Source organism: Parasedimentitalea maritima (assembly GCF_005771405.1).
In the GTDB taxonomy this organism is placed as follows: Bacteria; Pseudomonadota; Alphaproteobacteria; order Rhodobacterales; family Rhodobacteraceae; genus Parasedimentitalea; species Parasedimentitalea maritima.
In genome coordinates, this window is record NZ_VAUA01000010.1 from 166,545 (window position 1) to 224,215 (window position 57,671).

The following is a 57,671-nucleotide window of genomic DNA, read 5'->3' on the forward strand; positions in this document are numbered from 1 at the left end:
ACCGTTTTCAAAATCGGCAAAAACGGTCACATCGCCCTGATGAATCCCGGTGCGTGGATTTCTAAGTCTTTTCATATGCAGCCCGGTCTTGTGTCCCTGTTTCCATTCTTATGTGAAAAATTGGGCAAGACTAGGACCAAAAACAAGAAAACCGGCCCGCAGGGGCCGGTTTTAATGTCTTGCGCTAAAACATCATCCCTTACAGGTTGATGTGCTCGCCCAGTGCTTCCATGTCCGCCAACAGCTTGGTGGCGTCGTCGACCAGGGTGTGATGCTCTTCCTTGGTCTCGTGCGCTGCTGCCTGCGCTGCGCGTGCAGCTTCGATCAGCTCGTCCAGATGATCACGGGTCATTTCGGTTACCGGAATGGCTTTTTCAGCCAGAACCGACAGACCTTCAGAACCGATTTCAGCAAAACCGCCCGACACAACATATTCCGAGTTTCCTTCGGGGCTTTCGACCCGAAGAAGACCTGGACGCAGTGTGGTGATGGTTGGCGCATGCATCGGCATAGCCGTCATGTCACCATCCGCACCCGGAATTTGAACCGCGGTCACCTGAAGCGAAGCAAGGCTCCGCTCCGGGCTCACGAGGTCGAATTGCATGGTATCAGCCATTACGACCCTCCTTAGGCCGCGTCAGCAGCCATTTTCTCGGCTTTTGCGATCACTTCGTCGATGCCGCCAACCATGTAGAAGGCGCCTTCGGGCAGGTGATCGTATTCGCCAGCCACAACAGCTTTGAACGACTTAATGGTGTCTTCCAGCGGAACCTGCTTACCGTCAGCGCCGGTAAAGATTTTCGCAACGTCAAACGGCTGCGACAGGAAGCGCTCGATCTTACGTGCACGTGCAACGGCCAGTTTGTCTTCTTCTGACAGTTCGTCCATGCCCAAAATCGCGATGATATCCTGAAGCGATTTGTAACGCTGCAGAATCTGCTGCACGTCAGTCGCAACGGCATAGTGCTCTTCACCGATAACCAGCGGATCCAGCAGACGCGAGGTCGAACCCAGTGGGTCAACCGCAGGATAGATACCCTTTTCCGAGATTGCACGGTCCAGAACGGTTGTCGCGTCCAAGTGAGCAAACGAAGTCGCAGGTGCAGGGTCAGTCAAGTCATCCGCAGGTACGTACACGGCCTGAACCGAAGTAATCGAACCGGATTTGGTTGACGAGATGCGTTCCTGCATCGCACCCATGTCGGTTGCCAGTGTTGGCTGGTAACCCACAGCGGATGGAATACGACCCAGCAGCGCCGAAACTTCGGAACCAGCCTGAGTAAAGCGGAAGATGTTGTCCACGAAGAACAGAACGTCCGAACCGGATTCGTCGCGGAACTGTTCCGCCAGGGTCAGACCCGACAGAGCAACACGCATACGCGCACCTGGAGGCTCGTTCATCTGACCGTAAACCAGAGCAATCTTGGATTTCTCCAGATCGTCAGGAACGATAACGCCAGATTCGATCATCTCGTGGTAAAGGTCGTTACCTTCACGAGTACGCTCACCAACACCCGCAAACACGGACACACCGGAGTGTACCTTTGCGATGTTGTTGATCAGTTCCATGATCAAAACGGTTTTACCAACGCCGGCACCACCGAACAGACCAATTTTACCACCCTTGGTGTAGGGGGCCAGCAGGTCGATGACCTTAATACCGGTGGTCAGGATTTCAGTCTCGGTCGACTGCTCGGAGAACGCAGGAGCGTCGCCGTGAATCGCACGAGTTTCGGTCGCAGCTACGTCGCCCTTTTCGTCAACCGGGTCACCGGTCACGTTCAGGATACGGCCCAGGGTTGCGGTTCCAACTGGAACCTGGATCGGGGCGCCTGTGTCTTCAACAGGCGCGCCACGGACCAGACCTTCGGTCGCGTCCATCGCGATGGTACGGACGGTGTTTTCGCCCAGGTGCTGAGCAACTTCCAGCACCAGTTTCTTGCCATTGTTAACAGTGGTCACAGAGTTCAAGATCTGCGGCAGATCGTCCTCGAACTGCACGTCAACAACGGCGCCAATGACCTGAGTCACTTTGCCTTTTGCATTAGCCATGTTTCGTCTCCGGTTGTCTCTTAGAGCGCCTCAGCGCCCGAAATAATTTCAATCAGCTCGTTGGTGATCACAGCCTGACGCGAGCGGTTATACTCGATTGTCAGCTTGTCGATCATGTCACCCGCGTTGCGGGTCGCATTGTCCATCGCGCTCATCCGGGCACCCTGTTCGGACGCTCCATTTTCCAGCAGGGCGGCAAAGATCTGGGTGGCCACACCACGGGGCAGCAGGTCAGCCAGAATGGCCTCTTCGCTGGGCTCGTAGTCGTAGACAGCGCCATCACTATCACCTTCCACCGTCTCAAACGACGCTGGGATGATTTGCTGTGCGGTCGGGATCTGGGTCACAACGTTGACGAAGTGCGAAAAGAAGATCGTCGCTACGTCGAATTCACCCGCGTCAAAGCGGCCCAAAACGTCCTTGGCGATGTCCTGTGCGTTGACATAGCCAACACGCTTGACGTCGCTCAGGTCGACGTGACCGACATAACAGTCGCCCAAATCGCGCTTCAGGCTGTCACGGCCCTTCTTACCAACAGTCAAAATCTTAACGGTCTTGCCATCGGCCTTCAGAGCCTCGGCTTTTTGCCGCGCCAATTTGGCGATGCTGGAGTTGAAGCCACCACACAGGCCCCGCTCAGAGGTCATGACGACCAGGAGATGGGTCTGATCGCTACCCGTGCCACGCAGCAGCAGGGGCGCAGAATCGCTCCCGCCTACAGAAGCGGCCAGCCCCGCCATAACGGCGTTAAACCGTTTGGTGTAGGGGCGTGACTCTTCAGCAGATTCCTGGGCGCGGCGCAATTTTGCGGCCGCGACCATCTGCATGGCTTTGGTGATCTTGCGGGTCGACTTGACCGACTCGATCCGATTTTTAAGGTCTTTAAGATTTGGCATTGCCTCCTCCCTCCCTTAAGCGAAATCAGCGGCGAATTCGTCCAGCGCAGCTTTGATCTTATCGGCGGCATCACCTTTGATCTTGGGATCTTCATTGGTGATGAAGTCCAGCAGATCCTGATGCTTGCCACGCAGGTGTGCCAGAAGACCAGCTTCATAGCGACCAACTGCGTTCACGTCGATCTTGTCCAGGTAACCAGTGGTACCTGCAAAGATAACGCAGACGATTTCAGCATTTGTCAGCGGCGAGTACTGAGGCTGTTTCATCAGCTCGGTCAGGCGGGCACCACGGTTCAGCAGCTGCTGAGTAGCGGCATCCAGATCGGAACCGAACTGCGCAAAGGCAGCCATTTCACGATACTGAGCCAGTTCAAGTTTAACCGGACCAGCAACCGACTTCATGGCGTTTGTCTGAGCGGAGGACCCAACACGAGACACCGACAGACCGGTGTTCACAGCAGGACGGATACCCTGGTAGAACAGTTCGGTTTCCAGGAAGATCTGACCGTCGGTGATCGAAATCACGTTGGTTGGAATAAACGCCGAAACGTCGCCGCCCTGGGTTTCAATGATCGGCAGAGCTGTCAGCGAGCCATTACCGTTGTCGTCGCCCAGCTTCGCCGAACGTTCCAGCAGACGCGAGTGCAGATAGAAAACGTCACCTGGGTACGCTTCACGTCCTGGTGGACGACGCAGCAGCAGAGACATCTGACGGTAGGACACAGCCTGCTTGGACAGATCATCATAGATGATCAGAGCGTGGCGGCCGTTGTCACGGAAGAATTCAGCCATGGCTGTTGCGGCGTATGGTGCCAGGAACTGCATAGGAGCCGGGTCGGACGCAGTTGCGGCCACAACGATGGAATACTCCATCGCACCGGTTTCTTCCAGCTTCTTAACCAGCTGAGCAACAGTCGAACGCTTCTGGCCGATCGCTACGTATACGCAGTACAGCTTTTTGCCTTCGTCGTCGCCAGCGGCTTCGTTGTAGGATTTCTGGTTCAGGATCGCGTCCAGAGCAACGGCAGTTTTACCGGTCTGACGGTCACCAATGATCAGCTCACGCTGGCCACGACCAATTGGGATCATCGCATCAACGGACTTCAGACCAGTCGCCATTGGCTCGTGAACCGATTTACGTGGAATGATGCCTGGCGCCTTAACGTCGGCTACGCCGCGCTCGGTGCTTTCAATCGGGCCCTTGCCGTCCAGCGGGTTACCCAGACCGTCAACAACGCGACCCAGCAGACCGTTACCGATTGGAACGTCCACGATCGAATTGGTGCGCTTAACAGTGTCGCCTTCTTTGATGTCACGGTCGGACCCAAAGATAACGATACCAACGTTGTCGCTTTCCAAGTTCAGCGCCATACCCATGATACCGCCGGGGAATTCGACCATTTCACCAGCCTGAACATTGTCCAGACCGTAAACGCGGGCGATACCATCACCAACGCTCAGCACACGACCAATTTCAGCAACTTCGGCTTCTTGACCGAAGTTTTTGATTTGATCCTTCAGGATTGCAGAAATCTCTGCAGCTTGGATACCCATTTATCCGACCTCTTTCATTACATTCTGGAGGGAGTCGAGCTTGGAGCGGATCGAGCTATCGATCATCTTCGAGCCCACTTTGACGACAAGACCGCCGATGATTTTCTCATCGACGGTTGCATTAATAGTAACTTTTTTGCCTACACGAGCAGTCAGCGTTTTCGCCAGCTTTTCGCTTTGGGTCTTGGTCAGAGCCTTGGCCGAGGTCACATCTGCTGTGACTTCACCACGGGCCTCTGCCAATTGGCTACGCAGCGCGGCAATCAGCGCTGGAAGAACAAAGAGACGGCGGTTTTCAGCCATCAGCGCCAGCGCGTTGCTCATCATGGAGTCGAGCCCCATTTTGGCGGCAATCGCAGAGATCGCAGCACCTTGCTCGTCGCGCGAAACCAGCGGCGAATTGATCAGGTTGCGCAGATCAGCACTGTCAGCCATTGCGGCTTCCAAATCATTGATACTGGTTTCAAGGCCACTCAGGGCCTTGTTCTCTTCTGCAATCTCAAAGATCGCAGTGGCATAGCGCGCGGCAATGCCTGCGGAAATCGAAGCTGGTTCGGACACGTCCACCCTTCCGATACTGGCCCCGGTTTGCTGACCTTGCGGCGGCGTCCGGGGGCGTGAGTCAGCCCTCCCATCACGGAAGGACGATAAAATCAGCGTGGATGTAACAGAGCCATAGCCACCAAGCAACAATAGATAGCCGCAGCCCGAAAAGTGCTTAATGACGTCTTTTCAACACCTTAGTCAAAGTGCGACCCTTTGAACCGCCCTTATGGTTAGAAAAAGATAACGGATTTGCAAGTTTTTCCGATTCCTGAGGCCAAAAAATCTGAATTTTGCTGTGGATAACTTGGAGTTTTGTCGCGTTTTTCGACCACACATGCGCTTTCACTGCCAATTCGGCCTGGAAGGGGAATCAACACGCCGTAGGGCTAAACTATGCCGGCTCTGGCATCGGGTTCGATAGTCCTTCCAGCACCCGGATGCGACTGCGGGCCTTTACTTTAGTCGCCAACCCGCGTGGTTGGTGGACTTGCTTGCTGACCTCGACAAGAAACACCCCCCCCGCCAGCATTGCAGGCAGGTGACGCCCCGCCTTTTCGAACATAGGTCCCGATTTCAGCCAGAACCGCCGCATTGACGGCAGCTGATACAATGCCGCGGCGTGGCGTTCGGTTGTAAATTGATATGTCCTGAGCTGACTTTCCAGCTGGCCAAGCGTATAAGGTCGGCCGTAGCCAAATGGTGTCTTATCTGACCGCGACCACAACCCTGCCCGGTTTGGTACAATAAAGATGGCCCGACCTCCTGGGCCCAGAACCCGCCAGCATTCCTCCAGAAGTTTGCCCGGATGGTCCGAGGTCTCGAGCCCATGCATCACCACCAATCGGTCAACACGTCCTGTATCAATAGGCCAATTGGTTTCCTCGCACAGGACCGACACATTGGGCATCCCGGCCGGCCATTGCATAACACCTTGCGGTCCGGGCATCAGCGCAATTATCCGGCGCGCTTCGGACAGGTACGGACGCATCAACGGCGCCGCAAAACCAAATCCGGCCATAGTCTGACCCGCAGCTTCCGGCCACATTTGCAGAAGCCGGGCGCGGATCGAAGCCTGCGCCGCACGCCCCAGAGTGCTGCGGTAATAGAAATTTCTCAAATCCTGCACATCAAGATGCATTGCGGGCGCCTGCTGGTTCAGTCAATCTGGTACACAGTTTAACCATGCCAAGGCGAATGACCATGCCTCTTGAGATCATCACCATCCCCTGCCTGTCAGATAACTATGCCTTTTTGTTACATGCACCGGGCAGTGGCCTGACCGCACTGGTAGACGCCCCCGAAGCGGCGCCTATAGAGGCGGAGCTCAATAAGCGTGGTTGGGGACTCGATTTTGTCTTTTTGACTCATCACCACTGGGATCACATCGATGCCCTGGAGGAATTGCAACAGACATTTAGACCAACAGTGGTTGGTGCCGAGGCAGACGCCCATCGGCTGCCCCCGTTGGACCTGGCGGTGAAAGAAGGCGCCGTGTTCTCGCTATCTCGTGAAGATGTACATGTTATCGACGTTCCAGGTCATACCGTTGGCCACATTGCGTTTTATTTGCCCGAGTCAAAAGCTCTGTTCACCGCCGACAGCCTGATGGCCCTGGGCTGTGGCCGACTCTTTGAAGGAACAGCTGCACAAATGTGGAATAGTCTGAATAAGTTAGCAGCCCTGCCCGCTGACACTATGGTTTATTCCGGCCACGAATACACCCAATCCAACGGTGCATTTGCGTTAACCATCGAGCCCGACAACTCGGCGTTGCAAGCGCGAGTCAGAGAAATCGCAAAAACACGTGCAGCCGGCGAATCTACCGTTCCATCGCTATTATCTTTGGAACTGGACACGAACCCGTTCCTACGCGCAGGATTGGACGAGTTGAAGCGGTCTATGGGCATGGAACATATTGATTCTGAACTGGTTTTCAAAGAAATCCGCGAACGAAAGGATCAATTTTGAGACCTCGGTTCGTGGTGGAACAAAACACGCTCACGACGAATGTGACGATTATTTGCAAGAAAAGCCTTGAAGCTGCAGCGCTATCAACCAAAATCTAACACTATGAGGACATGGTTGGACCACGGGAAAATTGGTAAACGCCAGATCCCCCACCGACCCAAGACAGAGGAGCACGCCCGTGCCTTCATTCTCGAGCACACTAGAGACAGCCATCCATGCCGCGCTCGCGCTGGCAAATGAACGGCGCCACGAATTTGCCACCCTGGAGCATCTGCTTCTGGCCCTACTTGACGAGCCGGACGCTGCGCGCGTCATGCAGGCCTGCAGCGTCGACCTAGGTGAGATACGCAAAACGCTGGTGGAATTTATTGACGAAGATCTGGCCAACCTGGTCACCGATGTCGATGGTTCAGAAGCCGTTCCCACCGCAGCCTTCCAACGCGTGATACAGCGTGCTGCCATACACGTACAAAGCTCTGGCCGCACTGAAGTGACCGGCGCCAACGTATTGGTCGCAATCTTTGCTGAACGCGAAAGTGATGCCGCCTATTTTCTGCAGGATCAGGACATGACCCGCTATGACGCGGTCAACTATATCGCCCATGGCGTTGCCAAAGATCCCGCCTTTGGCGATCAGCGCCCTGTAACCGGCGCACATGATCCAGAGGAAGATGTGCAGACCATCACCGAAGAGGATAAGAAAGAAAGCGCTCTCGACAAATACTGCGTTGATCTGAACGTCAAATCTCGCGAAGGCGACATTGACCCGCTGATCGGCCGTGACCAAGAAGTCGAGCGCTGCATTCAGGTCCTGTGCCGCCGCCGCAAAAACAATCCGCTGCTGGTTGGCGATCCCGGTGTTGGCAAAACCGCCATTGCCGAAGGTCTGGCCCGCAAAATCGTAGCTGGCGAAACCCCTGAGGTTCTTTCTAAGACCACGATTTTCTCGCTTGATATGGGCGCGTTGCTGGCCGGAACCCGCTACCGCGGTGATTTCGAAGAACGTCTTAAGGCTGTTGTGACCGAGCTGGAAGACCATCCTGACAGCGTGCTGTTCATCGATGAGATCCACACAGTTATTGGTGCCGGTGCGACATCTGGCGGAGCGATGGATGCGTCAAACTTGCTAAAACCTGCATTGCAGGGCGGCAAACTGCGCACTATGGGCTCGACCACATATAAAGAGTTCCGTCAGCACTTTGAAAAAGATCGTGCCCTGGCCCGCCGGTTCCAGAAAATCGACGTGAACGAACCCTCGGTTGAGGATTCGGTTAAGATCCTGCGCGGATTGAAGCCTTACTTCGAAGAGCATCACGGATCAAAATACACCGCAGATGCAATCAAATCTGCGGTTGAGCTGGCGTCTCGTTACATCAACGATCGCAAGCTACCTGATAGTGCCATCGACGTGATCGACGAGGCGGGTGCTGCACAGCATCTGATCATCGAAAGCAAGCGCCGCAAAACCATTGGCGTCAAAGAGATCGAGGCTGTGGTGGCTAAAATCGCCCGGATCCCGCCAAAATCGGTCTCCAAGGACGATGCTGCAGTTCTGAAAGATCTGGAAAAGTCGCTCAAACGAGTGGTCTTTGGTCAGGACGACGCCATTGGTGCCCTCTCCAGCGCCATCAAACTGGCCCGTGCCGGACTGCGTGAACCTGAGAAGCCAATTGGCAACTATCTGTTTGCTGGCCCAACCGGCGTCGGTAAAACCGAAGTGGCAAAACAGCTGTCGGATATGCTGGGTGTGGAACTGCTGCGCTTTGATATGTCTGAATACATGGAAAAGCATGCGGTTTCCCGTTTGATCGGCGCCCCTCCTGGCTATGTCGGCTTTGATCAAGGTGGCTTGCTGACTGACGGTGTTGACCAGCATCCGCACTGCGTATTGCTGCTGGACGAGATCGAAAAGGCACACCCGGACGTGTTCAACATCCTGTTGCAGGTGATGGACCACGGCGAGCTGACGGATCACAACGGCCGCACAGTGAACTTCCGCAATGTGGTGCTGATCATGACTTCGAACGCTGGTGCGTCTGAACAGGCCAAGGCCGCAATCGGATTTGGCCGTGATCGCCGGACCGGTGAAGACACTGCCGCAATTGAACGCACCTTCACGCCGGAATTCCGCAACCGTCTGGACGCGGTGATCTCTTTTGCGCCTCTGCCCAAAGAAGTCATCATGCAGGTTGTCGAGAAGTTCGTCCTGCAGCTTGAAGCGCAGCTGCTGGATCGCAACGTCTCGATCGAGCTGACACGTCCCGCGGCTGAATGGATTGCCAATAAGGGCTATGATGACAAAATGGGGGCACGACCACTGGGTCGGGTTATCCAAGAATACATCAAGAAGCCGTTGGCCGAAGAACTGCTGTTTGGCAAACTTGCCAAAGGTGGGTTGGTCAAAGTTGGCATCAAAGATGGCGCACTGGATCTGCGGATCGAAGGCCCTGCCAAACCGCGGATTTCAGGCGACAAGCCTCCGTTGCTAACCGCTGACTGATGCGCTTCGGCGCGGTCTATGGACTAATATTTGCGCTCGCCACCCCTGCGGTGGCGAGCGATTTTTCATTGCAACTCCCTATTGATTGCACTTTGGGCCAAACCTGTTTCATTCAAAACCAGGTTGACCGCGATCCTGGGCCGGGTGTGCTGGACTACCAGTGCGGTGGCCTGAGCTACAACGGTCACAAAGGAACCGATTTCCGCCTTCCCACGCTGGCGGACATGCACCAAGGCGTTAATGTTCTCGCGGCTGCAAGCGGCATTGTGCGGGGAATACGCGATGGTATAGCGGATGTGGGGCCAAACCAGGACACACAGGGCAAAGAGTGTGGCAACGGGCTCGTCCTGCTGCACCCAGATGGTTGGGAAACCCAATATTGTCACATGAAAAACGGGTCACTTCAGGTGCAGCCCGGCCAAAAAATCACGGCTGGCACTGTGCTAGGCCAGGTTGGTCTCAGCGGAAAAAGTGAATTTCCGCATCTCCATCTAAGTATCCGCCATAATGGAGAGGTTATCGATCCCTTTGACCTGTCTGCTTTCGCGACCTGCGGCAAAGCAGGCGAAACCATATGGCAGAACGCACCCGGCTACGTCGCAGGCGGGTTGTTGGATGGAGGCTTCAGCCCTGCAGTCCCAGATTACGCCGCGATTAAATCCGGTACTGCCGATCAAAGCCCCCTCCCCGTCAACGCCCCTGCACTGGTGTTCTGGGCTTTTGCATACGGAGGCCAGAATGGCGACGTTCTGGAGTTAACCGTTGATGGGCCCGAGGGACGATTGGTGGATCATCGCGTAACACTGGCCAAGGATCAGGCTCAATTTTATCGTGCCGCTGGCAAGCGGTTAAAGACGCAAACCTGGCCGCTTGGTGATTACATTGGCACCGCGACCTTGATCAGAAACGGCACCAAAATCGACCAAATGACCCAGCCGATGAACATGCGCTAAACCCTGCAACTCAGATCCCAAACGGGCCAGCACTCAAACTGAGTGCTATTTCTCTGTGAATTTCAACTCAATCCGGCGGTTTTGAGATCGGGCTTCGGCAGTATCGGCAGAATTGATTGGCTGGTACTCCCCAAAACCATTGGCCGCCAAATGGTTGGGTGAAATGCCTAGGTTTTCAACCATGAACCGCACCACAGACAGCGCGCGCCCCTGGCTCAACTCCCAATTGTCTGCGTATTTATAGTGACCAATCAGCGGCGAGTTATCTGTGTGGCCATCAACCCGGATGATCCAATCGATTCCCGGCGGAATTTCATCAGCAATGCTGCGCAAAATGTTCGCCACTTTGGCAATTTCAATCTGACCCTCTAACGACAGATCTGCCCCCCCCGGCGGGAACAGCACTTCGGAGGAGAACACAAACCGATCCCCTTCAATAAGCACACCCTGCTGGTTGCCCAACACATCCCGCAGACGACCAAAGAACTCGGACCGATAACGTTCCAGATCTTCTGCTTTGGTCTCGGCATCAGCCGCACGGCTGGCCAGTTCAATAGCCTCCGCTTCCAACCGTTTGCGTTCGGATTCCTCTAACAGGCGCCGTTTACGTTCTTCTGATGCCGCACGGGCCAGCGCCGAATTCAGATCTTTGCCAAGGTTTTGCAATTGCACCTGCTGCGCCACATCGCGTGCCTGACCGTCATCCAGCAAGGCCTGCAAACCACCCAATTGCGTCCGGAGAGCCGCCACCTGTTGGTTTAACAACGCGGTTTGGCGTTGTGCCTCGGCGGACACTTCCTTTTCCCCCGCAAGTGCGTTTCGCGCCTGTGCCAGCAATGCGGCGCGCTCTTCGGCCAGCGACAACTGTTCTGCCGCGCTGGTTTCAGCAGCAGCTTGTTGGTTCAGGGCTGCCATCAAACGGCTTTGTAGAACCTCCTGATCCGTTGCAGCCACCTGGGCTTTTTCCAATGCTTCCAGAGCAAGCAACAAACGGCTTTCTATCGCAGCGCGCTCTTCTTGTGTCGATGTTGCTGCCGATCGTACGGAGGCCAAATCGGCCTGAGCCTGATCCAGCTGTGTTGCCAGCGCAGCCTCGGTACTCGCCGCTTCGGCCTGTACCAATGCCAATCGTTGTTGCAGCCCTTGCTGCTCTCTGTCAGCCGTTTCTTGCAATGCGACAATCTGCGCTTCCAGTGTGGCGCGCACTGTGGCCTGTTCAATCTGTAACCGTTGCAGCTCGGCCTGATATTCGGATTGAGACTGAATGTTGGCTGCCCGCTGACCCGCCAATTCTGCGGCCAGCGTATCGCGTGTTTGTGCCGCTTCGTTGCGTGCTTGGGTCAACTCAGCTGCCAGCCGCTCACGGATTGCAGCGCTTTCGGTGCGGATCTGCCCGATTTCAGCATCGAGCGCTGTAACGCGCGCTTCCGAAGCTGTTTGAGCCACCTGCATCTGTGCCAACACTCGGGTCAATCGTTCGGCCAGCTCGTCTCGCTCGCGGGTTTGGGCCCGTGCGGCCTCGATCGCTGCCAAAGCTTCACCCAATTGGCTATCCAGCGCTTGTTTTGCCACATTAGCGGCCGCTAGCAGGGTTAATGTGTCTTCCGCATCTTGGCGTTGAGCCTCAAGTGCCAGCGTCATCGCAGTGAGTTCGCTATCTGCATTGGCCAGCTTCAAACGCAAAGCTTCTGCGGCTGCGGCTTCGACCAAACGGGCAGCTTCTTCATCACTCAGCTGTTGCTGAACCCCTGCCAGTTCTCTTGCGCTGGCCTCGCCCTGTTTTTCCAAACCAGCGATCAGTGCTTCCAGTGCCTCGCGCTTGGCCGCAGCCAAACGAGCAGCTTCGACCTGCGTATCTATTTCAGTGCGGCTCTGCGCCAGAGTCAGGTTCAGAGCCTCACGTTCCGACAGCAATTCCGCACGGGCCGCTTCAAGCGCCTCCTGATCAGCCTGCAAAGTCGCAATATTGGCATTGGCACGATCCTGGCTGGCCAGAAGCGTTGCCACCTGTGCCTCAAACGAGGTGATCTGCGCCGAGGCGTCAGCAAGTTCCGATGCTTGCTGATCGCGCTGAGAGGTCAACGAAGCAATGAGAGTCGCTTGTTCGCCAAGTTGGCTTTGTGCTTGCTCCAAATCACTCTGCGTGGTGTTCAGAGTGGAACTCAACGCCCCCATACGAGCATTCAATTGGCTGTTGGCCCGCTCTTCCAGCCCCAGCGCATCTGCAAGCGCCCCAACTTCATTCGCCAGCGCATCCAGCTCGTTTTCTTGTCCCGAAATAGTGTCGCGCAGCACAAACTGAACAATCATAAAAATGGTCAGCAGGAACATCAGGACCAGCAACAGCCCAGTCATCGCATCGACAAACCCTGGCCAGATCGAGGCCTGAAAACGTTGCCCGGTGCGCCTCGACAAAGACATGGATCAGGTCTCTCCGGTGTCAGGTGTCACTGCGGCACGGGCCCGACCGCGCGGACGAGCAAAGGTTTTAACCAGCAGATCGATGTCGCGACGCAGCTCTGCCATGCTTTCCTGACGGCCCGCCGAAATCTCTTCGAGAATGCGCAACATCTGCACATCAATCGAGCGCAGACGCATACGGCTTTCTGCATCAATACCAGCGTCACTCCCATACGAGCGCATCACCTCAGTCAGGGCCTCCTGCCCCACGGCCACCCGCTCCAGAGAGGCCGCGATGCTGTCATTCTGATCCTGACGGTCATTCATCGCGGTAATGCCGTTCACCAGCTCAACCAGCTTTTCGTTGACCTGATCGCGGCCCTCGGCGGACTGCACAAACATCGCTTGCAGCGCATCCATTTGTTCGGCCATGGTGTCCAGCACCTCGGCCACCACACCCGTTTCGCTGCCAGCACTTTCCTCACCAGACGAAAAGCTAACCCGTGTAAAGGTCGACAACCATTCCTCTAGCTCGCGGTAGAACCGGTTCTGACCATGCCCAGCAAACAACTCCAACAAACCGACGATCAACGAACCTGCTAACCCCAGCAACGACGAAGCAAAGGCCGTGCCCATGCCACCCAGTTGAGATTCAAGCCCTGTCATCAACCGTTTGAAAACCGCCAGACTTTCTTCGCCATCTTTGGGCGACAGGCTGCGAATGGTTTCCACTACTGCAGGAACTGTTGTGGCCAAGCCATAGAAGGTCCCCAACAGCCCCAGAAAAATCAACAGGTTGACGATGTAACGCGTGATCTCACGCTCTTCGTCAATGCGGTTGGCAACGGTATCCAGAATGGACCGGGTCGAGGATGATCCGAGCTGCATCCGCGCTGCGCGAGAACTGAGCATCGTGGCCAATGGCGCCAAGAGCGAAGGTGGCCGCACCTCATCGCCGATTTCGTCTGCTGCAAACCGTTCGATCCAACGCACCGACCCGATCAGCTGTACCACTTGCCAAAAACAGGCCAGGACACCAAAGACAAAAACCAGCAGAATGAAACCGTTCAGCCAGGGATTGGCCTGAAAAACCGGAAGCACACGCGGCAAGGCCACAAAAGCACCAAACCCAGAGAGGCCCAGTGCGATCAACATCATCATGATTTGGCGGACCGGCTGCGAAAATTGCACTCGGGTCTCGCGGTCTGGCTGCGCCATACTTGGGTGTTCCTGAAACTTTATCTGCTCTTGTGGCCAAGCCTACAGGCTATCAATCCAAAGAGCCAAGGCTTTATGCGCTCAGCATGCGTACCCGGTTCGACAACCAGTCCAGATCAGCATCCCGAAGCCCAATCTCAGCCAAATGTGCTGCGGTATTATATAGGTACTCGGTATTTGGACCGCGACCGCCCACAGCAACTGCAATAATCTGAGCTTGATCTTCCAAACTCATCCCACCGCAATACTGCACGTGATGCGGATCAATAACATAGGTGACTGCAGTGACAGACTCACCGCTCGCCAGATTGACTTGCAAATCCCGCTCAACATAGGCCGAGGAAATCAGCTCACGTTCACGCAAGCCAGCCAGCGTTGCCTCTTCGTGCCCAGCCTCTACTGCCAGTGCCAACCCTGTGCAGTGTGTTTCGACGTTTTCATCCAGCGCCAAAACCAATCCGGGATTTTCCTCGCTGCCGCGATGATGGATCGAACTCATACAAAAGGACCGGGCATAGCCAGACAGGGTAGCCACCTCTTGTCGGGCCACCGGAAAGCCGGGATGCCACAGAAGCGATCCATATCCAAATACCCACATCGTCATTGCACTGGCCCTCGCTGGTTTCGGGCCTATAAACAGCAAAACCTACTCGGACAAAAGAGGTTGTTGATGCTGCGTTTGGTGAAAGTGCTTTTAGGGGCTTCTTTGCTATGGTCGTTGTACTGGCTTGCTGCGGGCTGGGGTCTGCGCAATAGCATCAGCACATGGTTTGCAGAACAACAACGCCAAGGTTGGCAAGCGGAATACTCATCCTTGGGCAGCGGCGGCTTTCCCACCCATCACACCACCCGTATCACGTCACCAACGCTAGCCGACCCCGGCACCGGCACGGCCTGGCGCGCCGACTGGCTGGAAGTTGACAGCCCAGCGATCTGGCCAGGTCGCCAGACCCTGCGTTTTGCGCCAACACCGCAACGGCTCTCTTACTTCGACCAAACGGCAGTGATAGAAACCGCCAATATGCAGGCCCAATTGCACCTAGAACCTGGCCTAGCGCTAACACTCGAGGCGTTTGCACTTAGTTCAGATCACTGGCGTATCAGCACCGACGACGGCTCTCTGGTGGATGCAACCTCAATGCAATTGGGGATGGTACGGACCTCCTCACCACTCACTTATCGGGTCGACTTTGTGGCCACTGAATTTACCCCGGGTCCCAATTTGCGTCATTTGTTCGCAGCAACTGACGCCTTACCCAGTAGTTTTGAAACTCTGGGCCTGGATATGGAGGTGACCTTTGACACCAGCTGGAACCGGAGCGCGCTGGAACTGCGCCGACCACAGCCACGTCATATCAACCTGAAACTGGCTGATGCCCATTGGGGGGCGCTGCGGCTAAAGGCTACTGGCGAATTGCAAGTGGACGAGCGGGGATCACCAACCGGGGTGATCGCGCTCAAGATCGAGAACTGGCGTGAGATGCTAAGTATGGCTGAGCAGGCTGGTGCCCTCCCTGCCTCCGCTCGCGATGGTATCGAGCGGGTACTTGCATTGTTTTCCGGCTTTGGCGGGAATTCGGGCGATCTCGACACTCAGCTGACCATCCGCGATGGTTACGTCTCGCTTGGCCCGATCCCAATTGGCACAGCTCCAAGGTTGATCCTACGCTGACATCTTGCCTCTGCTAGCCGCAACTCCGGTTATCGACAGTAAGAGCCACTGCGATGGTTTGCGGTATCAAAGTGGAAATGGTCGCGGTGATACCGGTCGGCTTCGGGGCCCAATACGGTGCCAAAGGGACCACAGGCCGCTTTCCAGGCTTTGCGCAAGCGTTTGCCATATCCCTTGTCACGCCACCCTTGCAGCACGGTTACCGTCTCACCATTGGCCAAGGTAAAGCCGGATATGTCGATTGCCTTGCCCTTACCATGCTCCGAAATCCTGGCTCCGGGGCGGTTGTTACGGGTCCGACAGGCATAATGGGCAGCCACGCGTAGGGTTTCGACCTTGTTTCTGCGAGGAAATGCCGGTTGCAACCCCTTGTCTACCCAACGGTTTAGCGCCTGTGCCGTTTCACAGGTCATCACCGAAGCCTGACTGAGTGTCACCCCCGACACCGACCGGATTCGCACGGCGTTTGAAGCACCGCACCCGTTCAATTTTGCCGGAACAGCGCCAACCTCTTCACCCTGAATATCAAGATCGCCACAGACAGAGCCTTTACGACGTTGGCGGCGTTTAAACAGGGCTTGCTCCACCACACTATCGGGTCGCAGGGATGGGCGCAGCGATATCTCTGGTCCCAAAGATTGCAGATCTGCTGGCCGCGCAGCCACACTCAGGATCTGTTCCGATACTGGGCGAACAACCGGGCGTAACATCGCATTCAAGGGCACATCCACGCTTAGGGCCGCCATTTGCACGCTGGCAACAGGACGGGCCTCGGGACGGAGCGAACTTTCGGGAGAGGCCGCAAAGGCGGCGCCTCCAGCGACCAGCGCAAGTATCAGCGCAACGGATCCAGAAACTGTGCTCATTTGTCCGTTCCTCCGGTTTGCCCCCCGGCCTGACCACGGCCAAAATCGGGGGCGTCCGTGTCTTGACCTGCCTCGATGATGCCACGGCGAATAGCGCGGGTATGGGTGAAATAGTCATGCAGATGATCGCCATCACCGGTTCGTATTGCCCGTTGTAGGGCAAACAGTTCCTCGGTGAAGCGACCCAGTATTTCCAGTGTAGCCTCTTTATTGGTCAGGAACACATCACGCCACATGGTTGGGTCCGAAGCGGCAATCCGGGTGAAGTCACGAAAACCCGCAGCGGAATACTTGATCACCTCACTGTCAGTAACCCGGCGCAGATCGTCGGCAACGCCAACCATGGTATAGGCAATCAAGTGCGGTGTATGGCTGGTCACCGCCAGCACCAGATCGTGGTGATCTGCGTCCATCTCATCAACGTTAGCCCCCATGCCCTGCCAAAGCCTACGCAGGCGATCCACTGCATCCCGGTCTGATCCTTCGACAGGGACCAACAGACACCAACGGTTGTCGAACAGCTCGGCAAAGCCAGATTCGGGTCCTGAATGCTCGGTCCCTGCCAGTGGGTGCGCCGGCACAAAGTGCACCCCTTCGGGCAGGTGCGGCAGGATAGCCTCGACCACATGGCCTTTGACCGATCCAACATCGGACAGTGTCGCACCCGGTTTCAAAACCGGTGCAATCTGCTGCATAACCGGAGCCATCGCACCAACCGGCACACAAAGCACCACCAGATCAGCCCCTTCGACAGCTTCAGCTGCGCTCTCACAAACCCGGTCACACAGCCCAATGCGCCGTGCGGTTTCACGGGTTTCAGCGCTGCGGGCATAACCTGTCACCTCGCCGGCCAACCCCGAGCGTTTGATCGCCCAGAACATCGAAGAGGCAATCAATCCCAGCCCGATCAGGGCGACACGATCATATACTGGTTGGGTCATTTAGCACCATTCTTAAAATCTTTCACCGCCTGCGCCAATTGTCGGCACGCGGTCTCGTCACCGATGGTGATCCGCAGGGCTTCTGGCAGGTTATACCCAGCCACCCGGCGTACGATCAGCCCTTGTTTTTGCAGATATGTATCACAGGCCTCGGCCTCACCCTGACTGCCAAACCGCGCCAAAATAAAATTGGTGCAAGAAATGTCCGACACCACGCCTACCTCGGCCAATGCCTCAGCCAGCCAGCCTCGCCATTTGGCGTTTTCGGCCCGGCATTTGGCGACGTAGTCCAAATCACGAATTGACGCCTCAGCCGCTGCGAGCGCGGTAGATGATACGTTGAAAGGTCCGCGCACCCGGTTCAGCACGTCAATGATCGCCGTTGAGCCATACCCCCAACCAATCCGCGCGCCGCCCAACCCGTAGAGTTTTGAGAAGGTTCGTGTCATCACGATATTTGAGCGCGATGAGACCAGCGCAGCGCCAGCATCAAAACCTTCGACATATTCAGCATAGGCACCATCCAGCACCAACAGCACCCCGTCAGGCAAGCCGTCGGCCAGCCTGGCCACCTCGGCCTCGCTGATCATGGTACCGGTAGGATTATTCGGGTTGGCAATGAACACCAGCCGGGTGCGGTCGGTGCAGCCAGCCAGCAGCGCATCGACATCCGTCACCCGTTCGCGTTCCTTAACTTCAACCGGCGTTGCCCCGGCGGCCAAGGCGCTGATGCGATACATCGAAAACCCATGTTCCGTGTACAGAACCTCGTCGCCCGGCCCAGCATAACACTGGCAGAGAAAGGCAATGATTTCGTCACTGCCTGCGCCACAAATGATCTGATCCGGGTTCAGACCATGAACCTCTCCAATCGCCTGATGCAGCGGCGCGTGATCCGAATTGGGGTAGCGATGCATCTGCGCTGCCGCAGCCTGCATTGCCTCAACCGCACGGGGGCTGGGTCCAAAAGGGTTTTCATTCGACGACAGCTTTACCACGTTGCTGACTCCGGCCACATGAGCCGCGCCACTCTGATAGATGGCGATGTCCATAATACCGGGCTGCGGTGTGATCTTGTTCATGTATCGGGCTCCTTGTCGGCACCCTAATAGCTTCCCCAGCGGACTTGGGGAAGCCGCAACATCACAGAGCCGGTTCAGACGCGGAAATCAGCGCGCCGGTTGTAGTTTTTTAAGCTTCGCCGCTGCCTTTTGTATCAAATATTTGCCCGCCGCATATTCACCAAACTGCCCAACACCAGATTTCATAGCCTCAGTCGTTGAAGCGGCGATAGCATTAACCTGTGCTGGCGTCATTCCTCTGGTGGCGATCAGATTGGCGGTGATGTCCCCTTCGACCATGGCAAACGATGTCTGGGGCATAATACAAAGCTCCAATTGTTTAAAAACAGTGTCAACTTGGCACAGAACTTTACAGAAATCCCCCTATGCGCGCATCACCAATGCGTGTTTCATGCTACAAGTGCTTTGAACCGGGCGGTGCTTTGATCGACCGAATATTGCTCGGCCATCTCTTCTGCGTTGCGGGACAACTCATTGACAGAGTCGATAACGTACTGCGCGGTCTCGTCACTCATCAGATACGAAAAGTTCAACCGTACCCAGCCCGGTTTGCGCATTTCCTTGCCAGCCTTCAGATCATCAAACAACTCGTTCGAGGCATCTTGGTCAATCTCAAGCAGGCGATGCGCATAAGGGCCAGCGCATGCGCAACCGCCACGGGCCTGAATGCCGTAGATATCGCTAAGCATGCGTGTAAACAGCTGCTGATGTACGGGTGCACCGGTTGAGCCGGTCACCAAGAAAGAGAAAATGGGCAAACGTGATGCCGTTGGATGCCCCAACAAGGTCAGATGAGGGTTATTAGCCCAGCTTTTCCGCGCCATGTTCGTGAAATGCTCTTCTTTGGCCTCGATCTCGGCCTGACCAACAGCCTCTTTGACCAAAAACACCAGTGCTGCACGGATGTCACCGATCACATTGGGCGTGCCGGCCTCTTCGCGTGCGGCCAGATCATTGCTGTATTCGTGAGACCAGGGCGATACAAAACTAACTGTACCACCTCCGGGCCAAGACGGGCAGCGGCGACGCACGGCTTCTTGGTTGACGATCAAAACGCCGGAGGCACCCGGCCCGCCGGGAAACTTGTGCGGTGAGACCACCACCGCGTCTTTGCGCACTGCGCCATTGCCTCCCATATCGATTGGCAGATAGGGAGCGCCGCCCGCATAATCCCAAATCGACAGAGCCCCATGCGCGTGCAACAGCAGGCTAATCGGATCAGGGTCGGTCAAAATACCTGTTACATTTGATGCCGCTGAAAAGCTGCCTATTTTCAGATCACTGCTGGCATGTTCTTTAAGGGCACGGTGCAAAGCATCCAGGTCGATTCCACCATCGTGCGCTTCGGGGATTTCCACCACCTTGGCTTTGCTTTCGCGCCAGGGCAGAATGTTGGAATGATGCTCATATGGCCCCAGAAAAACCACTGGGTCGCTCGCCTCTTCAATCCCCAACAGACTGACCAACCTGTTCAGACCGGCAGTTGCACCCGATCCGGCAAAAATTACTGTATCGTCCTGCGTCGCCCCTGTCACCCGAGCAATCTCTGCCCGCGCCTCGCGGCGCATACGGGTGACGTAAGACCCACAATACGAGGCTTCGGTGTGAGAGTTAGCATAATAGGGCAGCACCTTCTCAGTGACAAAATCCTCAACCTGACGCAGCGCGCGGCCCGACGCGACGTAGTCTGCATAGACCAGAGGAACGTCCCCATTCAGACCCGGTATCATTACCCCGTCACCAATCACCCCGGACTGCAGGCTGCCATCCTTGGATGCGTTTTGGATTGATATTTTGAAATCTGCGAGGGTCATTGCGCGCTCCTGTATGTTGCGTACAAGGATGAACGAAATTTTCCGCGAAAACTTCACCAGTTTACAAGTAGATTTGCCGAAATGTGTGTCGTATGATCTAGCATGAGCAAAAATATAGATCATATCGATAGATCCATTCTTCGCGCCCTACAGCAGGATGCCAGCCTATCTCAACGCGATTTGGCTGAATCCGTTGGTCTGTCTCAAAACGCCTGTTGGCGACGCCTAAAGGTGCTGAACGAACGTGGGCTTCTGATGGGGTCAACGGCGCGCGTTGATCGCAAACAATTGGGACTGGATCTGGTGGTCTTTGTAATGCTGCGAACCCGCCACCATTCTGCTGAGTGGCTACAACATTTCCGCCGTCATGTTCTGACGATCCCTGAAGTAGTGGATTTCCATCGGATTGGAGGCGATTATGATTATCAGCTTAAAGTGGTAACTGAAGATATGGCTGGATACGACCGTGTCTATCAGCGGCTGATCGACGGGATCGAACTGGACAGCGTCACCTCGTATTTTGCAATGGAGTCCATCGCAGAAGGACGCCCGCTGCCCCTATAGGCCACGGGCGCTTCCGATATTTACCGACCAAACGCCGAATTTGGCATCCAAGTGACCCTGCCCCCCTTAGGGCCGCTGCGCATATGCAGGCATGAGGTCACGAGACGTTGAAAATATAGGATTTTGACTGGGTACCAGCCTGCCTTGGGTACTTCGACGTCAACGGCATAAGTTTCCTGACAGGTTTGCCGTCCATCAAATTTCCCGACAAGCTGACCACCAATCACGGCATGAAGACCGTCATTTGTTAGAAAATCGATGGTAAAGACACCCGGTCTATCAAATTTCACATAGCCGGTAATATCAGCAACCACACGCTCGGCACGTTTAGAGGTGAGCGCTTTTTGTCCCGCGCTTGTGTCGCGATAATCCAACCCAGACAACGGCGGACCAGCTTCGACCCGGTACTTGAGCGCGCTACGAGCCTGCGCAAGACTTTTTACATCACTTGGGTAGGCATACCGGACGTTGAGACCAGCCTTCAGGCCCGAAGGTTGCGGACTTGCAGGGGTAAGTTTCAATGGTGCCGCTAATAGGACACTCCCTGCAAACATGGCTACAACCGCAATTGCAGCAGTGAAGATTCTCTTCATATTGCACTCCTAAAAATTTCCGGAACTATTCTCAGCCCCTGTTGTCATCAGGATATTGTGCAAACCTCCTGTTTGACAATTAAATTCCAACAAATCCGCTGCAACAGCCAAATTTGACCGACAGCCCCCAAATCAATGAACTGATACAAAAAAAAGGGCCGCCAGATTGGCAGCCCTTTGATCTGATTCCAGATGGAAAGCAGAATTAGTTTTTGGCGTAGAATTCCACAACCAGGTTTGGTTCCATAACAACAGGGTAAGGAACGTCGCCCAGGTTTGGTGTGCGCACGAAAGTGGCTGTGAACTTGGAGTGGTCAGTGTCGAGATAGTCCGGAACGTCACGCTCGGGCAACTGAGTAGCTTCCAGCAGAGCGGCCATTTGCTTGGACTTCTCACGCACTTCGATCACGTCGCCTTCTTTAACACGGTACGAAGGAATGTTGACGCGCTTGCCGTTGACCAGAACGTGGCCGTGGTTGACGAACTGACGTGCAGCAAAAACTGTTGCAACGAACTTGGCGCGGTAAACAACCGCGTCCAGGCGGCGCTCCAGCAGACCGATCAGGTTTTCACCTGTATCGCCTTTAACACGCTCAGCTTCACCATAGATGCGACGGAACTGCTTTTCGGTCAGGTCGCCGTAGTAGCCCTTGAGCTTCTGCTTGGCGCGCAGCTGGATACCGAAGTCGGAAATTTTGCCCTTGCGGCGCTGACCGTGCTGGCCGGGGCCATATTCACGGCGATTTACTGGGGACTTAGGACGACCCCAGATGTTTTCGCCCATGCGGCGGTCAATTTTGTATTTGGCAGCTGTACGTTTAGTCACGGCTGATATCCTTCGTATAAATCGCGGCCCGGAATGGACCACTATGAAGGGCGTTGTCCTCTTGCCCGAAATCCGAAGGTCCCGAACATGACAGGGATCCCCTTGCGGGGCCCACCAACACCAATAGAGCGGCGCTTATATTGGGTTGGGGCGCAGTGTCAACACTGAGTCGACACCGCGCCCCCTCCTATTTACGAGGTAGGAGGTAATTGGAGAAATTATGCAGCTTCATGGGCCAGAATGGCAGCCTCTGGTGCACTTAGATTGCGGCGGGCAAAGCCGCCGTAGGACAGCGGATCACTGTCCAACCCTGGCAACAGCCGTAGCAACCGCAGCCGATCGCTGTCATCCAGCGCCGACAATGCGGCATTGGCAGGGTGGAAACTCTCGGTTTCGACGCCATTAGCCCAAATCACCTGATGATCACTGAGCAAGAGATGCACATAGGTGACTTCACGCACCGCCAGATCCCTGATGATGGTCGACCCATTAATCAGGTCCCGCGCAGCCACCAAAACTTCGGATGTATTGAACAGGGACTGCGCAGTTGAACCACGCACCAGCATCCGATGCTCGGGCGAAACCAAAAGCTCTCCTTCGGGGCGATCAATGCCTAAGGCTCCGGCCTTGATTCGCACCGGTCGCAGCTTGGGCATCACAAACAACCGCGCGCCAGACATTCTACGAGACCCAATCCACAGCACTTGCTGAGCACCATTGTCTCGGGTTTGAACCCACTCGCCTTCGCGCAGGTTTTCTACCAAGCGTGGACCTTCAGGCGTTGCAATACGGGTGCCAGGGGTGAAACAAATGACCCCTCCCTCAGCTGGCTGATCTGGCGCAGCGATACAGCCCATCGAATGATGCACCACCCAAAGATCCGTGTTGCGTGGTGGCAGTTCGTCAACAAACATCAGTAACGGCCGTTGAGTGGGGCCCACTTCGATCAGTGTGCCAGTATAGCTTCGCACACCATTTGTGACGACAAAACTGCTGTCCAGTAGTGGTTCATCAACCTCGATGGCCGCCACATCAGTACGATGCTGCACCGCCGCCCCAACCAAACGTCGCACGGATTTTGCCGCGCGACGACGAAGATCCGCCTCGCCATTTGCCATATCCAGCCGCAACAGTTCCGTTGGCCCATCGACCCGCACAGCATCCCCATGCCAAGACCATGCGGCCCCAACATCCAGTGCATCCATCGGTGCGGCCGAAAGGCCGTCAATTTCTGTTTGTGACCAGGAGATGACAAACGTGCCTTTAAAGCCCGTTTTCATTTACCTGTATGCCTGCTCTTTATTTTTTTATTAGCGATTCGTTAACACAGCTTGACGCGTCTACAAAGATCAAATTTTAACAACCAATTGCAGTGTCTTCATAAAACACCAGTTCCAAGTGAACTGGCCCCAGCAGCGAACTGTCTCCTTGGCTCGAAACTCCCGGCCATAATGGGTAGCACCTGAATGCTCTGCACTTGCTTTTGCCCTGTGCTCAGCCAACCGATTGCCTCACACTTTTTTGCACAAATTTCGAGCAGCCACTGTTTATTCTGACCATCACTAAGACTAGCCTCGGGGTATTCATTGAGGAGCTTAATATGATCCGATTTTTCCGAAACACCGCCCTTGTCTGCTCATTACTGTCAGCAGCTGGTTCTGCCAACGCAGAAAGTCTGCAAGACATTGCATCTTCCTTTGGGGCGAATAAATCTGGCGTAGTCTATACCGCCCGCGACATTATCACGATGAATCCTAACCAACCGCGCGCACAGGCCGTTGCGGTGCTTGGCGACAAAATCGCCGCCGTTGACAGTTTGGCTGAGATGACCACTTTGGCCAAACAACGCGGCTATACCATCGACACCCGCTTTGGCGACGACGTTTTGATCGCCGGACTGATTGAACCGCATGTGCATCCAATCCTGACCGCACTCACGATGACCCAGACCGTGATTGCCATCGAGGATTGGGAGACCACCCGTGGCACCTCCCCCGCTGTGCGCGACCCCGAGACCTATCAGGCACGGCTGCAACAAGCGCTGACAGCCCATGACCCCAATGAGAATTTCGTTTCCTGGGGATACCATCACTATTTTCATGGCCCGATGTCACGCGCGATGCTGGATGAACTGGCCCCCGACTTTCCAGTGATTGTCTGGCACCGATCTGCCCATGAAGTATTTCTCAATTCGGTGGCAATGGAAAAATTCGGAATCAATGCCGGTTTGGTCGAGACCCTGCCCGAAGCAGCTCAAACACAGACGGATTTAGAAAACGGCCACCTTTATGAATCCGGGTTCTTTTTGCTGCTCGACTCGCTGGCACCGGCAATGGCATCGACAGAGCTGCTGATCGAGGGGTTGGAATTCAGCGAAGACTATTATTTGCGAAATGGGATCACCTTGGCGGCTGAACCCGGCGGTGTCGTCTCGCAACCGCTGCAGCAAATCGTCAACAGTGTTTATGGCGACGATCTCACCCCCTTCAATCACTACTTCATTCCGGATGGCAAAACCTTTGCTGGCAATTTTCTGGAACAGAACGGTGCCGCCCGGATGATAGAAGAAACCCGTGCAGTGCTGGACTGGGGCGAAGGACGTTCGCGGTTTCTACCACAGCAGGTCAAACTGTTTATCGATGGCGCCATCTACAGCCAATTGATGCAAATGAAAGACGGTTACACGGACGGCCACCACGGCGAGTGGATCATGCCACCCGAACTGTATAGCAAAGCCTTCCAAGCCTATTGGGATGCTGGTTATCAGATCTCGATTCACGTCAACGGTGACGGAGGTATGGATGTACTGCTCGACAATCTTGAGACTGCCCAAGCCCGCAACCCGCGTTTTGACCACCGGACCGTCATCGTACATTTTGGTGTCGCGACACCGGAACAGGTGCAGCGTGCTGCCGACCTGGGCGCTATAGTCAGTGCCAATCCCTATTATGTCACCGCGCTTGCCGGGCGATACGCTGAATTCGGCCTTGGACCAGAGCGCGCCAACCGTATGGTTCCCCTAAAAGAAGCCGCTGACGCCGGGATGCCGATTTCCTTTCACTCAGACATGCCAATGGCCGCGGCCTCTCCATTGCTGCTGATGTGGTCGGCCGTCAATCGCGTCACCGCCGAGGGCACTGTCGCTGGGCCCGAACTGCGCGTTGACCTTGAAACTGCATTGAAGGCTGTCACCATCGACGCGGCCTACACATTGCAAATGGAAGATGAGATCGGATCTATTGAGGTCGGTAAACTGGCTAACCTGACAGTCCTGGAACAAAACCCCTACGAGGTAGACCTCATGGCTCTGAAGGACATTCCGGTCTGGGGTACCATTTTTGAGGGCCGCGTGCAGCAGGCGCCTAAAGCCCCTGACCAAGAAGCAGTCCTGACGCTACCAACTGCGATCGACTATGCTGAGAAAGGTGTCATGCCTGCGACAGGCAACCCGGACCTGAACCAGATGCGCTGTATCGCTGACGGCCAGTGCCCTGACGATGGTCATGACCACGGCGAACTGCGGCGCGCGCTAAGCAAAGTTGTGATTTCCCAGCTCGGCGGCTGAGTCACACGCCGAAGGCCCGGTAAGGTTAAACTGACCGGGCTTCATTGGTCTCAGGTTTTGGAAATGCCAGCCATCCGGGCCAGAACATCAACGCCCTGCTGCTTCCAGAAATGCAGCAGGTCGATAAAAATCCAGTTCTCGGCGAGCTTACCCCCGGCGCGGCGATAGATATCAATCACCCGAAACTCTCCGGCCTTTTGCGTTGCAGGCATTCCCATAAACCCGCCTGACGGCACTGCTGTGAAATTTGGCCAACCAAAGAACCCGCCATAGTGACCCTCAGCCATTCGGCAGATATGTTTGGTCTTGGATCTCTCGGTGAACGATGCGCGAAACGGGCCTGAGTGCTGCTTTGCATAACGCTCGATCGTGTAGGTGGCTCCAATCCCTGCTGGGCCCCACCAGATCATATCATCACACCACGTTTGAGCCAGCTCCTGTTCCAGCGTCAACCCACTGTCCCATTGGCCCAGGTCCGATATCATCGCGTTTATCGCGGTCATCGTTTTCTCACCCTCCTCAGCCGGCTGCGTCTCAAACAACAGCCCATCGTGCGTCGCTGGGCCCGGCTGCACCAGATGCGCTGCGGTCTGCGGCGGGAATGGTTGTAGCCCCGCCTGCATCATCAGATGCGGAATATCAAAATACATGGCCGTTTCTGCAATTTTCCCCTCCACAACCTTGTGAAAGGCGCAGTAACGCAGAAACGCCATTTTTCCGGTGGGCTGAATGCCAAGCCAGGGCTGATCAAACAGCCCCATCAAATGCCCCATCGAACTTACCCAGACGCCATCATCAGCATCAAACATGTTGGCGCCGGCCATGAAAACATCCATCCGCCGCTGCAGCCTTGCCAAACTTTGGTGAAGCGGGACCCAGAATTGCTCTGCTACTACTTTGGGGCCTCGAATTTCATCAAAGGGATGGAACCCGCGCCATAATAAATCTGGCGCGCAATATTTGTTCATAACACCCAAGAGTGCGTCGTCGTTGGCGCTATCTAGCGATGCGTAGAAGTCGCGTACCACCTGTTTTTCGGCCTGAAAGCTGATCATTAGTTTTCCGATATTCTCAATACTCTCGATTTTTGCAGCGAAATGAATCACCCGCCTCAGTATCTTTGCATACGTATGCAAAAAAGTCTTGCCTGATGTATCTTTTGCCGGTTAACGTTTTTGCAAGCGTATGCAAATTGATTCCACCGGGGGACAAATGGCTGAAATTCAACTGCGTAATGTAGGCAAGCGATGGGGCTCTTTTGTTGGTGTCGATGACTTTGATCTCACCATCGCCGACCAGGAGTTTCTGGTACTGCTAGGCCCATCTGGATGTGGCAAGACAACAACCATGCGTATGATCGCCGGGTTGGAAGATGTCTCTCAGGGCGATATTCTGATCGACGGCAACGTCGTCAACGATTTGGAGCCTAAGGACCGTGACGTCGCCATGGTGTTCCAGAGCTATGCGCTCTACCCGAACATGGATGTTTATGAAAACATCCGCTTTCCCTTAAAAGTACGCGGCATTCCAGAGGCGGAACACGACGAGCGTGTGATGCAGGCCGCCGACCGCGTCGAACTGCGCGAGTTCCTGCACCGCAAGCCGGCTGAGCTGTCCGGTGGCCAGCGACAGCGCGTCGCCCTAGCCCGCGCCATTGTGCGCAAACCCAAGGTCTTTTTGATGGACGAACCATTGTCCAACCTTGACGCCAAACTGCGGGTTTCAACCCGTGCCCAGATCAAAAACCTCAGCCACGAACTGGCAGCCACCACAATCTATGTGACCCACGACCAGATCGAAGCGATGACCCTGGCAGACCGTGTTGTTGTGATGAAAAATGGTGTGGTCCAGCAGGTCGGATCTCCAACAGAAATTTATGACCGTCCAGCAAACGCGTTTGTGGCCAGCTTTATCGGCTCCCCCGCGATGAACCTGATGGAGGGGCATGTCACCAGTGGCACCTTCACGGCCGAGAATGTGGAAATCAGCGGACTTAGTGCTCCGGATGGCCCTGTGACCCTTGGGTTCCGCGCCGAAGATTCCAGTCTCGCACTGGGCACTTCGGGTCAGGTCACTGCACCGATCTACACATTGGAATTGCTAGGTGACGCCACAATGATCTCAGTCCGTGTTGGCGGAGCTCTTGTTTCAGTCAAGGCCGACAAAACATTCCGCGCCGCCATCGGCGAAATGGTCTCGTTCTCGGTCCCAACCGACATTTGCCATCTGTTTGCCGCCAGCGATGGCGCGCGCTTAGGGGGATAACCCCGAAAAACCGCCCACATGGGCACATCAGGGTCCAGAAACACACGCAATCGGACCCGTCAGGGAGGAAACCATGAAATTCAAGACACTCATACTTGCCAGCGCCGTTTCAATGCTGACCACAACAGCCTGGGCAGAATGTGCGTTTGACAACAACACATCTGTTAAATCGCTTTCTGCAGGCTTTGAAGCTTGGAAGGCTGTAACCGACGCGATGGGCGAATGCGGCAATTTCAGCGCTTCCCTGGATCAGGAATTCCGTGAAAAGCAGCCCGAGGCCTTTGCCGCAAACCCATCGCTGTATCAAATTGGTGGTGTTGCCAACGCAACCATGATCCCGCTGCTGAACGCCGGTACAATCCGCCCACTGGATGATCTGGTTGCCAAGTTTGGACAGGATCTGACGCCCAATCAGTTGATCAAGGTCAACGGTGAAATCATGGCGATTGCCATGATGGTGAACGCCCAGCACCTGATGTACCGACAGGATATTCTCGACGATCTTGGTCTCGCAGTTCCAACCACCTATGCCGAAGTCCTAGAGGCCGCCGAGAAAATACAGGCGGCAGGTGTTGTCGACTACCCATTGGGCGGTACTTTCAAGACCGGCTGGAACTTGGGCGAAGAATTCGTCAACATGTACCTTGGTGAAGGCGGCACCTTTGTCGGCGAAGGCAATATGCCAACCATCAACAACGCCGCTGGCGTCAAATCACTGGAAACATTGAAGGCGATGACGGCCTACATGGATCCAGAATACCTCGTCTCTGACTCCACCTATGTTCAGCAACAGTTCCAGCAGGGCAAGATTGCCATTGCCAACCTATGGGCATCGCGCGCAGCTGCGATGGATGACGCCGCTGAAAGTCAGGTTGTTGGTAAGGTCAAAATGGCCTCGGCCCCAATCGGATCAGCTGCTCCGGCAACGTCCTTGTGGTGGGATGGTATCGTATTTGCAGCCAACATGACCGACCAAGAAGCTGAGGCAGCATTCAAAGTTGCCATGGAAGGGTTGGATTCCGAAATGGTTGCGGCAAACAACGACGCGGCTGTCTGGCTGGTGCCCGGCTACAAGGCAGGACCGCTTGCACAAGGCGCAGCCGCTTCTGCTGAAAACGGTGCCCTTCCTTACCCAGCATCGGGACCAATGGGCATCATGCACACAGTTCTTGGAAACGGCCTAGCTGATTACCTGACCGGCGCCAAAGATGCGACCACAACACTGGCTGACATCGAAGCCGCCTATGTCACCGCAGCCAAAGAAGCTGGCTTGGTCCAATAAACTCCCCAACTTTGGGAGGGCAACCGCCCTCCCACTTTTTCCTCAGGGCCGAAAAGGCAAAGCCATGAATTTCAAGACTTTCGCCGCCTTTGTCGGCCCCTCTATCTTCATGATGCTCCTGTTCATCGCGTTTCCGCTGATCAGTGTGTTCTCACAGAGCTTCTATCTGACACAGCCGATTTATGAAATTATCGAGGTCGAAACCTGTACGCCCGGCTTCATCACGCAAACATGCGTGACCGAAGAACAATCCATTCCAAAACTCGATGAACACGGCGACATAATCAAAGTCACCAAATTCGTCGGCTTGCAAAGCTATCGCAATGTGCTGGAACTTGAACGGGCTTGGGATGCGATCACCAGCGGCAGTTGGCGCGCCTTCCAATCCATCGACTTCTGGAAAGCCCTGCGTTTCACCCTGACTTTTACCCTGATCACCCTGCCCCTGAACATCGGACTTGGGCTGGCGATCGCGCTGGTGATCAACAACGCCTCCAAGGCGGTGCGTGGGCCAGTCATCTTCATTTCTCTGTTGCCCTTCATCATCACGCCAGTGATTGGCGCGCTATCCATCAACTGGCTGTTTCGCGGTGACGGTGTTCTGACCGCTGCAATGGAATGGTACACCGGGCGCGACATCGCCATGTTTGCACAGGCTTGGACAATCGAACTGCTGATGATGGTCTACCGTGTCTGGCACGTTGCCCCCTTTGCCGCCATCGTCCTTTACGCTGGCCTGCAAACGGTCAATCAGGACAGTCTGGAAAGTGCACTGATTGATGGTGCCACCCGCTGGCAACGCCTGCGCTATGTGGTGATCCCGCACCTGATGCCGCTGATCGTCTTTATCTCGATGATCCACCTGATGGACGCCTACCGTGTATTCGAAGAGATTGTTGGCTTCAGCTCGCAGGGTCACGTGATCTCGCTGCAATGGCTCACCTACGATTTCCTGGTTCCCGATCAGGCAGGCAACCGCTCAATCTCGCGGGCCTCGGCCAGCGCCATGCTCACAATGATCGGTATCATCGTTCTCTTGATCGCCCCTCTGCGCCGCACATGGCGTGACCACAAAGGAGGCCACTAATATGTCGTCCCGCGCCCTTCGCCAACCACTCAGCCTGAAACTGACCTCAGCCACTTTCCTGACTATTTGGTGTGTCATCGCCGCCTTCCCAATCTTCTGGATTGCGGTGATGAGCTTCAAAACTCCGGTTGATGCCTTTGATGCCAACGCGCTGAACGTGATTTTTGGCCCGGCAACTCTGGCCAAAGGCAACGGATTGTCGGTTCTGGCGATCTTGTTAGGCCTGGCTGTTTTGTGGGGCACGTTCAAAGTTGCGTCAAAAACCATGCCTAATATGGTCCGCAGCTACAGCAAACCCGGCCTGCAATGGCTTGGCTGGCTGGTTGGCTGTGCGGCAGTGGCCATCGGTTTCCTGCTCGTGTTCTTTGCGATCCTACCAATGGTGTTGAGTGTCCTGAACCCCGTTCTGGGACCATTGGGCCAAGACGTACTGGGCCTGACAACAGAGCATTATAAAACGGTCTGGATCGACCGTGGCTTCTCGAACAACTTCCAGAACTCACTTCTGGTCACTGCTGGTGTGGTTTCAGTTTCGCTGACCGTCGGCACACTTGCAGGCTATGGTCTGGCCCGTTCGGGCAGTAATCTGGCCTTCTGGATCCTGATCATCGCGCTGGTGTTTCGCGCCCTGCCCCATTCAGTCTTGGTTGCCGGTTACCTGCCAGTGTTTATCAGCTCGGCCGAGTGGCTCTCACCTATTCTGGGCGACAATGCCCCAACCCTGTATGGCAAACCCTGGGCGGTGATTGCCGTGCTGGTTGCGATCAACCAACCCTTCACCATCTGGATGCTGCGGTCGTTCTTTCAGAACATCCCTGCCGACCTGGACGAGGCCGCCCGCGTGGATGGCTGCAGCCATTTTCAGGCCTTCCGTCGCGTGATCATGCCAGTGATGTGGCCCGGAGTGATCACCACGGGTCTGTTCTCCTTCCTTCTCGGCTATAACGACTTCCTGGTGACCTCACTGCTGTTGGACGCCCAAAACCAGACCATGGTTCCCGCTATTGCCGGCATGTTCAACCGCGAGACAACCACAACCGATCAGGTTGTCGCTGTTGCTGCCGCGGTCTCGATCACCGCGCCGCTGTTTCTGTTGGTCATGGTATTCCAACGCCAAATCGTCAGCGGCCTGACCGCCGGCGCGGTCAAAGGCTGATGAGCAACTCTGCCCGCCATAACGCTGTTGGGCGCCACCCGGCGTTGAACAGGATGCCAAGGGATTTTTTGAGTGTGGGATGCTCCCTCCCCCCTTCATTCAAATCTCTTGGCATCATGAAAGGATAACCTCATGAAAGGTTCTCGCCCCGAACAAGCCGTCCTGACCCGCGACACAGACCTTAGCAAAACCGACGCCACCCGCGCGGTAATTGAAAACATGGTGGACGGTCTGAACGACCACCGCATCAGTGACATCGGCGAGTTCTTTTCAGACGGATTTCGCTGGATGGGAAATCAGGGCTGTGGCACCAAAACTGGCCTGCAGGAGTTCCAGGACAACTGGCAGCGCCCGTTCCAAGCCGCGTTTTCCGACAAAACCTGTATCGACGAAGCCCGCATGTATATGGGGGAATGGGCTGCCGCCTTTGGCCGGCAGGAGGCCACCCACTCAGGTGAATTCCTAGGCATTGCGCCCACCGGCAAGCGGGTCGAGATCCGCTATATGGACTTCTGGAAAGTCGTCGACGGCAAGATTGTCGACAATTGGGTGAACGTAGATTTCACCCATATCGCCGCGCAGCTGGGTGTTGATCTGTTCAACGGCCAGGGCTGGGAAGCATTTGATCGCGGGGAGAAAACCGCTCCGCGCCCGACCAACCAAGGACAAGTCACATGACCATCGAATATCTAAAACGCGGCAAACCCGAAGCAGACCGGGCCGAAGATGACGCCAAAACCCGCGCGGTGGTCGAAGCAACGCTGAAAGACATCGAAACCCGTGGTGACGCGGCTGTACGCGACCTGTCCGAAAAATTCGATAGCTATTCACCAGCCTCGTTCCGTCTAAACCAAGACGAGATTGACGAGCTGATCGCCTCACTCACCGATCGCGAACTGGCTGACATCAAGTTTGCCCAAGCACAGGTTCGAAATTTTGCCCAGGCGCAGCGGGATTCGATGCTGGACATTGAAGTCGAAACCATGCCGGGCGTGATCCTGGGCCATAAAAATATTCCAGTGCAATCCGTGGGCTGCTACATTCCCGGCGGTAAATTCCCGATGGTGGCCTCGGCCCACATGTCGGTCGCCACGGCCACGGTTGCGGGCGTTCCCTGCATCATCGCCTGCACCCCGCCGTTCAACGGCAAACCCAATGCAGCGGTGATTGCCGCCATGCATCTGGGCGGCGCGCACGAGATCTATGTCATGGGCGGCATTCAGGCAATCGGTGCCATGGCGCTGGGAACTGAAACCATCGATCCGGTGCACATGCTGGTCGGCCCTGGCAACGCATTTGTCGCCGAAGCCAAACGCCAGCTGTTTGGTCGCGTCGGCATCGACCTGTTCGCCGGCCCTACTGAGACCATGGTGATTGCCGATGAAACGGCTGCAGACGCCGAGCTCTGTGCAACCGACCTGCTTGGCCAAGCAGAGCACGGCTATAACAGCCCCTGCGTCTTGCTGACCAACAGCCGCAAACTGGCCGAAGACACGCTGAGTGAGGTTGATCGCATCCTCAGCATTCTACCCACTGCCGGCACCGCCAAGGTAAGCTGGGAAGACTACGGCGAGGTTATCGTCTGCGACACCTATGATGAAATGCTACACGTTGCCGACGACATCGCCTCCGAGCACGTTCAAGTGATGACCGACCGTGATGACTGGTTTCTGGAAAACATGACCTGCTATGGCGCCCTGTTCCTCGGCCCCCGCACCAATGTGTCCAACGGGGATAAGGTCATCGGCACCAACCACACCCTGCCCACCAAAAAGGCGGGGCGTTACACTGGCGGTCTTTGGGTGGGTAAATATCTTAAAACCCACAGCTATCAGAAAGTAACCACGGACGAGGCCGCAACTCTAATCGGCGAATACGGCTCGCGTCTGTGCATGCTCGAAGGTTTTGTTGGCCACGCTGAACAATGCAACGTCCGTGTCCGTCGTTACGGTGGCATCAACGTTCCCTACGGCGAAGCCGCCGCCTACCGCGAGCCCGCAGAATGAGTGACGTCCACACCGCAAACAAATCGCTGATCGCGCCACTCCGCGCAGCCATGTACGATTTCGATGAGGCAAAAGTACGTTCGGTTCTCAACGAAATCAGCGCCCCGGATGCGGTCTTTCATCATTGCCACCCCTTTGGTGACAGCACTGGCGGAGATGCCTTTTATGACACCGCTTATGTGGACCTGAAAACAGCCTGGCCCGATCTAGAACGCCGTGACTATATTGTCATGGGTGGCCCGGATGAGCACGGCAACGACTGGGTTGGATGCGGTGGTTACTATACCGGTGTCTTCACCGGCCCATGGTTGGATATCCCACCAACCGGCCATCAAGTTGTCATGCGCTTTCACGAGTTCTTTCGCGTTGTCGATGGCCAGATTGTAGAATTCCAAGCCCTGTGGGACATCCCCGAGGTGATGCTGCAGGCCAATGCCTGGCCGATGTCGCCCAGCCTTGGCCATGAATGGCATGTGCCTGGACCGGCAACGCAGGATGGGTTCGTACCTGCCCCATATGACGCCGAAAAAGGCGCGTCCACCTGCCAGCATATCATTGATATGCTCGAACACTTGAAAAAGCACCCCAGTCAAGGTGGCCCGGAAGTGATGGAGATGGATCGGTTCTGGCACCAGCGCATGAACTGGTACGGACCATCCGGCATCGGCACTGGTCGGGGGTTTGCAGGCTTTCGCAACTGGCACCAGATCCCGTTTCTGGGCGGCATGCCGGACCGTGGTCAGTATCTGGACGAGATCACCTATCACTTCTTTGGCGATGGTGACTATGCCGCCGTCACCGGTTGGCCAAACATGGTCCAGACCGTGACCCATGACGGATGGCTGGGAATTGCGCCTGCGGGCAAGAAGATCACCATGCGCTCGCTTGATTTCTGGCGGTTGGAAAACGGAAAAATCCGGGAAAACTGGGTACTTGTCGACATTCTGGACGCCTATCGCCAGCTGGGTGTTGATGTCTTTGCCCGCTTGCGGGAGTTCAACAAAGCCCGCAACATAGGGCGCATTGATATCCCTGATGGAATGAGCTGATGACTGACCTGCCCCGCCCCCCTTCACTGACCCTTAGTGGCAAAACCGCCCTTGTAACCGGAGCCTCCTCTGGCATTGGTCAGGGCTGTGCCGTAGCGCTGGCTGATGCCGGTGCCCACGTGGTCTGTGCAGCACGCGGGGCAGATCGTCTGGCCGAAACTGTTGCAGCAATGAAGGATAAGGGTTGGAGTGCAGAGGCCCTGCAGCTGGATCAAAATGATCTGCCAGCCTTGCAGACCACAATGGAGGCCGGGAATTTTGACATCGTAGTCAATTCCGCCGGTTTGGCCCGCCATGGTCCCGCAACAGAAACAACGCCCGAGGACTTTGACGCAGTCGTCAGTGTAAACCTGCGCTCGGCCTACTTCCTATCCGCCTATGCAGCCAAGGCTATGGTCAAGGCCGGCAAGCCGGGTTCTATCATCCATATATCCAGCCAGATGGGTCATGTCGGCGGCGTTGATCGTGCGGTCTATTGTGCCACCAAACACGGGCTAGAGGGCATGGTGAAATCCATGGCTGTTGAGTGGGGTAAACAAAGCATCCGCATCAACACAATCTGCCCCACCTTCATCCGCACACCACTGACTCAATCCACGTTCGACAACCCCGAACGCGCTGCCTGGATCATGGACAAAATCAAGCTGGACCGTGTGGGCGAGGTCGAAGACATCATGGGCGCGGTGCAATACCTCGCCTCCGACGCCTCGGCCATGGTGACAGGCACAGCCCTAATGATTGACGGAGGTTGGACAGCAGACTGATGGCCGAAAAGATCACCTCCCTCCAAGTTGCCGAAAAGGCCGGTGTCAGCCAGTCTGCCGTCAGCCGTGTCTTTACCCCAGGTGCCTCCGTGTCGAAAAAAACCGCCGACAAGGTGCGCAAAGCGGCCGAAGAGCTGGGCTATCGCCCCAATGTTCTGGCGCGCGCAATGGTGTCGGGCAAAAGCCGCATCATCGGGCTGGTGGTCGCCTATCTGGACAACCATTTCTACCCCGAGGCCTTGGAAATCCTGTCCAACACTCTACAGGAACAGGGCTATCACGTGCTGGTCTTCATGGCCTCGCAAACAGCGGGCAATATCGACAACGTGATGGATGAAATCCTGGATTATCAGGTCGATGGCATCGTCATGGCCTCGGTTGCGATGTCGTCAGATATTGCAACTCGCTGCCAACAGGCCGGTGTTCCCATCGTGCTGTTCAACCGGTCACAAGATATCAAAGGTATCTCATCCGTCACATCCGACAATCACGCCGGTGGGCGTCAGGTGGCCGAGTTCCTGATTGACGGAGACCACAAACGCATCGGCTACATCGCCGGTTGGGAGGGGGCCTCGACCCAGCGCGATCGCGAGGCTGGATTTCGCGAATACTTGCAAGAGGCCGATGTTGAACTCTTTGCCCGCGAGGTTGGTGATTTCCACACCGAACGCGCCCGTGATGCCGGGCGTAGAATGTTTGATGTGCCCGCCGACCAGCGACCCGATGCGGTCTTTGTTGCCAATGACCATATGGCGCTAACCGTGATGGATGTCATTCGCTTCGAACTTGGCCTGCGCATCCCCGAAGATGTTTCGGTTGTGGGGTACGACGATGTCCCACCTGCCAGTTGGCCCGCCTACAATCTGACCACCATGCGCCAACGCGCAAACCTGATGGTTGCCGAAACCGTCTCTGCTCTGATGGAGCACATCAATAACCCCAAGACCGCCAGCCCAAAACGCGTGGCCATCGACGGACCGTTCATCGTACGCGGTTCGGCACGGCTGCCCGAAGGCTGGACACCTAAAGGATAAGACCCATGCAAGGCTTCGATCCCAAATTCAAGGATTTCCCCGATTACATCATCGGCATCACCAAGGAAATCTGGGAAGACCGCGGCATCGCCACGCTGCATCACTACTACAGTGATGACATCGTTGTGCGCTCGCCTGCGTCGGTTGTCACCGGCAACCAGAATGTGATCGGCGCCACCATGGCCACCCTGGCCGAATTCCCCGACCGCACCCTGTTGGGTGAGGACGTGATCTGGTCCGGCACCCCCGAAGAAGGCATGCTCAGCTCGCACCGCCTACTTTCCACCGCCACTCACCTCGGCGATGGAGTTTATGGCAAGGCCACCGGAAAGAAACTGGTTTATCGTATTCTGGCTGACTGCCACGCAAAGAATAATGCGATTGATGACGAATGGCTGATCCGCGACCAAGGCGCGATTGTGCGCCAAATGGGCTGGGATCCACAGGAATACGCCGCCAACCTCATCGCCAGCGAAGGTGGTCCGGAAAACTGCGTACAGCCCCTGACCCCTGCCAATGACATTGAAGGTCCCTACAAGGGGAACGGCAACGACAATGAATGGGGCCAGAAATACGCCGATATTCTGACCCGCATCATGAATGCCGACTTTGGCGTTGTTGAGCAGGAATACGACCGCGCCGTTCAAACCGAATACCCCGGCGGCGTCACCGGTCATTCCTTTGCCTCGGTAGATGGCTTCTGGATGGGCCTGCGCGCCTCTTTCCCAAATGCCACGTTCAAGATCGAGCACCAGATTGGCCGTGACGATCCCATGATGCCACCACGCGCAGCGATCCGTTGGTCAATACACGGCAAACACGATGGCTGGGGCGTCTTTGGCACGCCTACCGGCGCTGACGTCTATGTTTTGGGCATTTCCCACGCCGAGTTCGGCCCATGGGGCCTACGTCGTGAATTCACCATCTTCGATGAAACCTCAGTCTGGAAGCAACTGCTGCTGCAATCTGGAAATCTTTAAGTGAACCCAGCCCGATCATATCAGACTTTGGCCACTGGCCTGCACCAAAGCACCGCTTTGCGGCGGTATCACTTGCACCGGCAAAGTCTGCGCGCGCAGCGGCTGAACCTGCGACCGCCAGGAAGGGCAGTCTGAACGCCCGTGGGCACCTGTGCCCGTTCAGATCACTTTCCAAGGGAATTCAAAATGACCACTTCATCCATCACCGACCGCATCGTTCGTTATGGCGACCTTCAGCCCTGCAAAACCGCCTTTATCGACGCCCATACACCGGGTAGCGACCAAAAGGAAAACTTCACCATTATTGGCGGCGGCGTATCCGAAAGCCCAGACCAGCACGTACACCTGTCCGACAAGATCGGGTTCAACATTGGCGCTGCCGGCCAGCCCCCGAAATGCCGCAACAGCCTGCACACCCACACCACCGCCGAGGTGTTCTTTGTGCTCAAGGGTCGTTGGCGATTTTTCTGGGGCCGTTATGGCACCGCAGGTGAGTTCGTTGCCGAAGAAGGTGATATCTTCAACATCCCAACCGGCATCTTCCGCGGGTTTGAAAACATCGGCACCGACTACGGTATGATCATGGCCGTTCTGGGCGGCGATGATGCTGGCGGCGGCGTGACTTGGGCACCTCAGGTCATCGAAGACGCGCAGGCACATGGGCTGATCCTTGGTGAAAACGGTGTGCTCTACGACAGCAAAAAGGGCGACTCCCTACCCCATAACGTCAACCCGATGCCCCTGCTGACCGAAGAACAGCTGAAAGACATCCCCGAGGTCCCTGCTGCAGATGTCATTCCGGGCTATGTTGCCCGGTATTGGGATCTGATGGCGCTGGCAGGCAAGAAACCCGCCAAGGTGATTGGCCCCGATGCCCTGCTCAAAGACCGTCCTGGTTTTGAGATCGATTTCCTGACCCGTGGCTCCATCGCGGATGAGATGATCACCTCGGACCAGCACACTGTGCTGATGCCGATGCGCGGCCATTGGAAACTGCGTTGGGACGGTGGTGAAAGCGTCATTAATCCCGGCGACACCAGCCTGATAAATCCCGGTGAGTCCTACGCTCTAACGCCGTCGATGACAGGTGAATCCAGCCTGTACCGGATCACCGCGACGGATGATCCTGCTGGCGCAACCTGGCTGGGTTAACGAACCAACCACTCCCCGTGCTGCGCTGCGGCGGTGCACGGGGAGTGTACACATTGTGCACGCATATCACCCCCTGATTGCGAGGAGATCAAAATTGGTTAAAACAACTCACGTCGGCTCACTGCCCCGCACCCAAGATGTCGTCGACTTCATTTTTGCCCGCGAAAATGAAACGCCATTTGATCAAGCCAAATTTGATGCCTGCATGACTTCGGCCGTGTCTGAAACTGTGCGCAAACAGGTCGCGGCAGGCATTGATATTGTCAGCGATGGCGAAACCTCCAAGATCTCTTATGCGACATACGTCAAAGATCGCTACACCGGTTTTTCCGGCGACAGCCCGCGCAACGCCCCTGCTGATCTAAAGATGTTCCCCAGCTTTCTGAAACGCCTTGCCGACGACGGCGGCACGCCCCAGTATGCTCGCCCCATGTGCACCGGCGAGGTGCGATCCAAGGGACAGAATGAGCTGCAAAAAGACATCAACAACCTGAAATCCGCAGTGGCCGAACATGGGGCCGAACGTGGTTTCATGAACGCTGCCTCTCCTGGTGTTATCTCGCTGTTTTTGCAAAACGATTTCTACCCAAACCGCGAGTCCTATCTGGCCGCTTTGGCCGACGCGATGAAGGAAGAATATGAAACAATCGTTGGTGCCGGTCTGGACCTTCAATTGGACTGCCCCGATTTGGCCTTGTCGCGTCACATGCTGTTCAACGACCTGTCCGACGACGAATTCCTGAACGTCGCCAACATGCATGTCGAGGCTCTGAACCACGCCTTGCAAGACGTGCCGCAGGACCGGGTTCGTGTGCACATCTGCTGGGGCAACTACGAAGGCCCGCATTGCTGTGACATCCCGATGGACAAAGTATTTTCGACCCTGATGGCCACCAAATCCCGCTATGTTCTGTTTGAAACTTCGAACCCCCGTCACGCCCACGAATGGACCGTCTTCCGGGATCGCAAGACCGAAATCCCCGACGACAAGATTTTGGTTCCCGGCGTAGTCGATACCACCACCAACTTTGTTGAGCACCCCGAACTTGTCGCGCAACGCATTGAACAGTTTACACAAATCGTCGGATCCGACCGCGTGATCGCTGGCAGCGACTGTGGCTTTGGCACCTTTGCCGGGTTTGGCGCTATTGATCCCGCCATCGCCTTTGCCAAGCTGTCCGCCCTCTCCGAGGGAGCAGCGTTGGCCAAATGACCCCCCTGATTCTGCTCCCCGGAATGATGTGTGACGCACGGTTGTTTCAGCCGCAAATCGACGCCCTGTCGGGACGCATTCCCCTGATCTCAGCCCCTATTGGCAATCACGACACGATGCAGGCGTTGGCGGAAGAAATTTTGAACTATGCCCCGCCCCGTTTTGCTATGGCCGGTCTGTCCATGGGCGGTATCCTCGCTATGGAGGTGCTGCGCCAAGCCCCCGACCGGGTTGACCGTATCGCCCTGCTCGACACCAACCCGCTGGCCGAACTGCCCGAAGTTCAGGCGCGACGTGCGCCCCAAATCGAGGCCGCCAAAAACGGCGAATTGCGCCGCATCATGCGCGACGAGATGAAGCCGAACTATCTCGCAGATGGCCCAAACATGGGCGCGATCCTGGACCTTTGCATGGCAATGGCTACGGATCTGGGGCCCGACGTTTTTATTAATCAATCCCTTGCCTTACGCGACCGCCCCGACCAATGCGAGACCCTGCGCCGGTTCGAGGGACCCGCCCTTGTCTTGTGTGGGCGCGAAGATAAGCTCTGCCCAATTGAGCGCCACCAGATGATGCACGCGTTGCTGCCAAACAGCCGCTTGCAGGTCGTCGACGGCACAGGCCACCTGCCCACTCTTGAACAACCCGAAATCACAACGGCGGCCCTGCTCCGCTGGCTCGAGGATACATGAAACCTTCTCTGCTAGAACTCCTGCGCAGCGTCGACACGCCGACGGTCTGCAACGCCATCGAAGTCGCCCAAGGCAAACGAGGATTTAATGCCTTTACCCGCGGCACTATGCTCTGCTCCGCCCCAGATGAACCCGCCATTGTCGGCTATGCTCGCACTGCCAAGATTGCTGCGGTCGCCCCCCCCACCGAAGCTCCCGATGTGATCCGTGAACGACGGATGGGTTACTACAAATTCATGTCCGAAAGCCCGACCCCTTCGGTCGCTGTGATTGAGGACATCGACTACCCCAATTGCATTGGCGCCTATTGGGGGGAAATCAACACAACAGTGCACAAAGGCTTTGGCATGTCCGGTGCTCTGACAAACGGTGTCATGCGAGACTTGGGGGATCTGCCCGACGGGTTCCCGGTTGTTGCTGGGTCCATTGGCCCTAGCCACGGCTTTGTCCACGTCAAAGAGGTTGATACTGCAGTGAGCCTGTTCGGCCTCACCATAAACCCCGGTGATCTGGTCCACGCCGACCGGCACGGCGCCTTGGTCATTCCCATTGAAGTGGTCGACAAACTCGAGGCCGCAATACGCAAACTCCTTCAGACAGAGCGCATTGTGTTAGATGCTGCAGTGAAAGACGGCTTTGATTTCCAGTCCTTTGAAACCGCTTGGTCAGAATTTGAGAAATCTAGGACCTGACATTTCCGGAAGCCCGCGAACCCTCGTAGCCCTTTCACATAGGAGAAGGCTTCGCGGTGTCAAAACGCTATAAACAGGCGATTGTCGCCATCAAGGGGCGTAGGACCATTTTAGGCCTGTGCTTCTTCCCAAATGGACTGCCCTCATGACTAGCCAACAGTGGATCAAAGGTGGTGATTAAGAAGCTAAGGGGCAAATGATACAGATTAGGGCACAATCCTTGAAAGGACGGTTTGCCCCGCACTGTGACCTTTGGTGTTGGACGTGGTTGGTTTTCACTCCCCGTCCAACTATGCGGGTTCACTCTAGCTGACTAGTCGCCCAAAGGCTAATCCCCGGTAGTACCGGGATGACACTGTATGGTGGTTTCCAGCAAATTCCATTGCAAGACTAGACTTGATTTGTGAGCGCTTGGCTAAGTCAATTTCCCTAACTTCTGCGCAGATAACGTTCAGCTACCCCTACCCGAATGGGAAAGAACTAAGAAACCACTGCGCACCTATTGACCTGAAACGGTTTGCTACCACGCCCACAAATCCAACCGTGGGGCTTATGTCGACCATGACGAGTTTATCCTCACTGTAGTCGCCCTAAACCTCGAAAAACTAACAACGGGCACCAAGGCTAATCCAAGCAATAACTACAAGGTGAAAACGATGCAGGAACACTTTGCCTTGTCATCCCTAATATCGAAAACTGTGTGTATTCAACAGGATTGTCTGGAACTCGCCGTTGGACGCAAATTGCACCATGGTCCGTGGCGGGCCATTCGCGACCACACTGTTTTTTCACGCGCGTTCGTCAACTGCTTTACTTTGTACCAGCCCACAACAACCAGAATGCAAGAAGTGGAGTGCTGTCAGAACGCATGGCATGCACAATGCCAGGCGAATTGTAAAACGTGCCGCCGATACCGGGTTCAAACCACTCGCTATCACCATGACGAAAGGCCCCATTGCTCAATACCAGATAGGTTTCTTCTGGTGGATGACTATGGTCTGGATACCTAACGTTCGGCGCAAGCAGTGTGACACCAAGCCAAACGTCAGTCCGTCGTTCGATGCCTCCTGGACCTATTATGTTTGCATTGGCATGGCCGTCTGCAAAGTTTTCACTCGCGCACGACATGTCGCCTGATCGACGACGCCAAGTGAGCATGGGCTCAAGCCTGAGGAAGGTTTCAATCAAATGGCGAAGCTCTGGCCGATGAAAACACTGGGGATTTGCCACCTCTTCTAAGCTGTCGCGGATCGGCAACTGTGTCCCCACCTCATCAGACATCTTAGACGGCGTTTGAAGCGCTTCTCTAATCTTAGACAGGGAGATCTTTGCGTTGTGGTCTGTCACGCACCTATCGGCGGCAGAGGTAATAGCATCGAGGAACTCTTGCATTGCTTGGGGGCGTTTCACTGTCATCAAACCTCGCGTTTGCGGTACTTTTGGGGAATTAGGACTTTTTAGCAATGCAGAAGAAACAGTTACGCATGTACGAGCCGTCGATGCCGTTTCAGGAGCGAATACCTGCGGCGAGAAACCTACAGCGTGGCTTTGCAACTGTCGACATTGACCACCAGCTGAACAGCCGCTCAGCGAGTAGAAACGGCGTCTATCATTGGTATGAGTTTATTCGAATCCATGCAGAAAGATTGATTGAAACCAAAATTCAGTCAAGGGCAGCAGGATTGGCACTAAGGGTTATGCGCTCTCGCAAAACACGGTTTCGCGATGTTCGCGAACCCCAGCAAAATAAGGGTTCGCGAAACTTTGGGCGTTTTATAACTGTTTTAACAATGTTGACACCGCTTGTAATTGTCCAAATTCGCTTTCCAAAACCCCAATAAAATATGACTCTTCGTTCAAGCGCGGCCGAGCACTCGCCCAAAATACCATGCATAAAACGCCCACGAAAAATCTTTAAGCAACAAAAAAGCCGCTCAATTGAGCGGCTTTTCAATGAATTTCGGAGCGGACTACAAGTCGACTGTCTTGAAAAACTCGGCCCGTACAGATCTCGGATCCCATTCAGGAGCGATCCCCTTTAATTCCAGCTCTTTTCGTAACTTGCGCATTTTCGTGGGTTTGCGTTCGTAGACATCCGAAAGTTTTTTGTAAGTCGCTTTGAATTCATCAAGTGATTTCGGGTCGATCAAATCCCTCATTGCTCCCATGTGCCGAAGTTGACCACACTTCTTGAGATAGGGTCGCCCCTCCTTGTTTGTAGTAGACAAGATATACGTCACGGCCTGGGAGCTTAGCTTCAGTTCACGGGCCGTATCTGAAATCGTAACTCCTGGTTTACCGGTTCGAAGCCTCAGTACCTTTGACACTTCCTGCAAGTTCACAAACACGGAATACAGTGAACGAGTTCCCTCCAAGGCCTCGACCTGCTTAAGCTTGCCATCCAACAAGGCGCGGACAATAGAAACAAAAGGTACATGCAAAGTAGACGACGTTTCTGCAATATTGGCCATACCAAAGCGAGCTGCGTTCACTGCTTCGCTGTATTCGTAAATGCTCTCCATCATTCGATCCAAGTCCCTTGAATCAACTCCCTTGTGACGGCCGCTGTCGTGCCCATTGTCTTGCACAACCGAAAACAAAGGGCCTTTCTTAACCAGAGCTTGGGCGTGCGTGCGAGAGCAACCAACGTATCCAGGTACACGGGCAATTGGGACAGCCCTGGAAAGACGTCGCATTACTTCTTCAGCTTCCTTCGCGGGTACGGTAACGATGGTATTCTCTGAGGGCACACTGCTCGAAATCAATCCGAACTTCCGAAGAGCTAGTGAAACAGTATCGACGTGAATATCGAATTGGGCTGAAAGTGTCGCAACCGTTTGACGCCTGCTGATTTCAACCTTCTTCCCAAGAAGAACTCGGCCAGGTTTTACGGCCATCGTATCTAAGATGTGCTCCCTCAGTACTTCACGAATGGGTCCTGCAGGCTTCTCGGACTTACTAAAATGCAACCATTTGTAAAGTTGGCCAAACACGCCTTGCGGGCCAGACTGATGTACCGATTTTTCTGTCTTTCGTTGGAGGGTCTCCAAACAGTCACGAATTCCTTTCGGCCCTTTGGAGGTGAATTCGAAACCTACCTGCCCGGCCACCCGCCACTGGCTTTCCGTTAACTTTGCGTGCTCGAAATGTGCCCCATATTCAATACACGCACCCAACATCTCAGTGGCCTTACTTGCCTGATCAATATCTTGGTTGTCCAACCAAGTATAAGCTTGCTCTCCACCGAACCGGCCTTCCACGTAAGTCTGCAATCCGGAGGGATGGGTCATAGGGCATGAGGCCAACAGTTCCGAAAGCCGTGAAAGAGTTGGCAAGTGAGCCGACAGGTCCACAAAGGATGCACTTGTTCCAATACTCGGGATTTCAACTAAAGAAACGTTGTGTACCGCACAGGCACGTACGGGAGAGAGAACCCAGTACAATCGTCCAACAGGAAGAGGCCAACGTTCATTGTGCTTAAGCATATCCTCACTAACACAGTGAGGGCAGAATTTCATTGGAGATCGTGAAAAGAACTCCAATGAGAACTCCTGAGCGGCATACAGATAGCGGCGTTTCCCCATCGACTGAAAACTCGCTAACAACAGCCTTTCGGCTGGGATCCCAGAAATTCCGGACAATTTTTCAATCGCTTTGGGATCTGCCAATCTAACGTCATGTTGGGAAACACCAAACATCTCCAAGAATGTCGGGACTGAAACATCACACTGGACTCGAGCAAACCGAGAAATCCAAGAAACTAAGCTTTCACCGTCTGAAATCGGAACGAAGGGGAGCACTTGCTTCATGCCTACGCCCTCCCCAATTTTCGAAACTGCCGCTCTTTTCGTTCGAACTCAAATTCCGCAGCCGTTTCATCTAAACGAAGTTGTCGCCACTCATCGATAACAAATACATTCTGCTTCCATGCGCAACCTTCCTGAGCCTCCCAAGCAGACGCGAAATGCAATCTTGTCAACTCGTCAGCCTTTTCGAAAAGGGCGCATTCAATTGCATTCAGCACCGTTTCAAGGGCCCGCCCAAACCGACCTCGGCTGCCATGGATCAGGCGCCCGGTGACATTTCCACCCGCATCAAACGATAGTCCTGCAATCTCACAATACCTGGAAACGATGCTGCCCAACAAATCCTGTTCGTCCCCTCCACTGACGAGGTCACGAGGGGTGATTTTGGCAAAGCGCCTGTTCACTTGCGGATCAAAGGCTGTAACATCTGAGAGGCGCTCTGTTCCACTTAGGATGACGATCACAGCAGTTTCGTTCTGCATCAAAGATTTGATGGTCTTCAGCATGTTATCAATTTCTGACGGTTGACCTGAAAAGAACATGTCCTGAGCCTCATTAATCCAAAGAACGACAGTGCCAAGAAGACCGAAGCGATGTTTGACCATTTTCCAGATATCCCAAGCCTTAGAACGCTCAGAAAGATCATGCATCCCAGTTCCGGCCAAGATAGCCAAACCCAGGCTTTTCATCGTTGCTGGGCTTGGCACTTGAATACTTACTACACGCAAGAAATCGTCATTTTTGTTGGGCAAAAGTGCCGGATGTTCGGACAAAACCTTTCTGAGCGCCGTTGTCTTCCCTCCACCGGAGCCCTCGACCATCATGATGCCACGTGTTTCCATGTTCCCTGTGAAGCGAACCGGAACTGGGAGTAGGCGTCCCGAAGAGTCGTGCTGCAGAAGTCGATCAAGGTTTTTTCTAAGCTCGGTATCCCGTTCAGTTTCCAAGTGGATTTGACGGAGTTTAAGGAGAGTTTTCTGCATTTCAAAAGCATTCGAATTTGGCATGATTATTTCTCCTCCTCGGTCGGAAACTTGATCTTGGCAATACGCTTAGGTTGAACGAGGGCGTCGCTTGTAGTGCTGGGCTGAGTTTCTGCCATTGGGACAATTTCCTGGCCGTAATCAGTTTGATGCAACACGTCTGAGTGCGCTTCCGCTTCGATAATCCGGATACCGCTTAACAAGTTGTCCTCAAGGCCCTTAATCCGTTCACTGGACCATTCTTGCGTAACCAACCCAAACTCCAAAGATTTAGTGGAGTTCATTGCCGTGATTTCTTTTAGGGCTCGCGCCACAATTTCGTCCCTCCAAAGCTCTTGCTTTGGATCACGTGCGGCCAAGTTTCGGCGAGCCAGAACCCACTCTTGAGCATGTAACCCTTTGAAACACTCATTGACCGCAGGCACCTCAATCCAATTGCCGCCCACCCCAACAGAAACACTTCCGATATCGTCGGCGAGCCACCGAAGTTGAACCTCGTGTTTACCTTTGCGCATGAATTCCTGGGCAAGCCCTTCACAATTGTAGTGGACACCCAATACGGTGACGCCGGATTTTGAAACGACGCGACTTTGTCGGAGTCCATAGGCCAAGCGTTTCTCGCGAGTAGATGGAGCCGCACAAAGCGCGTAGTTTCCCGCTGCCATATCAGCTTCCCACTGCTCTAGCGGTGTACGGCCACCGAGATCGCTGTGTGGTGTATTGTGGTACACGTCGACGAGCCAACGGGTCAGTGCAAAGCATAAATCTTGAATACCCAAGCAAGCCCTTTCTTCGGGTTTATGTGCACCCTTATTCAAAATGCTGGAGAAGGTTCGACCATTCAACCGTTGGAGCAAGTTCATTGCCGTCGTTTTAAAGAACCGTTCGATAGTCCCTCGCATCATCGGTAAGCCTCCAATAGTTAGAAGATGCGTAATACCGAGATCTGCACATGCGCTCGTAAACTCTTCTGAACGGTAAGCTGAGCCAAGGTCTGTCCCGACTGTCTCTGGCTTTCCGCATCCAGGCCAGCCAGACAAGGCGCCCACGGCATCAGCCCACGGCCCCTTGTCCGTCATCACCATATCCAGCGTCTTAATTGAAGAGAAATGGTTTGGGTCATGAACCAAATTGAAACCCAAGATACACTTGGTACGACAATCAATTGCTGCTGAAACCCACCAACGCCCGGTTTTACCATCCAGACCCAAGGTTTCTAGTTCCTCTTCAGTGAACAATGAAAATGTACCGCATGCCTTAAGAATTGTGATTAGGTCGATTTTCCACTCATCCATTTCGACACGCTCCAATGGGCGGTGAACGTCGATGCCATCCTTTACTGGTGTGAACCGTTTTTGGGCTGCCGCTAGCCCTTCTCGACACAAAATTACTTCGAATGCATCCAACTGATTAATTCGAGATCGAACAGCTTCACGTGATGGTACTTTTAGGCGAGTTTCCCCGCCCTTTTCTCTTAGTACATTGGCATCCGAGAACGCCATTTTCATATCTTGATACGTCCCGGCTTTGGTGCGCCGTTGCTCACTCAAATAACTTTCACGGATAGTGTTGTTCATGAGCAAATTTTCTTCTGGCGAAAAATAGCTACTTCTATTCCCTTTCTTCCAGTTTTCGTCAGAAAGGCAAATCAGGCCGTGTTTTTCATACCTCTTGTACCAGCGACGTAACGTCCGAGGGTGCGGCATGGTGAGTACGGTCTGTGCGGTGCCACCATTCTTTGCTCTCTTCCTGTTTGCCTTTTCTTCAGCTTTCTCGAAAAGTTCTTTTTCTTCGAGTTCCAACTCCTGGTAGAATTCGGAGGCTCGCCGTTCAATAGCATGCAAATTCTCAAGCATAGAGACATCCGTGAACTTAAGGTTCCGCTCTCGCATCAACAGCTCAATTGTTTCGACAAAGGCCTGGCGAACTCCGATCGACTCGCGCTGGGAAGGGCTGAGTTCATGGAAACCAAGCACATCACCCGTCGCCCGCCTTTCAGCCTTGATCGCAGACCAATACTCGGGAGTATGTTCAATTTTTCCGGCAGCGCTAAGTTTGCCAAGCAGTCCACAATCAAACGTTTCACAAAGACCATTGCCATTTTGAAGCACATACGAATGATGCCCCTTCGCGACAAATTTGTACTCAACCCCGTCAATAACGATGCGGTCTTTGCTACCAATGTGAAAATGAGTTTTCAGGAATACAGATTGATCAGTCATTTTATAGATCCTTTGAAATGAGTTTTGTGGTCGGAGAAATTACGACATTGCTTTCGGGAACGAGCAGACCGTCACGACAAAGCCGAATAAGCGCTCGATAACCTCGCGCGGAAAGCCCCGTCTGAATGGTCAACTCCCGGAGTTCTACCGCTCCCCTGAGGCTGCCAACGACCTCAAGGGCCCGCTGATCCGCTTCCTCATCCGCCTCGCGGACAGATCGATACATGGCAGCATTGCGCAGCTGGATCGGATCGATATCTCGTTCGGTGATCAAACGAACATTGTCGCAAAAATTGGAATTGACGGCATGGCGAGAAATCTCGCGAATTTCATCTAGGAAACGCCCGGACTTTAGCCGGACCATCGGCTTAACAGTGACTGCCACCTGCTGCGCTTCATTGAAAATAACGAAGGCATCAAAGAAGTGAGTACGTGCTTTGCCGGTATCGTCGCGCCAGTCAAATCGCGCTTGTTCTTTTAAATAGGTTACGTCCCGGCGGGCGTTCAATACCAAGAGATTAGCCAGTTCGAGATTTGACTCTGCCTGAACCTTGAAACCCGCCCCCCTTCCCAGAACCGTGCTCGCTACGCAATGGCCCTTTGAAGCCCCAGTGACTTTCCGGTCAGCTCGAGAAGCTGATGGAAGTGTAATTTCAGAACTTGATCCCTCAGCCTGCGTTTTAGGAGGGTGTGAATAGTCGTAATTTGAATGACCCATAGTGGTCTGTCCTCACATAACCCGAGTGTGGACGACGTGCGAAAGCAGCCGACACAAACGGTTTTGAATTGGTCCGAAAAGAAGAGAACGGAGACCGTCCGTTCAGTTCAGACGCCTATTCGCGTGAAGGATGAAAATACGGCATTCGATGAGACAGGACTGTGTTGATCTGTCAGGTCATAACAGGCCACATCAAACAGGAATGTTTTAGTAGAGAGCGTCATACTGATTTCCCAAGACCGAAAATTCAATCGAGCAGGATGCTTAGGACTAAAAATCTGAAGGTATGAAACCCAAGCATCAACGAATACGGAGGATCAGATCCGTATTTGGGTAAAGGCAGTAATGATCGTTGTGTTCTTCATGTCGACTAAACAGCACTAAAAGGCCCATCAAAGTCAAGACAAAAAATATCACAACCTCTGGGAACGGTTTCAACCTCTAGATACAGCGTAAAATGGGCGCTTGAAGCTTATCGACACATCGATATTTGATCGATTGTCTGAAAATTGAAGACCGAATCAGTAAGGAAACAAGTTCCAATTTTGAAGCACATCATAGATGGACCAATTTAGCCTATCCTTCTGGATAAATAAGTGCCCGGATAATGATCTCCTTACAAGGATAGATCACTGTCCTTGTAATTAAGTTCAAAAATCAACGAACTTATTCATCAAATTCACTTTTTGAAGAATAAGGCAACGCCTAGTCCTTCAATTTTCCGATAACTGATTTTCCAATTCCAAGAATAGCAAACAATTTCAATCACTTGTTGACTCAGAAGCCGTTTCCGGACCACCATTTGATAACGAACGCCATCGTTGTGATGGGATTGAAATGGAAGTCTCACGGAAGGGAGTGAGTGATGTTGGCAATTGAAAGACACCTAGAGAGGTCCAATCATTGGGCCAATTTCAAGAGATCGATTCGCTCTCGCAATATATACTATTTCCACCTGAATTATGCTCGATACTCCCTAATTTCAGAAAATGAAACCACATATGATTCGACAACTCAGCAGCACGTAAGGATCGATAGATTTGGCGAAATTTTCAATTGGGTTTTAAAATACGTGCTCCTGAGAAAATTTCTTCAGGCAATAAAGTTTAGGCCATTGGGATAGCCCATCTAAGGCCTTTCTCGGTCAGGGCTTCCGGGCTGCATTATGTGACATTTCCTGATGAGCTGCCCCCGTTACTTACCCCCAAGTTTGCTCAATTATCTGCGAGGGCGGCAGTAACACCTCAAATGTTTGTTAACTGAAAAGGACTGGATCATGAAATCCACCCTAGACTGGGACAATTTAGAAGGCAGCCTCGAGGCTCTCCTGGGATCCCACCGCCGGGGATGGATCGATTTTCTTTTACCGGAGTTCGACGACATCAGATCAAGAGCAAGAGCCTTGGGTGATTATCCAGAAATTTCCAACATTTTTGAGAAATTTGGGAAGCTCAGTGTGTATGTTGGGCATCCGGTGTCCGATGGTGATCGCGCCATGCTCGACAAGCTTGTCTGCATGTCGGAATTCCTATGTGAGTGCTGCGGAAATTCAGCTCGGACGCAAGATATCTCAGGATATTTGGTAACCCTATGCAACTCTTGTTATCATGCCCAATACAAGGACAAATCAGTTCCCCAAATCTCACGAGGCGTGGATGTCGCCCGCCGTTATCCGGCTTTGGTTTCAGATAACGTCGCATCACTTGTGCCGTCGGTTGGCCAGGGCTGGATGCCTCTGATCAACCGTGGGGTCAACAAAATGCATGGCCTGCTACGGCGTCATGAAGGGGAACTACAGATTGAAATCTCCGATATCAGGGAGAAACTCGGCACATTAAAAATTTCAATGGCTCGATCTCACCCGATTACCGAAGAGGTCGTTGATCAGATGGTCAGAGAAGCAGATCTGACATGTGTCGAATGCAGCTACTTCGGACAGAGGGTACGCGGAAAACGTGAGCACATGGGTATGTGCCCTGTCTGCGATGAAGGGTGATTTGATGACCTGCTTTATTGATTTTGAGACCTCATCCCAGAACGCCGACAGCTGGCCAATAGAGGTTGGGCTGGCAACGATTGTTGACAACGAAACACGCGTTTGGGGAAGTCTGATCCGGCCATCGGCTCACTGGGATACCAATGACTGGAATTCGGTTTTTCAGAAAATCCACGGCATCGAATTTGAGGAATTACAGGAGGCACCAGTATCAGCCGATGTTGTGGATCAGCTTCTCATGCGAATGGAACCCTATGAGCACACCGCCTATGCAAGACAACCTGAGACAGCTAGCAGGTTACCGGAACTGCTGTTGCCAGAGCACACGAGCTATCAGCAAATCAAAATTGTTAGCATCGGTAATTTGTTAATCAACCGGGGCCTTGCAGTCCCCAACTTGGAACGTATCAACAGATATTTTCAACGAACTCTAAACGTACCTAGAGCAGAGCTCAGGGCGGCAGCCTTGGCGTTTGCCTTCAAAAGTGGTGGTGTCTCGTGACCAAGGCACCTCTTGCACAGCTGGTCTGTATGCGGGTTGAGCGCATTTTCGACGAAGATTTTGTTGATCGAATTTTGTGGAGCCTAAACCCTGAACTGGGCGGCAGGCGAACATTTGATCTGCTAAGTGAAGGAGATGATAGCGCCAGAAAAGTCAACGAGTGGCTGCATCAATATGAACGTGTCGTAACCCCGATCAACAGTTATCATGTGGGTGAGCTTGAGACCGCCAATCTTGATGTTTGCGATTTGAGCGCACTGTTTGCTCCAGTTCGGAGCGTGACGGTCCTAGGCAATGACTGGCCAATCGAAGTCGCTCTCCTAGGGCAAAAACACGAGGGAGGCAGTTACTTCTGGAGATCCAAAGTATTTCCGGCTTCAGATTGGCCTTCACAGATCTTGGATGCGTCGCCAATTGATCTGTCAGATGCCCCAGCTGCAGCAGATGTCGCTCGGGAATGTGTTGCGAGGATAACCAGGGCACAGTCCTGTCGTCTATATTCAGAGGAGGTAGAGCGCACTAAACTACTGATGGAAAGGCTGCTGCATCCAGCGAGACTGGAACCAGTTCCGAAGGTCGAAATTGAACGTCCCGACCTCAAGATGGGCGAAGACCAAGAGGCGGATGAAAGGGTTCACAACTATCTGGATCTCAGTTTTGTCCTAGAGGACCCGAGGCTCGAGATTTTTAGACTCCAGCGTGCTTGGTGGTGTCGGGATATGTACGCCTGATTTACCCCAGGCATGCATGGGCAGTGCCGCAGCCAGAGGGCTGGTCTAACAACCTAATCGGTATGTAGCCCAACACTGGTTCTCTGATGACCAACCGGGGCACTTGCTTGTGCATACCCAAAATGCACTAACCATGCGGCATCAAAGCTCTTTAGCTACGGGATAATCATCAAACGTAGCCAACAGCTTATGTCCGGCCTGCTGTGGTCTACAGCCTCTGTCATGTCTGTAATCATCACTCCCCCTCAGTCGCATCAGAAAGCACACGCACATAATCGAGGAGAACAAAATGCCATCCAATGAAAGCAACGAGGAACTTCGTAAAAGATGGGGAGTAACGACCCCACCTCCTTCGCTCGAGGAACTCCTGGTTTCCCAACTGGGCGAGGCTGCCAGGCCAGTCGGAAAAGCACTCCAAGAGCATCATCTGTTGTTCGCAATTCAGGAACTGATTTCCCCGGATCCCAGATGGCGTGGTCGAAATCTCATTGATCTGATCAGGGATGGGGATACTGAGGAGATCAACCGATATGTAAGTCAGCTAAATGAGACCGGTTTTTCATGATCTCTGAGGGATTCTTATTGAAGCCAATGGCGCGCAGGCTGGTGCATGGAAGCGAGCAATTGTCGCTTGATGCATGAATGAAGCACAATCCGAATGTATATACTTGTAGTTGGACGAACATATATACTTGCGATTGGACGCAATCTCGGACGAAGCTGTTAGAGTGATGCTGTCGCCTTTTCCCATCTCGTCGATGCCCAATACTCTCAATTCGGTTGCGCACATAAATGTCAGGTAGCAGTAGCCTCGACTACTGTCGGCAATCTATTGGCAAGAATTTTTCAGCTTTTTGACATTTTCTGCAAGCGGCTAAACACCAGTATCGAAAGATAAAATCTCACTTCATCGCGGATTTTGGCAGTTTCATGTGGCAGTTTCAACTTTCACTCGGAGCGGTGCGCTAGAACCGAGATAGGCTTTCTAACCCTGAGGACTCTTATCTAAATACCGTCTGTGTTGCGATAGGACGCCGTTTCTGACGATGATTGAGGGCAAACTGATCTCGAAGGAAAAGCTCCTGAACTGAACTTGGCCTGACAGATACCGCCGTAAAAACAACCAACTGTCAGATCACGTCGGAAACACTACAAGTAGGCATATGAAGGCATTACAGCTTTGACTGAAACAGTCTCGCATGTCCGCGCTTCGCCCCAATCTTCGTCTCGCCTTACCGGGTCAAGTCCTGGCTCCAATGGCGGGTATGCGCAGATTGCGACCTTTTGCAAAGTCTGGCCGCGGCTCGCCCTTATAGGACGGGAACGGCCCTTATCCGCCATTCGTGATCACTGTGGCGAACGGCCGGAAAGAGCCGATTGTGTTGAAAAACTCCGGTTTGCGAAAATGTTGATTTTCCACCGACTTCTGGTGGCGCGCGAAAGTCAGACTGGAATACGGCTCCGAGAACGTGAAGGGGCACAGCAAGGCCAAAGATCAGTTTTGGCCGCCCCCCCTCGCCAAAATAAACTACTCGACCTGTGTGGCCAAAAATGATCCCGACTTGAGCCAAAAACAGAGTTTTTCAACACAATCGGCCCTAAGCAGTCACCCGCGCAGCACGCGTTGAATGTCCGGTTATGCCCTTATCTGAACCAATAGTAACTTTCTCTCTTTGTTGAAACTGAGAGACGATGCCGGGGCAATCCCTCTGCTCAATCGGTACGAATATCAGTGAAATGATCCGCCAGGAAGTCAGTCAAGGCTCGGACGCGGCGCGGCAGAAATGTTGCTTTTGGACGCAGGACGAAGATCCCGCCGCCCGCATTTGGGTCAGCATGATCTATTAGCACTGGCACCAAGCGGCCTTTGTGCAGGTCATGGGCGATGAGGAACTCCGGCAGCCATGCAATGCCATGTCCCGCGCAGCATGCCGCATGGAGCGCTTCGAGACTGTTGCATGAAAACCCGGAACCAAGTCGCGTTATGCCGCCCTGATTTCGAGTAAACCCCCAATCCAGAAGCCGTTTCTCCTGGCCCAGGTGCAGACAGCTGTGCGTAGTGAGCTCCTCGGGTTGCTGAGGGAGACCATGCTGATCGAGATAAGCAGGTGCGCCACAGGGCACCCGCCGGTTGCTCATCAATTTTCTTGAGACAAGGGACGAGTCCGGCAAGGTGCCACTGCGAACCGCAAGGTCGAAACCTTCTCCGACCAGATCGACGATCTTGTCTGTCAGCAACAGGTCGATCTCCACCACCGGGTGGCGTTCCATGAATTCGATTACCGGGGGGACGACATGCAACCGGCCAAGAGCCGCCGAGCTTGTCAGGCGAATCGTGCCGCGCAGGCTGGCGGCATCATCGGCAATATCCTCCTCCAAGGCCGTCAGGCGGGCGAGAAGATCCCGTGCTTCCTCCACATACCGCTGCCCTGCCTCAGTCAATGTCATGCGCCGGGTCGTGCGAACAAGAAGCGGCACTCTCAGCCTCTGTTCCAATTGATGCACCCGCTTGCCCACTGCAGACGGGGTGTATCCCAGCACTCTGGCAGCAGCTGAGAAACTGCCGTGGTCAACAACGGCCAGAAGGATTTCTAACTCTGTCTTCTGTGTCATCTGTTCCCAAAACTATCAAATGTTGATCCAAATCTCCGGTTTATCGCGGAAATATATCCAAGGTATCTCAGATGATGATTGAAAAACCAAGGAGAACCACCTTGCACACCGCTTCGAACAACACCCTCTTCACGCCGCTCACATTACCGAATGGGCGAGTGTTAAAGAACCGGATCATCAAATCGGCCATGTCGGATTCGTTGGCGAATGGCCAGGGCGACCCGACTGCGACACAGATTCGACTTTATGAACGCTGGGCGGAGGGCGGCCTAGCGGCGTCGATCATCGGCGAGGTGCAGGGGGACCCACGTTACCCTGAGAAGCCGGGCAATCTCGTGCTCGACGATGGGGCTGATTTTGCAGCGTTTCGTGATCTTGCCCGGCGCGGGTCCGTCGACGGAGCGCACCTCTGGCTTCAGCTTGGTCATGCCGGGGCTTTGTCCCACCTCCCGATCAGCCGTCCCATGGGCCCAAGCGCCATCAACTTCCCTGATTTCCGAAGCGAGTCCATGTCTCTTGCCGAGATCAACGCAATCCCCGAAGGCCTTGCCAACACCGCCCGGCGCGCGGCGGAGTTGGGCTTTGGAGGCGTCCAGATCCATGCTGCCCACGGATTTCTTTTGAGCCAGTTCCTCTCCCCTCTCTTCAACAGCCGAACCGATGCCTATGGCGGACCGATCCAGGCGCGGATGCGGCTACTGGTTGAAACGGTCGAAGCCGTTCGCGAGGCAGTCCCGACAGATTTTGTTGTCGCAGTAAAATTGAACGCTACTGACCAGCTTGAAGGAGGTCTGACAGAAGAAGAAGCGCTCGAAGTCGTTGCCGGGCTTGAAGGCAAGGGGGTTGACCTTCTGGACATCAGCGGCGGGACCTATTTTCCCGGTGCTCCGTCCAGCTCGGAGCGCTCAACCGAAGGCCCCTATTTCATCGGTTTTGCCCGCGCAGCGCGTCAACTGACATCGATCCCACTTATGGCCACAGGGGGCTTCAAACGCAAAGAGGAAGCCGAAGCAGCAGTCCGCTCCGGGGATGTGGACGCAGTGGGGCTGGCGCGGGCGTTTGTCCTTGATCCATCCCTCCCTATAACTTGGCAGGCTGGCTTGGTTGCCCCCGCGTTCCCCCGCTTTGCCACCTTGCCAACCGGTGGCATGACTGCTTGGTTTACAATGCGCATGACCGATCTTGGCGAAGATCGAGAAGATCGAATGGACCGGGACATCAACTCCGCTATCACAGAATATGAAAAGCGCGATGAGCTGCGTGTTGAACTTTGGAAGAACAGGTTTGCTGCTTCATAGGGTGCCTCCATCCTGGGAGTTCTGAATCTCCCAATACCGGTCATTGGTCCAATGTGCAGCGTATGGCCGGTATCCGACCTTAGTGCCCCATATGCCGCGCCATGCTGCACCCGGCACGAATGTCGTAGAAGGGCTGATTGTGTTGAAAAACTCTGTTTTTGGCTCAAGTCGGGATCATTTTTGGCCACACAGGTCGAGTAGTTTATTTTGGCGAGGGGGGCGGCCAAAACTGATCTTTGGCCTTGCTGTGCCCCTTCACGTTCTCGGAGCCGTATTCCAGTCTGACTTTCGCGCGCCACCAGAAGTCGGTGGAAAATCAACATTTTCGCAAACCGGAGTTTTTCAACACAATCGGCTGGAACCGGCCGTTAGACGGGTTTGTCACCAACGGCGGCTATGCGCAGGAAGTGACATTTGCAAAGTTAGGCTGTCGGCCCTGACCAGGCGTTAGTAGTCAAAGCCGTATGTTGCTGTTTTACGCCACAAAGCGGACGGACAGCCGCTTGCTGTTTGCGAGGGATTGGCAGGTTAAAATTTCACCAGCTTCAACATCTTTTGCCTCCAGCGCCATGTGAGCGCGCATGTGCACATCACCAGATCTAAGCGTTGCCTTGCATGCGCCACAGACACCCGATTGGCAACTAAATGCTGGCGATAGGCCCGCCGCCAACATGGCTTCCAGTATGGTTTGGTCTGCTCCAACAGGAACGTCGGTGATCACGCCGTTGAGTGTCACCTGTGCGGTCGCCGCGATGCCCGTGATCGTGCGCTCAGCCTGCGTTTGGCTGCCAAAACTCTCCATGTGGATACGCGCTTGAGGGACGTCCAAATTGCCAAGAGCGCTGGCGACATTTGAGTTCATGTCACCGGGGCCGCAAATCCAATAGTGTACGTCTTGCGCAATTGGCGGGGTTTCAGCCATCGCGGCTTGAATGACCTCCGCGTCCACGCGTCCACGTCGCCAAGGCGAAAATCCACTCCAGAACGATTGGGACGAGACCACGTGCCGCACCGACAGGCGCTCTGAATAGGTCTGTTGCAAGATTTTTAGCTCTTCGTGGAAAATGATCTCTTTCTTAGAGGCGTTACCCAACAGCAGGTGCGCGACGGAGTGCGGTTCTTTTGTCAGCACGTCGCAGATCATGGCGTAGAGCGGCGTGATCCCGCTGCCCGCGCCATAAAAATAGTGGGTGCGGCGGGCGGTATCATTGGGCCGGAGCACAAACGATCCAAACGGCGGCATGACCTCAATTTGAGCGCCAACCTCAAGGCGGTCGGCAATATGGTTGGACACCACCCCACCTTGTACACGTTTCACGGTGATGCGCAGATCACCCGCTGGCGGATTTGAAATTGTGTAGCAGCGACGATGCTCTGTGCCGTTCACCGTCAGGCGTAGTGTCAGATGCTGACCCGCCTG

51 protein-coding genes (2 of these 51 cut by a window edge) are annotated in these 57,671 nt (G+C 54.5%); 25 read left to right on the top strand and 26 right to left on the bottom strand.

Going from position 1 to position 57,671, the window contains the following annotated elements:
* The 7 genes from FEE96_RS18725 to FEE96_RS18755 form a co-directional block, all read right to left on the bottom strand.
* Positions 1-75, bottom strand: the beginning of a protein-coding gene (locus FEE96_RS18725; RefSeq protein WP_138164655.1) for an H-type lectin domain-containing protein. It extends 276 nt beyond the left edge of the window; only the first 75 of its 351 coding nucleotides appear in the window; the start codon lies at positions 73-75; its stop codon lies beyond the left edge, outside the window.
* Between the two features lie 124 nt (positions 76-199).
* Positions 200-616: a F0F1 ATP synthase subunit epsilon gene (locus FEE96_RS18730; protein WP_138164656.1), complete on the bottom strand. Its 417-nt coding sequence runs from the start codon at positions 614-616 to the stop codon at positions 200-202.
* Positions 617-627: 11 nt separating this feature from the next.
* On the bottom strand, positions 628-2,052 hold the full coding sequence (atpD, locus tag FEE96_RS18735) for a F0F1 ATP synthase subunit beta (RefSeq protein WP_127749832.1): 1,425 nt from the start codon (positions 2,050-2,052) through the stop codon (positions 628-630).
* Positions 2,053-2,072: 20 nt separating this feature from the next.
* The gene (locus tag FEE96_RS18740) at positions 2,073-2,948 is read right to left on the bottom strand and encodes a F0F1 ATP synthase subunit gamma (protein ID WP_138164657.1); all 876 of its coding nucleotides are present in this window, start codon (positions 2,946-2,948) and stop codon (positions 2,073-2,075) included.
* A gap of 15 nt (positions 2,949-2,963) precedes the next feature.
* Entirely contained in the window at positions 2,964-4,502 is a 1,539-nt protein-coding gene (gene atpA, locus FEE96_RS18745) for a F0F1 ATP synthase subunit alpha (RefSeq protein ID WP_127749834.1), read from the bottom strand.
* Entirely contained in the window at positions 4,503-5,063 is a 561-nt protein-coding gene (locus tag FEE96_RS18750; protein WP_138164658.1) for a F0F1 ATP synthase subunit delta, read from the bottom strand.
* Between the two features lie 376 nt (positions 5,064-5,439).
* Positions 5,440-6,186 carry a class I SAM-dependent methyltransferase gene (locus FEE96_RS18755; protein ID WP_138164659.1) on the bottom strand — a complete coding sequence of 249 codons (747 nt, stop codon included), beginning with the start codon at positions 6,184-6,186 and terminating at the stop codon, positions 5,440-5,442.
* Positions 6,187-6,242: 56 nt separating this feature from the next.
* Here FEE96_RS18755 and gloB point away from each other — a divergent pair, with 56 nt between their 5' ends.
* The 3 genes from gloB (at position 6,243) to FEE96_RS18770 (ending at position 10,469) form a co-directional block, all read left to right on the top strand.
* Positions 6,243-7,016 (top strand): hydroxyacylglutathione hydrolase, encoded by a 774-nt coding sequence (gene gloB / locus FEE96_RS18760; RefSeq protein WP_138164660.1) that lies wholly within the window; start codon positions 6,243-6,245, stop codon positions 7,014-7,016.
* A gap of 178 nt (positions 7,017-7,194) precedes the next feature.
* Complete coding sequence (clpA, locus tag FEE96_RS18765; protein ID WP_138164661.1) at positions 7,195-9,516, top strand: ATP-dependent Clp protease ATP-binding subunit ClpA; 2,322 nt, start codon at positions 7,195-7,197, stop codon at positions 9,514-9,516.
* A gap of 68 nt (positions 9,517-9,584) precedes the next feature.
* Positions 9,585-10,469 (top strand): M23 family metallopeptidase, encoded by an 885-nt coding sequence (locus tag FEE96_RS18770; RefSeq protein ID WP_342770978.1) that lies wholly within the window; start codon positions 9,585-9,587, stop codon positions 10,467-10,469.
* 45 nt (positions 10,470-10,514) lie between these two features.
* On the opposite strand, the gene FEE96_RS18775 is transcribed toward FEE96_RS18770, so the two are convergent.
* From FEE96_RS18775 to FEE96_RS18785, 3 genes are all read right to left on the bottom strand, one after another.
* Positions 10,515-12,890 (bottom strand): peptidoglycan -binding protein, encoded by a 2,376-nt coding sequence (locus FEE96_RS18775; protein WP_138164663.1) that lies wholly within the window; start codon positions 12,888-12,890, stop codon positions 10,515-10,517.
* A gap of 3 nt (positions 12,891-12,893) precedes the next feature.
* Positions 12,894-14,087, bottom strand: a complete 1,194-nt coding sequence (locus FEE96_RS18780; RefSeq protein ID WP_138164664.1) for a biopolymer transporter ExbB — start codon at positions 14,085-14,087, stop codon at positions 12,894-12,896.
* A 73-nt stretch (positions 14,088-14,160) separates the two neighbouring features.
* Positions 14,161-14,691, bottom strand: a complete 531-nt coding sequence (locus FEE96_RS18785; protein ID WP_138164665.1) for a gamma-glutamylcyclotransferase — start codon at positions 14,689-14,691, stop codon at positions 14,161-14,163.
* A gap of 66 nt (positions 14,692-14,757) precedes the next feature.
* Here FEE96_RS18785 and FEE96_RS18790 point away from each other — a divergent pair, with 66 nt between their 5' ends.
* Positions 14,758-15,759, top strand: a complete 1,002-nt coding sequence (locus FEE96_RS18790) for a DUF2125 domain-containing protein (RefSeq protein ID WP_171021754.1) — start codon at positions 14,758-14,760, stop codon at positions 15,757-15,759.
* Positions 15,760-15,788: 29 nt separating this feature from the next.
* Here the strand turns inward: FEE96_RS18790 and FEE96_RS18795 are convergent, their stop codons facing one another.
* From FEE96_RS18795 to FEE96_RS18815, 5 genes are all read right to left on the bottom strand, one after another.
* Positions 15,789-16,625 (bottom strand): extensin-like domain-containing protein, encoded by an 837-nt coding sequence (locus FEE96_RS18795; protein ID WP_138164666.1) that lies wholly within the window; start codon positions 16,623-16,625, stop codon positions 15,789-15,791.
* The gene (locus FEE96_RS18800; protein ID WP_138164667.1) at positions 16,622-17,566 is read right to left on the bottom strand and encodes a prephenate/arogenate dehydrogenase family protein; all 945 of its coding nucleotides are present in this window, start codon (positions 17,564-17,566) and stop codon (positions 16,622-16,624) included. The genes FEE96_RS18795 and FEE96_RS18800 overlap by 4 nt, the downstream gene beginning before the upstream one ends.
* Positions 17,563-18,648 carry a histidinol-phosphate transaminase gene (gene hisC, locus FEE96_RS18805; RefSeq protein WP_138164668.1) on the bottom strand — a complete coding sequence of 362 codons (1,086 nt, stop codon included), beginning with the start codon at positions 18,646-18,648 and terminating at the stop codon, positions 17,563-17,565. Before hisC ends, FEE96_RS18800 begins: the two co-directional genes overlap by 4 nt.
* 87 nt (positions 18,649-18,735) lie before the next feature.
* A complete protein-coding gene (locus FEE96_RS18810; RefSeq protein ID WP_138164669.1) occupies positions 18,736-18,948 on the bottom strand; it encodes a hypothetical protein in 213 nt (70 codons plus the stop codon).
* Positions 18,949-19,037: 89 nt separating this feature from the next.
* A complete protein-coding gene (locus FEE96_RS18815) occupies positions 19,038-20,462 on the bottom strand; it encodes an aminotransferase class V-fold PLP-dependent enzyme (RefSeq protein WP_138164670.1) in 1,425 nt (474 codons plus the stop codon).
* Between the two features lie 102 nt (positions 20,463-20,564).
* Here FEE96_RS18815 and FEE96_RS18820 point away from each other — a divergent pair, with 102 nt between their 5' ends.
* The gene (locus tag FEE96_RS18820) at positions 20,565-21,026 is read left to right on the top strand and encodes an Lrp/AsnC family transcriptional regulator (RefSeq protein ID WP_138164671.1); all 462 of its coding nucleotides are present in this window, start codon (positions 20,565-20,567) and stop codon (positions 21,024-21,026) included.
* Positions 21,027-21,046: 20 nt separating this feature from the next.
* On the opposite strand, the gene FEE96_RS18825 is transcribed toward FEE96_RS18820, so the two are convergent.
* The 3 genes from FEE96_RS18825 to FEE96_RS18835 all read right to left on the bottom strand — a co-directional run bounded on the left by FEE96_RS18825 (position 21,047) and on the right by FEE96_RS18835 (position 23,725).
* Positions 21,047-21,619 carry a PA14 domain-containing protein gene (locus FEE96_RS18825; protein ID WP_138164672.1) on the bottom strand — a complete coding sequence of 191 codons (573 nt, stop codon included), beginning with the start codon at positions 21,617-21,619 and terminating at the stop codon, positions 21,047-21,049.
* 205 nt (positions 21,620-21,824) lie between these two features.
* Entirely contained in the window at positions 21,825-22,445 is a 621-nt protein-coding gene (gene rpsD, locus FEE96_RS18830; protein ID WP_138164673.1) for a 30S ribosomal protein S4, read from the bottom strand.
* A gap of 218 nt (positions 22,446-22,663) precedes the next feature.
* A complete protein-coding gene (locus FEE96_RS18835; protein WP_138164674.1) occupies positions 22,664-23,725 on the bottom strand; it encodes a Hint domain-containing protein in 1,062 nt (353 codons plus the stop codon).
* A 320-nt stretch (positions 23,726-24,045) separates the two neighbouring features.
* Here FEE96_RS18835 and FEE96_RS18840 point away from each other — a divergent pair, with 320 nt between their 5' ends.
* Positions 24,046-26,010, top strand: a complete 1,965-nt coding sequence (locus FEE96_RS18840) for an amidohydrolase (RefSeq protein ID WP_138164675.1) — start codon at positions 24,046-24,048, stop codon at positions 26,008-26,010.
* Positions 26,011-26,060: 50 nt separating this feature from the next.
* Here FEE96_RS18840 and FEE96_RS18845 read toward each other — a convergent pair whose 3' ends face one another.
* Positions 26,061-27,065, bottom strand: a complete 1,005-nt coding sequence (locus tag FEE96_RS18845; RefSeq protein WP_138164676.1) for a nuclear transport factor 2 family protein — start codon at positions 27,063-27,065, stop codon at positions 26,061-26,063.
* A 157-nt stretch (positions 27,066-27,222) separates the two neighbouring features.
* Here FEE96_RS18845 and FEE96_RS18850 point away from each other — a divergent pair, with 157 nt between their 5' ends.
* The 14 genes from FEE96_RS18850 to FEE96_RS18915 all read left to right on the top strand — a co-directional run bounded on the left by FEE96_RS18850 (position 27,223) and on the right by FEE96_RS18915 (position 41,382).
* On the top strand, positions 27,223-28,275 hold the full coding sequence (locus FEE96_RS18850) for an ABC transporter ATP-binding protein (RefSeq protein WP_138164677.1): 1,053 nt from the start codon (positions 27,223-27,225) through the stop codon (positions 28,273-28,275).
* A gap of 73 nt (positions 28,276-28,348) precedes the next feature.
* Positions 28,349-29,557 (top strand): ABC transporter substrate-binding protein, encoded by a 1,209-nt coding sequence (locus FEE96_RS18855; RefSeq protein ID WP_138164678.1) that lies wholly within the window; start codon positions 28,349-28,351, stop codon positions 29,555-29,557.
* A 64-nt stretch (positions 29,558-29,621) separates the two neighbouring features.
* Positions 29,622-30,644 carry a carbohydrate ABC transporter permease gene (locus FEE96_RS18860; protein WP_138164679.1) on the top strand — a complete coding sequence of 341 codons (1,023 nt, stop codon included), beginning with the start codon at positions 29,622-29,624 and terminating at the stop codon, positions 30,642-30,644.
* 1 nt (position 30,645) lies between these two features.
* Positions 30,646-31,800 (top strand): carbohydrate ABC transporter permease, encoded by a 1,155-nt coding sequence (locus FEE96_RS18865; protein WP_138164680.1) that lies wholly within the window; start codon positions 30,646-30,648, stop codon positions 31,798-31,800.
* A gap of 132 nt (positions 31,801-31,932) precedes the next feature.
* Positions 31,933-32,478 carry an ester cyclase gene (locus tag FEE96_RS18870; protein ID WP_138164681.1) on the top strand — a complete coding sequence of 182 codons (546 nt, stop codon included), beginning with the start codon at positions 31,933-31,935 and terminating at the stop codon, positions 32,476-32,478.
* Positions 32,475-33,806, top strand: coding sequence for a histidinol dehydrogenase (hisD, locus tag FEE96_RS18875; protein WP_138164682.1), 1,332 nt, complete (start codon positions 32,475-32,477; stop codon positions 33,804-33,806). Before FEE96_RS18870 ends, hisD begins: the two co-directional genes overlap by 4 nt.
* The gene (locus FEE96_RS18880; RefSeq protein ID WP_138164683.1) at positions 33,803-34,855 is read left to right on the top strand and encodes an ester cyclase; all 1,053 of its coding nucleotides are present in this window, start codon (positions 33,803-33,805) and stop codon (positions 34,853-34,855) included. The genes hisD and FEE96_RS18880 overlap by 4 nt, the downstream gene beginning before the upstream one ends.
* Entirely contained in the window at positions 34,855-35,619 is a 765-nt protein-coding gene (locus FEE96_RS18885) for an SDR family NAD(P)-dependent oxidoreductase (RefSeq protein ID WP_138164684.1), read from the top strand. Before FEE96_RS18880 ends, FEE96_RS18885 begins: the two co-directional genes overlap by 1 nt.
* Entirely contained in the window at positions 35,619-36,653 is a 1,035-nt protein-coding gene (locus FEE96_RS18890) for a LacI family DNA-binding transcriptional regulator (protein ID WP_425467339.1), read from the top strand. The genes FEE96_RS18885 and FEE96_RS18890 overlap by 1 nt, the downstream gene beginning before the upstream one ends.
* Positions 36,654-36,658: 5 nt before the next feature.
* Complete coding sequence (locus FEE96_RS18895) at positions 36,659-37,633, top strand: nuclear transport factor 2 family protein (protein WP_138164685.1); 975 nt, start codon at positions 36,659-36,661, stop codon at positions 37,631-37,633.
* 186 nt (positions 37,634-37,819) lie between these two features.
* On the top strand, positions 37,820-38,785 hold the full coding sequence (locus FEE96_RS18900) for a cupin domain-containing protein (protein ID WP_138164686.1): 966 nt from the start codon (positions 37,820-37,822) through the stop codon (positions 38,783-38,785).
* 94 nt (positions 38,786-38,879) lie between these two features.
* Positions 38,880-39,998, top strand: coding sequence for a cobalamin-independent methionine synthase II family protein (locus FEE96_RS18905; protein WP_246079516.1), 1,119 nt, complete (start codon positions 38,880-38,882; stop codon positions 39,996-39,998).
* Positions 39,995-40,690 carry an alpha/beta fold hydrolase gene (locus FEE96_RS18910; RefSeq protein ID WP_138164688.1) on the top strand — a complete coding sequence of 232 codons (696 nt, stop codon included), beginning with the start codon at positions 39,995-39,997 and terminating at the stop codon, positions 40,688-40,690. The genes FEE96_RS18905 and FEE96_RS18910 overlap by 4 nt, the downstream gene beginning before the upstream one ends.
* On the top strand, positions 40,687-41,382 hold the full coding sequence (locus FEE96_RS18915) for an RraA family protein (protein ID WP_138164689.1): 696 nt from the start codon (positions 40,687-40,689) through the stop codon (positions 41,380-41,382). Before FEE96_RS18910 ends, FEE96_RS18915 begins: the two co-directional genes overlap by 4 nt.
* Before the next feature lie 810 nt (positions 41,383-42,192).
* On the opposite strand, the gene FEE96_RS18920 is transcribed toward FEE96_RS18915, so the two are convergent.
* Complete coding sequence (locus FEE96_RS18920; protein ID WP_138164690.1) at positions 42,193-42,798, bottom strand: dimethylsulfonioproprionate lyase family protein; 606 nt, start codon at positions 42,796-42,798, stop codon at positions 42,193-42,195.
* 47 nt (positions 42,799-42,845) lie between these two features.
* On the opposite strand from FEE96_RS18920, the gene FEE96_RS18925 reads away from it, so the two are divergent.
* Complete coding sequence (locus tag FEE96_RS18925) at positions 42,846-43,223, top strand: hypothetical protein (RefSeq protein WP_138164691.1); 378 nt, start codon at positions 42,846-42,848, stop codon at positions 43,221-43,223.
* 129 nt (positions 43,224-43,352) lie between these two features.
* Here the strand turns inward: FEE96_RS18925 and FEE96_RS18930 are convergent, their stop codons facing one another.
* Genes FEE96_RS18930 through FEE96_RS18945 form a run of 4 tightly spaced genes read right to left on the bottom strand, consistent with a single transcriptional unit; the run spans position 43,353 to position 49,111 of the window.
* Positions 43,353-45,191 carry a TniQ family protein gene (locus tag FEE96_RS18930; RefSeq protein WP_138164692.1) on the bottom strand — a complete coding sequence of 613 codons (1,839 nt, stop codon included), beginning with the start codon at positions 45,189-45,191 and terminating at the stop codon, positions 43,353-43,355.
* A gap of 2 nt (positions 45,192-45,193) precedes the next feature.
* Positions 45,194-46,195: a TniB family NTP-binding protein gene (locus FEE96_RS18935; RefSeq protein ID WP_138164693.1), complete on the bottom strand. Its 1,002-nt coding sequence runs from the start codon at positions 46,193-46,195 to the stop codon at positions 45,194-45,196.
* 2 nt (positions 46,196-46,197) lie between these two features.
* The gene (locus tag FEE96_RS18940; RefSeq protein ID WP_138164694.1) at positions 46,198-48,393 is read right to left on the bottom strand and encodes a DDE-type integrase/transposase/recombinase; all 2,196 of its coding nucleotides are present in this window, start codon (positions 48,391-48,393) and stop codon (positions 46,198-46,200) included.
* 1 nt (position 48,394) lies between these two features.
* Positions 48,395-49,111 (bottom strand): hypothetical protein, encoded by a 717-nt coding sequence (locus tag FEE96_RS18945; RefSeq protein ID WP_138164695.1) that lies wholly within the window; start codon positions 49,109-49,111, stop codon positions 48,395-48,397.
* A 1,276-nt stretch (positions 49,112-50,387) separates the two neighbouring features.
* Between FEE96_RS18945 and FEE96_RS18950 the strand changes: the two genes are divergently transcribed.
* Genes FEE96_RS18950 through FEE96_RS18960 form a run of 3 tightly spaced genes read left to right on the top strand, consistent with a single transcriptional unit; the run spans position 50,388 to position 52,340 of the window.
* Positions 50,388-51,107: a hypothetical protein gene (locus FEE96_RS18950; RefSeq protein ID WP_138164696.1), complete on the top strand. Its 720-nt coding sequence runs from the start codon at positions 50,388-50,390 to the stop codon at positions 51,105-51,107.
* Between the two features lie 4 nt (positions 51,108-51,111).
* Positions 51,112-51,609, top strand: a complete 498-nt coding sequence (locus tag FEE96_RS18955) for a hypothetical protein (protein ID WP_138164697.1) — start codon at positions 51,112-51,114, stop codon at positions 51,607-51,609.
* Positions 51,606-52,340, top strand: a complete 735-nt coding sequence (locus FEE96_RS18960; RefSeq protein WP_138164698.1) for a hypothetical protein — start codon at positions 51,606-51,608, stop codon at positions 52,338-52,340. Before FEE96_RS18955 ends, FEE96_RS18960 begins: the two co-directional genes overlap by 4 nt.
* 1,713 nt (positions 52,341-54,053) lie before the next feature.
* Here the strand turns inward: FEE96_RS18960 and FEE96_RS18965 are convergent.
* Positions 54,054-54,953: a LysR family transcriptional regulator gene (locus FEE96_RS18965; protein ID WP_138164699.1), complete on the bottom strand. Its 900-nt coding sequence runs from the start codon at positions 54,951-54,953 to the stop codon at positions 54,054-54,056.
* A 101-nt stretch (positions 54,954-55,054) separates the two neighbouring features.
* Here FEE96_RS18965 and FEE96_RS18970 point away from each other — a divergent pair, with 101 nt between their 5' ends.
* Positions 55,055-56,251: an NADH:flavin oxidoreductase/NADH oxidase family protein gene (locus tag FEE96_RS18970; RefSeq protein WP_342770979.1), complete on the top strand. Its 1,197-nt coding sequence runs from the start codon at positions 55,055-55,057 to the stop codon at positions 56,249-56,251.
* 475 nt (positions 56,252-56,726) lie between these two features.
* On the opposite strand, the gene FEE96_RS18975 is transcribed toward FEE96_RS18970, so the two are convergent.
* Positions 56,727-57,671: the 3' portion of a ferredoxin--NADP reductase gene (locus FEE96_RS18975; RefSeq protein ID WP_138164701.1), read on the bottom strand. 114 nt of this gene lie beyond the right edge of the window; the window shows 945 of its 1,059 coding nt (coding positions 115-1,059); its start codon lies off the right edge, out of view; the stop codon is at positions 56,727-56,729.

Coding starts and splice junctions, on each gene's coding strand:
- FEE96_RS18795 (WP_138164666.1), bottom strand. CDS start 16,625: ATGAGCACAGTTTCTGGATCCGTTGCGCTGATACTTGCGCTGGTCGCT.
- FEE96_RS18870 (WP_138164681.1), top strand. CDS start 31,933: ATGAAAGGTTCTCGCCCCGAACAAGCCGTCCTGACCCGCGACACAGAC.
- hisD (WP_138164682.1), top strand. CDS start 32,475: ATGACCATCGAATATCTAAAACGCGGCAAACCCGAAGCAGACCGGGCC.
- FEE96_RS18935 (WP_138164693.1), bottom strand. CDS start 46,195: ATGCCAAATTCGAATGCTTTTGAAATGCAGAAAACTCTCCTTAAACTC.
- FEE96_RS18845 (WP_138164676.1), bottom strand. CDS start 27,065: ATGATCAGCTTTCAGGCCGAAAAACAGGTGGTACGCGACTTCTACGCA.
- FEE96_RS18955 (WP_138164697.1), top strand. CDS start 51,112: ATGACCTGCTTTATTGATTTTGAGACCTCATCCCAGAACGCCGACAGC.
- FEE96_RS18880 (WP_138164683.1), top strand. CDS start 33,803: ATGAGTGACGTCCACACCGCAAACAAATCGCTGATCGCGCCACTCCGC.
- FEE96_RS18895 (WP_138164685.1), top strand. CDS start 36,659: ATGCAAGGCTTCGATCCCAAATTCAAGGATTTCCCCGATTACATCATC.
- FEE96_RS18855 (WP_138164678.1), top strand. CDS start 28,349: ATGAAATTCAAGACACTCATACTTGCCAGCGCCGTTTCAATGCTGACC.
- FEE96_RS18950 (WP_138164696.1), top strand. CDS start 50,388: ATGAAATCCACCCTAGACTGGGACAATTTAGAAGGCAGCCTCGAGGCT.
- FEE96_RS18925 (WP_138164691.1), top strand. CDS start 42,846: ATGCAGAAGAAACAGTTACGCATGTACGAGCCGTCGATGCCGTTTCAG.
- FEE96_RS18835 (WP_138164674.1), bottom strand. CDS start 23,725: ATGAAAACGGGCTTTAAAGGCACGTTTGTCATCTCCTGGTCACAAACA.
- FEE96_RS18815 (WP_138164670.1), bottom strand. CDS start 20,462: ATGACCCTCGCAGATTTCAAAATATCAATCCAAAACGCATCCAAGGAT.
- FEE96_RS18945 (WP_138164695.1), bottom strand. CDS start 49,111: ATGGGTCATTCAAATTACGACTATTCACACCCTCCTAAAACGCAGGCT.
- FEE96_RS18840 (WP_138164675.1), top strand. CDS start 24,046: ATGATCCGATTTTTCCGAAACACCGCCCTTGTCTGCTCATTACTGTCA.
- FEE96_RS18850 (WP_138164677.1), top strand. CDS start 27,223: ATGGCTGAAATTCAACTGCGTAATGTAGGCAAGCGATGGGGCTCTTTT.
- gloB (WP_138164660.1), top strand. CDS start 6,243: ATGACCATGCCTCTTGAGATCATCACCATCCCCTGCCTGTCAGATAAC.
- FEE96_RS18755 (WP_138164659.1), bottom strand. CDS start 6,186: ATGCATCTTGATGTGCAGGATTTGAGAAATTTCTATTACCGCAGCACT.
- FEE96_RS18810 (WP_138164669.1), bottom strand. CDS start 18,948: ATGCCCCAGACATCGTTTGCCATGGTCGAAGGGGACATCACCGCCAAT.
- atpD (WP_127749832.1), bottom strand. CDS start 2,052: ATGGCTAATGCAAAAGGCAAAGTGACTCAGGTCATTGGCGCCGTTGTT.
- FEE96_RS18920 (WP_138164690.1), bottom strand. CDS start 42,798: ATGACAGTGAAACGCCCCCAAGCAATGCAAGAGTTCCTCGATGCTATT.
- FEE96_RS18965 (WP_138164699.1), bottom strand. CDS start 54,953: ATGACACAGAAGACAGAGTTAGAAATCCTTCTGGCCGTTGTTGACCAC.
- FEE96_RS18940 (WP_138164694.1), bottom strand. CDS start 48,393: ATGACTGATCAATCTGTATTCCTGAAAACTCATTTTCACATTGGTAGC.
- FEE96_RS18900 (WP_138164686.1), top strand. CDS start 37,820: ATGACCACTTCATCCATCACCGACCGCATCGTTCGTTATGGCGACCTT.
- FEE96_RS18780 (WP_138164664.1), bottom strand. CDS start 14,087: ATGGCGCAGCCAGACCGCGAGACCCGAGTGCAATTTTCGCAGCCGGTC.
- FEE96_RS18890 (WP_425467339.1), top strand. CDS start 35,619: ATGGCCGAAAAGATCACCTCCCTCCAAGTTGCCGAAAAGGCCGGTGTC.
- hisC (WP_138164668.1), bottom strand. CDS start 18,648: ATGAACAAGATCACACCGCAGCCCGGTATTATGGACATCGCCATCTAT.
- FEE96_RS18860 (WP_138164679.1), top strand. CDS start 29,622: ATGAATTTCAAGACTTTCGCCGCCTTTGTCGGCCCCTCTATCTTCATG.
- FEE96_RS18865 (WP_138164680.1), top strand. CDS start 30,646: ATGTCGTCCCGCGCCCTTCGCCAACCACTCAGCCTGAAACTGACCTCA.
- FEE96_RS18910 (WP_138164688.1), top strand. CDS start 39,995: ATGACCCCCCTGATTCTGCTCCCCGGAATGATGTGTGACGCACGGTTG.
- FEE96_RS18790 (WP_171021754.1), top strand. CDS start 14,758: ATGCTGCGTTTGGTGAAAGTGCTTTTAGGGGCTTCTTTGCTATGGTCG.
- FEE96_RS18930 (WP_138164692.1), bottom strand. CDS start 45,191: ATGAAGCAAGTGCTCCCCTTCGTTCCGATTTCAGACGGTGAAAGCTTA.
- atpA (WP_127749834.1), bottom strand. CDS start 4,502: ATGGGTATCCAAGCTGCAGAGATTTCTGCAATCCTGAAGGATCAAATC.
- FEE96_RS18885 (WP_138164684.1), top strand. CDS start 34,855: ATGACTGACCTGCCCCGCCCCCCTTCACTGACCCTTAGTGGCAAAACC.
- FEE96_RS18800 (WP_138164667.1), bottom strand. CDS start 17,566: ATGACCCAACCAGTATATGATCGTGTCGCCCTGATCGGGCTGGGATTG.
- FEE96_RS18785 (WP_138164665.1), bottom strand. CDS start 14,691: ATGACGATGTGGGTATTTGGATATGGATCGCTTCTGTGGCATCCCGGC.
- FEE96_RS18915 (WP_138164689.1), top strand. CDS start 40,687: ATGAAACCTTCTCTGCTAGAACTCCTGCGCAGCGTCGACACGCCGACG.
- FEE96_RS18740 (WP_138164657.1), bottom strand. CDS start 2,948: ATGCCAAATCTTAAAGACCTTAAAAATCGGATCGAGTCGGTCAAGTCG.
- FEE96_RS18825 (WP_138164672.1), bottom strand. CDS start 21,619: ATGAAGAGAATCTTCACTGCTGCAATTGCGGTTGTAGCCATGTTTGCA.
- FEE96_RS18730 (WP_138164656.1), bottom strand. CDS start 616: ATGGCTGATACCATGCAATTCGACCTCGTGAGCCCGGAGCGGAGCCTT.
- FEE96_RS18820 (WP_138164671.1), top strand. CDS start 20,565: ATGAGCAAAAATATAGATCATATCGATAGATCCATTCTTCGCGCCCTA.
- FEE96_RS18775 (WP_138164663.1), bottom strand. CDS start 12,890: ATGTCTTTGTCGAGGCGCACCGGGCAACGTTTTCAGGCCTCGATCTGG.